General features: G+C 65.4%; 26 protein-coding genes and 1 pseudogene (1 of these 27 cut by a window edge). 13 read left to right on the top strand and 14 right to left on the bottom strand.

Annotation, left to right across the window (positions count from 1 at the left end):
- Positions 1–673 precede the first annotated feature (673 nt).
- Positions 674–2,191 carry an aminotransferase class V-fold PLP-dependent enzyme gene (locus tag AB0B25_RS23075; RefSeq protein ID WP_357182990.1) on the top strand — a complete coding sequence of 506 codons (1,518 nt, stop codon included), beginning with the start codon at positions 674–676 and terminating at the stop codon, positions 2,189–2,191.
- A 300-nt stretch (positions 2,192–2,491) separates the two neighbouring features.
- Here AB0B25_RS23075 and glnA read toward each other — a convergent pair whose 3' ends face one another.
- On the bottom strand, positions 2,492–3,928 hold the full coding sequence (glnA, locus tag AB0B25_RS23070; RefSeq protein WP_357182987.1) for a type I glutamate--ammonia ligase: 1,437 nt from the start codon (positions 3,926–3,928) through the stop codon (positions 2,492–2,494).
- A gap of 250 nt (positions 3,929–4,178) precedes the next feature.
- On the opposite strand from glnA, the gene AB0B25_RS23065 reads away from it, so the two are divergent.
- Positions 4,179–4,634 (top strand): RDD family protein, encoded by a 456-nt coding sequence (locus AB0B25_RS23065; protein ID WP_357182984.1) that lies wholly within the window; start codon positions 4,179–4,181, stop codon positions 4,632–4,634.
- Between the two features lie 174 nt (positions 4,635–4,808).
- Here the strand turns inward: AB0B25_RS23065 and AB0B25_RS23060 are convergent, their stop codons facing one another.
- Both AB0B25_RS23060 and AB0B25_RS23055 read right to left on the bottom strand, forming a co-directional pair.
- On the bottom strand, positions 4,809–5,543 hold the full coding sequence (locus AB0B25_RS23060; RefSeq protein ID WP_357182981.1) for a DUF4191 domain-containing protein: 735 nt from the start codon (positions 5,541–5,543) through the stop codon (positions 4,809–4,811).
- Positions 5,544–5,598: 55 nt separating this feature from the next.
- Entirely contained in the window at positions 5,599–6,042 is a 444-nt protein-coding gene (locus AB0B25_RS23055; RefSeq protein ID WP_357182978.1) for a hypothetical protein, read from the bottom strand.
- Between the two features lie 397 nt (positions 6,043–6,439).
- On the opposite strand from AB0B25_RS23055, the gene AB0B25_RS23050 reads away from it, so the two are divergent.
- From AB0B25_RS23050 to AB0B25_RS23040, 3 genes are read left to right on the top strand one after another with little or no spacing between them, the layout of a single operon-like run.
- A complete protein-coding gene (locus tag AB0B25_RS23050; RefSeq protein ID WP_357182975.1) occupies positions 6,440–8,104 on the top strand; it encodes a CocE/NonD family hydrolase in 1,665 nt (554 codons plus the stop codon).
- Positions 8,101–9,477 (top strand): M20 family peptidase, encoded by a 1,377-nt coding sequence (locus AB0B25_RS23045; protein ID WP_357182972.1) that lies wholly within the window; start codon positions 8,101–8,103, stop codon positions 9,475–9,477. Before AB0B25_RS23050 ends, AB0B25_RS23045 begins: the two co-directional genes overlap by 4 nt.
- Complete coding sequence (locus AB0B25_RS23040) at positions 9,474–10,358, top strand: lysophospholipase (protein WP_357182969.1); 885 nt, start codon at positions 9,474–9,476, stop codon at positions 10,356–10,358. Before AB0B25_RS23045 ends, AB0B25_RS23040 begins: the two co-directional genes overlap by 4 nt.
- Before the next feature lie 102 nt (positions 10,359–10,460).
- Here the strand turns inward: AB0B25_RS23040 and AB0B25_RS23035 are convergent, their stop codons facing one another.
- Both AB0B25_RS23035 and AB0B25_RS23030 read right to left on the bottom strand, forming a co-directional pair.
- Positions 10,461–11,405 carry an endonuclease/exonuclease/phosphatase family protein gene (locus AB0B25_RS23035; protein WP_357182966.1) on the bottom strand — a complete coding sequence of 315 codons (945 nt, stop codon included), beginning with the start codon at positions 11,403–11,405 and terminating at the stop codon, positions 10,461–10,463.
- A 111-nt stretch (positions 11,406–11,516) separates the two neighbouring features.
- Complete coding sequence (locus AB0B25_RS23030) at positions 11,517–14,129, bottom strand: LuxR C-terminal-related transcriptional regulator (protein ID WP_357182963.1); 2,613 nt, start codon at positions 14,127–14,129, stop codon at positions 11,517–11,519.
- A 242-nt stretch (positions 14,130–14,371) separates the two neighbouring features.
- Between AB0B25_RS23030 and AB0B25_RS23025 the strand changes: the two genes are divergently transcribed.
- From AB0B25_RS23025 to AB0B25_RS23000, 6 genes are all read left to right on the top strand, one after another.
- Positions 14,372–15,028, top strand: coding sequence for a GntR family transcriptional regulator (locus tag AB0B25_RS23025; protein ID WP_357182960.1), 657 nt, complete (start codon positions 14,372–14,374; stop codon positions 15,026–15,028).
- Between the two features lie 141 nt (positions 15,029–15,169).
- Positions 15,170–15,907 (top strand): PIG-L deacetylase family protein, encoded by a 738-nt coding sequence (locus AB0B25_RS23020; protein WP_357182957.1) that lies wholly within the window; start codon positions 15,170–15,172, stop codon positions 15,905–15,907.
- A 165-nt stretch (positions 15,908–16,072) separates the two neighbouring features.
- Positions 16,073–16,786: a 4-carboxy-4-hydroxy-2-oxoadipate aldolase/oxaloacetate decarboxylase gene (locus AB0B25_RS23015; RefSeq protein WP_357182954.1), complete on the top strand. Its 714-nt coding sequence runs from the start codon at positions 16,073–16,075 to the stop codon at positions 16,784–16,786.
- Positions 16,779–17,903 (top strand): 4-oxalomesaconate tautomerase, encoded by a 1,125-nt coding sequence (locus AB0B25_RS23010; RefSeq protein WP_357182952.1) that lies wholly within the window; start codon positions 16,779–16,781, stop codon positions 17,901–17,903. The genes AB0B25_RS23015 and AB0B25_RS23010 overlap by 8 nt, the downstream gene beginning before the upstream one ends.
- 501 nt (positions 17,904–18,404) lie before the next feature.
- A complete protein-coding gene (locus AB0B25_RS23005) occupies positions 18,405–19,346 on the top strand; it encodes an amidohydrolase family protein (RefSeq protein ID WP_357182949.1) in 942 nt (313 codons plus the stop codon).
- Positions 19,347–19,391: 45 nt separating this feature from the next.
- Complete coding sequence (locus AB0B25_RS23000; RefSeq protein WP_357182946.1) at positions 19,392–20,795, top strand: MFS transporter; 1,404 nt, start codon at positions 19,392–19,394, stop codon at positions 20,793–20,795.
- 162 nt (positions 20,796–20,957) lie between these two features.
- On the opposite strand, the gene AB0B25_RS22995 is transcribed toward AB0B25_RS23000, so the two are convergent.
- From AB0B25_RS22995 to AB0B25_RS22985, 3 genes are all read right to left on the bottom strand, one after another.
- Positions 20,958–21,383 carry a hypothetical protein gene (locus tag AB0B25_RS22995; protein WP_357182943.1) on the bottom strand — a complete coding sequence of 142 codons (426 nt, stop codon included), beginning with the start codon at positions 21,381–21,383 and terminating at the stop codon, positions 20,958–20,960.
- Entirely contained in the window at positions 21,328–23,304 is a 1,977-nt protein-coding gene (locus AB0B25_RS22990) for a hypothetical protein (protein WP_357182941.1), read from the bottom strand. The genes AB0B25_RS22995 and AB0B25_RS22990 overlap by 56 nt, the downstream gene beginning before the upstream one ends.
- Before the next feature lie 396 nt (positions 23,305–23,700).
- Complete coding sequence (locus AB0B25_RS22985) at positions 23,701–24,405, bottom strand: class I SAM-dependent methyltransferase (RefSeq protein WP_357182938.1); 705 nt, start codon at positions 24,403–24,405, stop codon at positions 23,701–23,703.
- Between the two features lie 1,618 nt (positions 24,406–26,023).
- On the opposite strand from AB0B25_RS22985, the gene AB0B25_RS22980 reads away from it, so the two are divergent.
- Positions 26,024–26,938 (top strand): hypothetical protein, encoded by a 915-nt coding sequence (locus AB0B25_RS22980; protein ID WP_357182935.1) that lies wholly within the window; start codon positions 26,024–26,026, stop codon positions 26,936–26,938.
- A gap of 158 nt (positions 26,939–27,096) precedes the next feature.
- Here AB0B25_RS22980 and AB0B25_RS22975 read toward each other — a convergent pair.
- The 4 genes and pseudogenes from AB0B25_RS22975 to AB0B25_RS22960 form a co-directional block, all read right to left on the bottom strand.
- Positions 27,097–27,330: pseudogene (locus AB0B25_RS22975) on the bottom strand (MFS transporter); the annotation flags it as partial.
- Between the two features lie 70 nt (positions 27,331–27,400).
- Complete coding sequence (locus tag AB0B25_RS22970; RefSeq protein WP_357182932.1) at positions 27,401–28,564, bottom strand: MAB_1171c family putative transporter; 1,164 nt, start codon at positions 28,562–28,564, stop codon at positions 27,401–27,403.
- The gene (locus tag AB0B25_RS22965; protein ID WP_357182930.1) at positions 28,561–29,064 is read right to left on the bottom strand and encodes a hypothetical protein; all 504 of its coding nucleotides are present in this window, start codon (positions 29,062–29,064) and stop codon (positions 28,561–28,563) included. The genes AB0B25_RS22970 and AB0B25_RS22965 overlap by 4 nt, the downstream gene beginning before the upstream one ends.
- Before the next feature lie 22 nt (positions 29,065–29,086).
- The gene (locus AB0B25_RS22960) at positions 29,087–29,515 is read right to left on the bottom strand and encodes a helix-turn-helix domain-containing protein (RefSeq protein ID WP_357182927.1); all 429 of its coding nucleotides are present in this window, start codon (positions 29,513–29,515) and stop codon (positions 29,087–29,089) included.
- A gap of 594 nt (positions 29,516–30,109) precedes the next feature.
- Here AB0B25_RS22960 and AB0B25_RS22955 point away from each other — a divergent pair.
- Positions 30,110–37,846: an amino acid adenylation domain-containing protein gene (locus AB0B25_RS22955; RefSeq protein ID WP_357182924.1), complete on the top strand. Its 7,737-nt coding sequence runs from the start codon at positions 30,110–30,112 to the stop codon at positions 37,844–37,846.
- 57 nt (positions 37,847–37,903) lie between these two features.
- Here AB0B25_RS22955 and AB0B25_RS22950 read toward each other — a convergent pair whose 3' ends face one another.
- Complete coding sequence (locus tag AB0B25_RS22950) at positions 37,904–40,915, bottom strand: bifunctional [glutamine synthetase] adenylyltransferase/[glutamine synthetase]-adenylyl-L-tyrosine phosphorylase (RefSeq protein ID WP_357182921.1); 3,012 nt, start codon at positions 40,913–40,915, stop codon at positions 37,904–37,906.
- 57 nt (positions 40,916–40,972) lie between these two features.
- Positions 40,973–41,541, bottom strand: the final stretch of a protein-coding gene (locus AB0B25_RS22945; protein ID WP_357076214.1) for a glutamine synthetase family protein. The gene runs 769 nt beyond the window's last position; 569 of the gene's 1,338 nt are visible here — the last part of the coding sequence; its start codon lies beyond the right edge, outside the window; it ends in the stop codon at positions 40,973–40,975.

Below are 41,541 nucleotides of genomic sequence, written 5' to 3'. Positions count from 1 at the left end.
CGGCACGCTCGCCATCGGACAGCGTGATCTCAACAGCAGAAGGTCCACGATGCGACACACAAACAAAATATCAACTTACTTGCCTGATTTCAGGCACGACACACTAGTGCCGCATGAATCACGGACGTGAGGCGCCGCTGGCGATCTTGGGAATGTAGAGGTCCTCGACGAACCCGATCAGCTCATCGCGAGTAGTGGTCATTCCTGCCCCTCCTTGCGACCGATCCTGGCAGAGCGTGCCAGCGAGCCAGCAAGCACCATCCCGTAACCTCACTCGACCACGACCGCCGAACGTTCCGGCGGCACACTCCCGCTACACCGCCGAGTATCCGGCATTCCCGGCATTGGTAACTCTCCTCGCGCTCGGTCGCCGTCATTCGAGCACCACACCGGCCCGCTGCGGCACCGGACGGCAGCGCCCAATCGCTGCCCAAACAATCAGCCTGCTCCTGCTTTTCACACGAAACTCTGAGTCCGTCAGCTACCGGAATCAGCAACCGTCATGATCGGCACGACGGCGGATCACCACCGGTTCCGCCGCTGGCCGAACGTTCGAGGACACCTTCCGCCGCCCGCTATGGACGAGTGGGCAGCGCTCACCAGGTTTCCATGGCACGCCTGGTCGCAACCTCTGTGACACTCAGATGAAGACACGACCGGGTAGGAGCTGGCCATGACACAATCGGACCATCAAGTGCAGCAACCGATCGCGAACGCGAGCACCGCCCACCTGTCGGATATACCGGCGGATTTTCTCGCCGCATATCCCGACTACCCGACCACCGCTCGGCTCGATGAACTGCGGGCCACCGAATACAACTATCTGGATAGCGACAACCACGTCTACCTCGACTACACCGGCTCCGGACTGGCCGCACTCGCCCAATACCAGGCACACAGCGCACGACTATCCGAAACATGTTTCGGCAACCCGCACTCGGAGAATCCCACTTCCCGTGCGGCGACCGAACTCGTCGAGCGCGCACGCCGGGCGGTCCTCGCACACTTCAACGCCGCACCGACGGAATACACAGCGATCTTCACAGCCAACGCTACCTCCGCGTGCAGGCTGGTCGGGGAAGCTTATCCGTTCGGACCCGCGGCGCCGTACGTACTCACCTTCGACAACCATAATTCGGTGAACGGGATCCGAGAGTTCGCGCGGTCGAGACATGCACGGACCCAGTACATTCCGATCACCGACACCGAGCTGAGAGTGAGCGAACAGGCGGTCCACGCGGCACTGCGGCGTCGCTCTCGACTCGGATGGCGCACACCAGCGGAAAGGCCCCGGCGCCACGGGTTGTTCGCCTATCCGGCGCAGAGCAACTTCACCGGCGTGCAGTATCCGCTCGAATGGGTTGATATCGCCCATGAATACGGCTACGACGTCCTGCTGGATGCCGCTGCCTTCGCGCCTACCAACGTACTCGACCTCACCGCGGTGCAGGCCGACTTCATACCGGTGAGCTGGTACAAGCTGTTCGGATATCCGACCGGCATCGGCTGTCTGATCGCCCGCCGCGAAGCACTGGCCAGGCTGCGCCGGCCCTGGTTCTCCGGCGGCACCATCCTCGCCGTCAGCGTCCAGGGCGACTGGTATTCGGCGGCGGCCGGCGCGGCGGCCTTCGAAGACGGCACCCAGAACTTTTTGTCCATCCCCGATATCGAGTACGGGATCGACTGGCTGCGCGGTATCGGCATGGATCGGATCCGGCTGCGCACCCGCTGCCTGACCGGATGGCTGCTCGACCGACTGATCGCACTGCGGCACGACAACGGCACGCCACTGGCCAGGATCTACGGCCCACACCATCTCGACGGTCGGGGCGCTACCGTCGCATTCAATGTTCTGGATCCCGCCGGCGTCGTCGTCGACGAGCGCTTGGTCGCTCGGGAGTCCGCCGCGGCCGGTTTGTCGATACGCACCGGATGCTTCTGTAATCCCGGGGTCGGCGAGACGGCGTTCGATATCGGCCGCCGGTCCTTGCTCGGCCTCCTCGGGAAGCGGCTCACCAGCATCGACGAATACCTCGACGTCCTGGGCCTGCCCACCGGCGGCGCGGTCCGCGTCTCGCTCGGGCTCGCCTCCAACATCCAGGATGTCCAACGATTCATCGAGTTCATCGACAATACCTATCGAAACCGGCCGACCACCGCCGACGGCCTTCCCCCACGGGAACAGTGCTGACCCTCGAGGTCCTACCTCCACTACAACGTCGAAGTAGCGCTTGAACCTCTACCTGGGCATGTGCCGGCGTTGACTGTGCTGACGAAACGCGCTGAATTGCGAGCGCGGCCGCCGGGCAGCTCACTTCGACCAGACACGCCGCCGCCGGAAAACCTCTCGTGGACACCTACGGGCATCTGTGGGCGGATACGGACGAGTCCACCCGCCAAGTGATCGCGTCTGTGATCACTGAGCGGATGGACTCGGAACCGTCTACTGCGTACCGAACGCCGCAAATAGTGGCATTCGTGCAGGTCAGGCTTACACGTCGAAGTAGAGCTCGAACTCGTACGGGTGCGGCCGCAGGTTCACCGGCGCGATCTCGCCGTCGCGCTTGAGGGTGATCCAGGTCTCGATCAGATCCTCGGTGAAGACGTTGCCTTCGGTGAGGTAGTCGTGGTCCTGTTCGAGGCGGTCGATGACCGAGGACAGGCTGGTGGGGGCCTGGGGGATGTTCTTGGCCTCCTCCGGCGGGAGCTCGTAGAGGTCCTTGTCGACCGGGGCCAGGGGCTCCATCTTCTTCTTGATGCCGTCCAGGCCGGCCATCATCATGGCGGCGAAGGCCAGGTACGGGTTGCCCGAGGAGTCCGGTGCGCGGAACTCGAGCCGCTTGGCCTTCGGGTTGTTACCGGTGACCGGGATGCGGACCGCGGCGGAGCGGTTGCGCTGCGAGTACACCAGGTTGATCGGGGCCTCGTAGCCCGGGACCAGGCGGTGGTAGGAGTTCACGGTCGGGTTGGTGAACGCCAGCAGCGACGGTGCGTGGTGCAGGATGCCGCCGATGTAGTGACGCGCCAGGTCCGACAGGCCGCCGTAGCCTGCCTCGTCGTGGAACAGCGGCTTGCCGTCCTTCCACAGCGACTGGTGCACGTGCATACCCGAGCCGTTGTCGCCGAAGAGCGGCTTCGGCATGAAGGTGACGGTCTTGCCTTCCTGCCACGCGGTGTTCTTCACGATGTACTTGAACAGCTGCAGGTCGTCGGCGGCGGCGAGCAGGGTGTTGAACCTGTAGTTGATCTCGGCCTGACCGGCGGTGCCGACCTCGTGGTGGCCACGCTCCAGCTCGAAACCGGAGTTCTGCAGGTTGGTCGAGATCTTGTCGCGCAGGTCGACGTAGTGGTCGTAGGGCGCGACCGGGAAGTATCCGCCCTTGTTGCGGACCTTGTAGCCGCGGTTCAGGGTGCCGTCCGGGTTGAACTCGGCGCCGGTGTTCCAGGAGCCCGAGACCGACTCGATCTCGTAGAAGGCGCCGTTCATGGCCGAGTCGTAGCGGATCGAGTCGAAGATGTAGAACTCCGCCTCGGGGCCGAAGTACGCGGTGTCGGCGATGCCGGTCGAGCGCAGGTACTCCTCCGCCTTGCGCGCGACGTTACGCGGGTCGCGGCTGTAGGCCTCCCGGGTGAACGGATCGTGCACGAAGAAGTTGAGGTTCAGCGTCTTGGCGGCGCGGAACGGGTCGAGCCGCGCGGTCGTGTAGTCGGGCAGCAGCAGCATGTCCGACTCGTCGATCGACTGGAAGCCACGGACGGAGGAGCCGTCGAATGCCAGCCCTTCCTCGGCGAGATCAGTGGTGAAAGCCTTGGCCGGGATCGAGAAGTGCTGCTGCACACCGGGAAGGTCGCTGAAACGGATGTCAACGTACTCGACTTCTTCGTCAGCGAGGTATTTGATGACCTCGTCGGCCGTGCTGAACGTCACTTGTTCTCCTAACGGATCGGTTCCCAGCCAGTGTCGATTGCTTGGGCTCGTCGCGTCCAGACGCTATGGATGCCGTGTTTCCCCGCAGTCAAGGCTGTGTTTCGCCAGTGTTACGCGTGCACCTGGCCGAGTGGCAATGGCCACCCGAACTCGAACAATCGTAGTCCTGTCACCCCTTGCGGCATGCGCCGACCTGAACTCCCATTATGCGGTACCGATCGACCGGTCGGACGGGCCTATTCTGGGGTGCATGGCACGCATCACCGGATCTTGGCTCTCGGGACCTTCGGCCGATCCCGGAGACTCGGCAACCCCCGATTTCCCCGGTGCGTATCTGGGCCTGCCGCAGACCGGCGCCGGTTCGTTGGCGGGAATGGGACGCCGGATCGCCGCCCTGTTCGTGGACTGGTTGATCGCGCTCGGCATCTCGGCGTTGATCGTGCGCAGCGGTTCGGCGTCGAGCCTGACACTGCTGGTCTGGTTCGTGATCGGCGTCGGTGGGGTGACGCTGTTCGGTCTCACGCCGGGGCAGTATTTCCTGCGGCTACGGACGGTCCGCATCGATGCCGCGGTCCCGGTCGGCTTCGTGCGGGCGCTGGCCAGGCAGGTGCTCCTGGTTTTCGTGGTGCCCGCACTGTTCACCGATGCCGACGGACGCGGCATGCACGACCGTGCGACCGGCACCGCCCTCGTCCACTCGCGCTGACACTCGACCAGTCTCCCTGCACCGGCTCGGTGCCGTAGCTTCCCGGTTCACCGGCTCTGGAACCTGATCGGGTCGGCCGAGCCGCTTCACGGCAGGTGAGCCTGCTGATTTTCCCCGCTACAGCCGACGAGAGGCCCGTATCTCGATAGGTACGGGCCTCTCGTGGGCATCAGGTCAGCGCCTGCGGATGGTCCGCTGTACGCCGCGCATCTTCGCGCCGCCGGGCATCGGGCCCTTCGGCAGCGCGGGCCCGCTGCGCGAGCTGAGCGCGGACAGGCGGCCTTCGATGAGGTCGATCCGTTTGGTGTCGATGTTGCGGGGCAGCTTGGTCAGGTAGCGCTGCAGTTCCTTCAGGGGAACTTGACCCTCGTCGTTACCGATGACGATGTCGTAGATCGGAGTGTCGCCGATCAACCGGGCCGTGCGCTTCTTCTCCTGGGCCAGCAGCGATTTCACCCGTTGCGCGGAGCCCTCGGCAACCAGGACCACGCCGGGCAGACCGATCACCCGATGGACCGCGTCCAGCTGGGTGGTCGCGGCGATGCCGTTACGCACCCGCCACTTGCCCTGCAGGTTGTCCAGCACCCAGGCCGCGGCGCCCGCCTGGCCCTCAGCCTTGTGGTAGACGCTCTTCTGCACCCGCCGGCCGAAGATGATGAAGGCGACCAGGGCGCCGAGCACCACGCCGAGCGGGATGAGGAACCAGGTGAGCCCGAAGAGCAAGCCGACGACGACGAAGACGGCAGTGATGCCGATCACCGTGCCGATCATCAGCGGCAGCAGCAGCTTGTCTTCCTTACGCTGCATCTGGAACGCCTGCCAGAGCTGCCGACGACGTTCTTTCGACTGCTGCTTGCGCGCCGCTTTCGCCGCGGCCTTCGCTTCCTTGCTGGGCTTGCCTGCTGCCATGCCTCTCAGGATAGTGCCCAGGTAGTCCCGGCTTTGCCACGGGACAGCAGCGCGATCAGCCGCGGCGGACAATCGGACCGAGCGCGGTCAGATCCAGATCACCGGATGCCTCGGTCCAGCCCATCGCGCGCAAGTCCACCGGGGTGGCCACGCCGAGGGCGTCGCGCAGGCCGACGACGACCGAGCGGGCGAACTCGAGCAGACCGTTGGGCGAAATCGGCCAGAACAGGGTTCTGGTCCAGTTGTCCGTATCGCGCCGGAGCACGGGCTCGCGCCAGCCGAGTTCGCGCAGCTCCTGTGCGGCCGCATCGGGAATGGGCTGCGTCAGATAGTGATTTCCGGCCAACTCGGCGGAGAGTTTGATGTCGTACTGAACGAACTGGACATAACGATTTCCGGGCGCCGCGATAATCAACGTGGCACGCGAGGGCAGCTCGGAAAGACATTGCGCCAACGCCTGCACGAACCGTTCCCAGTCCGTGGTCCCCGGCTCACTCATTCTCGCCCTGGCACTCGCACCGGCTGATCATACGCCCGCCTGCCCCGGATACCAGGCGAATTCTGTTGAACCACGGTGTACTTCACGCGGATCCCGTGAGAAAGAATGGTCATCACTCGGTCCGGATATCCAAGCCCCGCCATCCCCGCTTCCGATGCCGATGGGTGCGGTGAATCAGCGACAAGACCTGTTGCCGGAAAACCGTCGCCGCACTATCAGCCCAGGATTCGATCGATTGTCCCGTGCGAGTTTCCGATCCCGCAGCGCAGGTCATCGCCGCAGGCGTCCGCAGCACCACCGTCGGATCGAGCATTCGGATGAGCGCCGAGAGATACCAGTTGACCACCATGGTTCCGGGGGCTGGACGCCTCTGCCGACACACCCGATAGTCCTAGTAGTGACCGAAAGAACCGGAATGCTGCGCGCCCTGCTCGGGCTACTGCTCGTCTTGGCAGCGTCCGCGCCGGTGACTGCCGCCGCCGAGCCCCTTGCGGCGCCTTTTCAGTGGCAGCAGACGTTCATCGATGGCAAGGACGGCACCCGGCTGCACGCGGATATCTTGCGCCCGGACGGCGTCTCCGACGACACACGCACGCCGGTCATCCTCACCGTCAGCCCGTATCGCGCGCATCTTGCGTATCTGAGCGAGCCGCGCCTTGCGGGCGGCCCATCCACCGACAACCTCACCGTGGAGCTGTTCCTGCGCGCCGGCTACACCTACGTGATCGTCGACCTGCGCGGCTTCGGCGGCTCGGACGGCTGCCCCGACTTCGGCGGCCCCGGTGAACGCTCGGATGTGGCGACCGCGGTGGAGTGGGCGGCGAGTCAGCCGTGGTCCACCGGCAAGGTGGGTATGTTCGGCGCCTCCTACGAGGCATGGACCGGACTGATGGGCCTGGCGGGCGCACCGAACGGCCTGGCGGCGGTCGTCGCGTTCGAGCCGGTCGTCGACCCGTACTCCTACCTGTACATGCAGGGCGTCTCGTGGAAGTTCTCCGGCAAGCCGATTACCGAGAACGGTGTGCGCCCTGCGGATTTCGCCGGACTGGAGCATCTGCTCATCGCGTCCACGCCGCCGCGCCCGGAGGACTCTCCCGGATACCGGGCCAACGCGACACAACTCCCTATGCACTGCTACCAGCAGTACCTGGCGGATATCACGAACCACGACGGCGGCACCGCTTTCTGGCGAGACCGTGATCTCGTAGCACCGTTGCGCGGCAGCACGATTCCGCTGTTTCTCGGCCAAGGTTTCGTCGACTACAACACCAGGGCCTACCGGGTGTTCGACCTGTGGCACGGGCTCGGACCAGGCGAGCACCGGGCGTGGTTCGGCCAGTGGGGCCACCGCACCTGCCACGACAAGTGCGGCACACCGCATTTCGACACCGAGGTGCTCGCCTTCTTCGACCGGCACGTGGCCGGCCGCGATATCGAGGTCCCCGGGCCGCGCATCACCGTCGGCCAGTTCGACGGCCGCTGGCGAGCGGAGACGGCCTGGCCGCCCGCCGACGCACAGCGGGTCGCCGTCGAGCTTCGCACCGGCGGCTACACCGACCGCGGGCTGGTCCCAGGACGCGATCGTGAGGTCTGGTCGGTGTCCGAGCCGATGACGCAACACCAGCACCTGTCCGGCATCCCGACCGCTACCCTGCGGCTGAACGGTCCGCCGACCGCGACGGTGGCCGTCGAGCTCTACGACATCGCGCCCGACCTCCGCGCGACGGTGATCACCCGTGGCATCGCCCCGGTCACCGACACGGCCGAAGTCCGGCTGCTGGCCCAGGACTGGCCGATCCCGGTGGGCCATCGGATCGGCGTGCGCGTCACCGACGTGGTCGATGACGTGTGGTCGCACTCCCCCGCCTTCGCACAGGTCGCCATTGCCGCGGCGAGCGTCGAGCTACCCCTGCTGACCAGCAGACGCGACCCCGAGCTACCCGGCGGGCTCACCGAGGGCATCGTGAAGTGGCGAAACGAGAAGACCGTGACGCTCGAACCCGGCATGCTGGACAATGCAACGGTGCCTATGAACGTGCCCGACCGCACCGGTGACCGATGACGAAGCCGGTCGACGACCCGACCGCTGAACGCCTCGCCGCGGCGCTGCGCTGCGCCACCGTGTCCACCGATGATCCGGCGGACGCCGACACCGCCGCGTTCGACCGCCTCGACGCGCACCTCGAGCAGTCCTTCCCGTTGGTGCACGCGCAACTCGAACTCGAACGATTCGGATACAGCAGGCTCTACCGATGGCCGGGCAGCGAACCCGACCGGGTTGCCGCCATCCTGCTCGCGCACCAGGATGTGGTGCCCGCGGACCATCCGCAGCGCTGGACCCATCCACCGTTCGCAGGGGTGGTCGACGACGAATTCATCTGGGGTCGTGGCGCGATCGACGACAAAAGCCGTGTCGTAGCCATTCTCGAGGCTGTCGAGTCGGCACTCGCCGCGGGCGTCCGGCCCCGGCACACCGTCTATCTGGCGTTCGGGCACGACGAAGAGGTTTTCGGCGGGGACGGCGCCGAACGGATGGCCGAGCGGCTGCGGCGGGCGGGCGTGCGCGCCGACCTGTTGCTCGACGAGGGCGGCGTGATCACCGAGGGCGTCGCCGACGGTGTGCGGCAACCGGTGGCCACGGTCATGCTCGGCGAGAAGGGCTACGCGACGGTCCGGTTGTCGGTCACCGAGGTGGGTGGGCATTCCTCCATGCCGGGTCGGCAGACCGCGGTCGGCCGGATCGCCCGCGCGGTGAGCCGGATCCAGGATCATCCGATGCCGCTGCGCCTGACCCCGGTGATCGCGGACATGCTGGCCCGGCTGCGCCAGGTCATGCCGGCGCCGCGGCGGCGCCTGCTCGGCTTCGTCGGCGTCGTCGCGCCACTGATCACTCGGGTGCTCGCGGCGAGACCGACCACCGAGGCGATGGTGCGCACCACCACCGCACCCACCGTGATCCGCGGCGGAGTGAAGGCGAACGTCTTGCCGCAGCATGCCGAGGCGCTGGTGAACTTCCGCATCCTGCCGGGCGACTCGGTCGACTCGGTGCTGGAGCACTGCCGGAAGGTGGTGCGCGACAACGGTATTCACCTCGAGCTGGTCGGCATGTCGTCGGAGCCGTCCAGCACAACGGGTCCGGGACCCGCCTTCGACGTGATCGCCGATGTCGCCCGTGCTATCGTCCCCGGTATCGCGGTCACCACCGGCCTGGTCCCTGGCGCCACCGACTCCAGGCACTACGACGATCTGGCCGGTACCCGGTGCAATTTCGCCCCGATCGTGCTGAACGAACGCGATCTGGCCTCGATCCACGGAACCGACGAGCGACTGTCCCGGGTCAACTACGCTCGGCTCATCGAGTTCAACCGTCGGCTGATCGACCACTTCGCAGCCGCCACGACCAGCGCAGTACAGACGTCAGGAGTCGATGCATGACCACCGAACCGACGCCGGGCGACACCGAGCCACCCACCACGTCCACGATCCACACCGAGACCGGAGAATTCGACGGCAGCGGCAGAATCGCCTGGCGCGCCTGGTTGCCGGACAACTCGGCACGGGGGGTTGTCGTGCTCGTGCACGGCATCGCCGAGCACTCCGGACGCTACGCCCACGTCGGGAAGCGATTGGCGGGCGCGGGTTTCGCGGTATACGCGCTCGATCACATCGGCCACGGCCAGTCGGCGGGCCGCAGAGCCAACATCGGTTCGATGGCGGACGCCGCGGACAATGTCGCCGCCATGCTGGAGATTGCGACCCGCGAACATCCGGACGGACCGCGCTTCCTGCTCGGACACTCGATGGGCAGCCTGATCGTCCTCTACCTGGCCACCCGGGCCCCGATCGACGTCGCGGGCATCGTGCTGTCCGCCCCGCCGCTGGACATCCCGGTCGGCAATCCGGTGCAGCGTCTGCTCGCGCCGGTGCTGAGTAGGTTGACGCCGGATCTCGGTGTGCTGAAACTGGATTCGACGATGATCAGTCGCGACCCCGCGGTCGTCGCGGCCTACGACAACGATCCGCTGGTTTATCGAGGCATGCTGCCGGCCCGCACCGGCGCCGAGATGCTCGAGGCGACCACCACGGTCAAGGGACGGCTCGCGCAACTCACCGCGCCGCTGCTGGTACTGCACGGCACCGCCGACACGATCGCGGCACCCTCCAGCTCCGATCTCATCGAGCGGGGCGCCGGCTCCAAGGACCTCACCGTGATCCGCTACGAGGGCCTCTACCACGAGGTGTTCAACGAACCCGAGCAGGACAAGGTGCTCGGTGATGTGGTCGGCTGGCTGACGGAGCACGCTACCGGTCATTAGGTCCGTGGCGGGAACTGATCCATCAGGTGGATTCGTGCCGGCCGACACATGCTGATCGACGGTCGGACCGATGTGGGCGCTGCTCGACCGGCCGAGATCGCTTCAGTTCAGACGTACCTGGGCCACCACGGCGCGGTGGTCGGAGCCCGGCATGGTCAGGGTGTGCACGATTTCGGCAGTGGCATCGGCGAGCAGGATGTGGTCGATGCCGATCACCGGGACCCAGCCGTGATCGTTCGGGAAGGTGGGCAGCAGGCCCGCGCCGGTTTGGTCGGCGGCGGAGGCGAAGCGACCGTGCAGCAGATCGCGATACGCGGCGTGGTCGCGGGTCGCATTGAAGTCCGCGCCCACGATCGCGGGACCGCTTTCCGCGTCGAGAATTTCGCGGATCCTGCGCATCTCCGTGGTCCATGCCTGGAATTCGAAGGGCGGCGGGATCGGGTGGAAGGCGAAGATCGTGATCGGTCCGCCTTCCGGGTGATCCATCGTCGCGGACACATTGTTCAGGATGAAGCCGTCGTATTTCCTGGCGTCCCGCAACGGGTATCGGCTGTAGATGCCCGTACCGCCGCCACCTGTCCGCGTCGGCTCGGTGTAGTGATGTGGTAGTTCCGCCAGGATTCCCACGGTCGTCAATCGCTCGATCGCCGATTCGGTCAGTTCATCCACGGTCAGCACATCGACCCGGTTCTCCCGCACCGCTCGGATGACAGCCGTTGGATCGGCGCCGCCGAAGAACAGGTTCGACTGCATGATGGTGAACCGCGGCCCGGTCGCCGCCCGCCCCTGCGGCACGAACGCAGGCACCAGCGTCCACAGCGCCGCCACGGCAAGGACCCCGGCCACGGCCGCACCGCGCCACCCACGCGCGATCGATAACAACACGAGACCAGCGACCGCGCCGAGCATCAGGTACGACGCCCCGGACGCGACCAGCACCAGCCAACGCCACGGCCACGCGACGAAATGCAGCACAATCCCGACGGATCCCGCCGCCACTGCGCACCACCCCGCCCCGAGCAGCACCCGGTCCATCCCTTTACGCATGCGGTCGAGCCTAGCTAGGCGGTGTGGGTGCGGACCATGTGTAGAGCTTGTGTCGCTGGTGTGTGTTCGATGCCGGAGGTCGGCTGCGCGAAACCGGCTGCTACCGAACCGTCATGATCGTTGCTGCCCGATCTGTTGGCCTTGGCGCGGCCTGCGCGATTGTTCGCCGGTCCGGCGTGGCCGCCTGGCTGCCTCGGTCCGAACCTCGCTGATCTGGTCTTCGGGAACGAATCTGATGATGTCTTCGCGGGAGGCGATGGTCAGTTTCTGGAAAATCGCGGCCATCTGCGCGTCGACGGTTCTCCCCGAGTTTCCGCGGCGGGCCGCGATCTCGGTGTTCGTCCACCCCGCCGCGGCCAGGGTCGCGACTTGCTGCTCGGCTGTCGACAGCTCGCCCCAGTGCGAGGGAGTATTTTGCCGGGCGGGATGGTCCATCGGCATTTTCTCGATGGAGAATGTCCCGAGCGCCAAGCGCTGCACCTCGTGCAACTCCGAACGCAACAGGGAGCCCTGCTTCTCCGCGGCGGCGAACGCGGTGGGTCCCAATACCCGGCGCGCGATGTCGATGGCCTTGTTCGTTTCATCGGCGAGCGGGCTCAGCTCCTCGATGTCGACACCCAGTTCCGCTCGCAAGCCCGCAGCCCCGCCAACGAGTTGCGCGGTCTCGGTGGCCAGCTTTCCGAGTTCAGCCCGGTCGGTGCTGCCTGCCGCGAGCAAGTCGGTGATGATCTGCGCCAGCGACCACATCCGAATGTGCACCGTCCACACCGCGCCCCAGTGGTCGTTCGCAGCTACCTGGTGCGCCAAGGCGGTGCGTCCGACGGTCAACGCCTCGGTGGCATCACCATGTTTGGTCAGCGCCAGCGCCCAGGCGATTTCGGTCCAGGATTTCGCCCACCCGGCCCCGGACGCGCTGGCGTAATCAAGGTTGCGTCGCGTGATCCGCAGGGCCTGCTGCGGTGACCCCAGGAAGCTCGCGGTCCATGCCTCGAAGTGCGCGCTGATAGCCTCGCCACCACGATCGTCGAGGGCACGGAACTTCTCCCGAGCCCGTGCCAACACCGTGATAGCCCTCGGGTCGCGGTGGGCCATCATCAGTTCCACTCCCCACACGAATTCGAACAGAGCGGGTAGGCCGATGTCGGCTTCCGGGGCCTGCCGCCAGTTCTGCCGGGTCTGCGGGTCAGCGATGCACGCGATCACGCAGTCCTCGAGAATCTGTTCGGCGTCCCCGCGTCTGCCCTGGATCAGGGCGAGCCACCCGATCAAGGCCATGGCTCTTATTTGGAGTTCGACGGGCTGCACGGGCAGTGCGCGGGTGGCTTGCAATGTGCGTTCGATCCAGCGACGCATTTCTCGAGGTGAGCCTTTGACGATCGGCAGGGCGATCAGACCCGCGGAGATTTCCAAGCCGAGTGTCGGTTCGCCCGACGTGAGGCTGGTCTCGATCGCGGTCACGATGTTGTCCCACGCCACGCGCGCCCAGTCCAGCAGATCCTGCTCGGCGGGACTGAACCAATGGCGTTGGGCATGAACGATTTTGTCGCGATAATAGCGGCGGTGCCGCTGTGCGAGGCGCGCTGGTTCGTCGACCTCGTCGGTGGACCGTTCTTCGAGTTGTTGCCGGGTGAACAGGCGAATGCTCTCCAGCAGCGAGTACCGCACGGTGGTCGGCGTGATGTGCACGGTCACCAGCGACTGCTCGACCAGACGCTCGAGCAGGCCCTCGACTTCATCAGCCGCGATACCCACCGCGTTCATCCCCTTGTACGAGGTCCGCCCACCCTGGTCGGATGTCGGGTCGTCGGCGCAGACGTTTTCGATGGCTTCCAGATCGGCGCCGACATCCATGACCGAGCTGGTGTCGTCTTCGGGGTTGGTGTCATACCCGGCGGCGAAAACCGACATGCGGTCCAGAAGCAGCTGTTCCTTGTCCGAGCACAGGTCGTAGGACCACGCGATGACGTCACGAACGCCCTGATGTCGTGGTTCGGCGCCCACCCGCGGCCCGTGTGACCACCGCAACCGTTTATCGGTCGCCTCGCCACTCAATTCTCGAACGATCATCGCCAACGGCTGCCGCAGCAACCGCGCCGCCGCCAACCGGATATACAGCGGATGGTTGTCCACCCGACGGCAGATCAGGCCGGCCGTCGCCACCTCGTCCTGCTCCACGATGGGGTGACCGGTGAGTTCGGCGCGTTGGCGAAACAGCGTCACCGCCTGCTGCCGGGTCAGCGGGGGAACCACTACCACGTGTTCGTCGACCCACCCGATCGCTTCGCGACTGGTGGCCAAGATGGTCAATCCCGGCACCGCCTCGAGCAACTCCGTGATCAGGCCACCGGTATCGGCGAGGACATGCTCGCAATTGTCCATCACCAGCACCGTCTGCAGGTTTCGCCCTGCGGCATCGGTCCTGGTCAAAGTATCGACCAACGCGTCCCAGCCCGAACGTCCCGAGAAGTCGGCCTCGACCACCGAGGCCGCGGCCTCTTCCTCGATCGCCACCGCGTCGGCGCCTTTGGCCACTCGCGCCAGTCGCACCCAGAACACCGGCGCACGCCTCGCCCTTCCGAAGCGTCCCAGCGCCTCGGTCGCCAGCCGCGTTTTCCCGATCCCGCCCGGGCCGACCAAGGTGATCAGCCGGGCCGAGCCCACCAGCAGCGCGCTGATCTTGTCCAGCTCCGGACCACGACCAACGAACCCATTTGTGGCAGCCATCTGCTCCCCAGCGCGCGCTCGGCGTGAGGCCATCATATTGGCCGAGCTTAGTCGCCGAACCTGCCGACAGCTATCACACAGCAGACCGAACGCACCCGTAGCGCGGAACCGCAGACAACTCCATGGCGCGGAGGGCACTGCCGACTTGCTGTCGCTACCCCAAGTCAGGATGAATTGTTGCCAATACTTTTGGCATAATTTCGCACAATATGGTTGTCACACCTATCGCCAGGACGGTGTCAGTGTCGGAGAATCACGAACTCGAACGTGGAACGCAGGGCAAAGCCATTGCGGTGGAACAACTTCGCCGTGCCGTCCGCCATGGCGACGTCGCGCCGGGCCAGCGGCTGGTGGAGGCGGAGTTGGTCGAGCAGCTCGGCGTCACACGAGGAAGTGTGCGGGCCGCGATCGACGAACTGGTCGCCGAGGGGCTGCTCGAGCGGATCCACAACCGGGGCGCCCGGGTGCGCACGGTCTCGCGGCAGCAGGCGATCGAGATCTTGGAATGCCGCAAGGTGTTGGAGGGGCTCATCGCGGCAAAGGCGGCCGAGCGGGTCGGCCCGGCCGACGCCGAGCGACTGCGCCGCTACGCCGACCAGCTCACGGCGGCGGTGCGCGATGGCGAGCCGTTGAAGTATTCGAGCCTCAACCATGAGCTGCACGCGGCGCTTGCCGATATCGCCGGGCAGCTGACCGCGGCCGATCTGATCGACAAGCTCAACGCGCAGATCGTGCGACATCAGTTCCAGTTGTCGCTGCGGCCGGGACGCCCGCAGGTCTCGTTGGGTGAACACCTCGCAGTGGCGGAAGCGGTGATCGCGCGGGATCCCGTCGCCGCGGAGCGGGCCATGCGTGCGCACCTCGATAGCGTGATCGCCGCGCTGAGCAAATCCGACTGAGTCGCTCCCCGAGCACGGTCACCATCTGTCGACGAAATTGTTGACAATTCTGCGTGCAGAGTTTTACCGTCGATGCGGGCGTGCCGCGCACGCCCTCGAACCGCAACGCGGCGGTCGACCGTGAGCATGTGAGGTGAGGCAATGCCCGAGTACACGTCAGAATCGCTTTTAGTGGTCAGTGCCCATGCGGGTGATTTCGTATGGCGCGCCGGTGGCGCGATCGCACTGGCCGCGTCGCGCGGAGAGCGGGCCACCGTGGTGTGCCTCAGCTTCGGTGAGCGCGGCGAGTCGGCAAAGGCATGGCGTGAGGGCAAGAAGCTCGACGAGATCAAGGCGCTGCGCCGCGACGAGGCCGAACAGGCCGCGACGGCGCTCGGTGCGGACATTCGCTTCCTGGACGCCGGTGATTACCCGCTGCTCGAATCACCGGAACTCGTCGACCAGCTGGTACACGTCTACCGCGAGACCACACCCACGGTGGTACTCACCCATACGCTGGTCGACCCCTACAACGGCGACCATCCGGCCGCTGCTCGCATGGCAATACAAGCACGCATCCTCGCCCAGGCGGTCGGGTACGACGCGCCGGGCGACCCGCTCGGCGCCCCGCCGGTGTTCAGCTTCGAACCGCACCAGTCGGAGATGTCGGAATTCCGCCCGGATGTCCTGCTGGACATCACCGAGGTGTTCGAATCCAAGCGCAAGGCGATGCGCTGCCTCGGTGTGCAGCCGCACATGTGGGCGTACTACGAGGACCTCGCCGCTCGTCGCGGGGTGCAGTTGAAGCGCAACGCCGGGCCGAACCTCGGGCTGCAGCACGACACCAAGGCCGAGGCATTCGTACGCCACTACCCGCACGTGACCGACCGGTTGTCATGACCGCGACGGCGGCCCCCATGGAGCGGTTGATCACCGGCCCGGATGAGCACGCGGCGCGGCGATGACGGCCATCGCACTGTCGGTCGCCGGTGTCGGCGACGCCTTCCGATTCACCACCGCCGAGCCAGATGCCCTGCGCGCCATCGCAGAGTCAGGAGAACGCAGATGAAATCCGTTGTCATAACCGATCCCCCCCGCGCCTCGCTCGCGGACGCCGCACGGCTCGGTCAGTATGGCGTCGCCACGGTGCACGAGGCAGCCGGACGAATCGGGTACCTCGGCCCCCGCCTGCGGCCCGCGTGGCCAGGGGCACGGATCGGCGGCACCGCGGTCACCGTGCTGTGTTGGCCGGGCGACAATCTGATGATCCACGTCGCGGTGGAACAGTGTCGCGAAGGCGATGTGCTGGTCGTGGTGACGAACTCGCCGTCCAGCGACGGCCTGTTCGGTGAACTGTTCGCCACCGCGCTGCAGCAGCGCGGTGTCCGTGGAGTCGTCCTGGGGTGTGGCGTAAGGGATGTTGCCGAACTGCGGGAAATGGGGTTCCCCGCTTGGTCGACGGCGGTCAGCGCCCAGGGTTCGGTGAAGGCTACGGCCGGGGCGGTCAATGTGCCGGTTGTCGTCGAGGGCCAATTGATCCGGCCCGGTGACGTGATAGTCGCCGACGACGATGGCGTCGTGCGGGTTCCGCGCACCGATGTGCCTGCGGTGCTGGAACTTTCGGCCGCGCGCACGGCCAAGGAAGAGGCGACCAGACAGGCGTTCCGCGACGGCGAGTTGGGTCTGGACCGGTACGGACTGCGCGACCGGCTCGACGAGTTCGGTATCCGCTACTCCTCCTACGCGGACTACTACGCCGAGGGGAGCGGTAATGAATGAGCGAAGCACAGCCACCACGGCGGACGACGCCGCGGCGGAGCCGTTCGGCACGGCGGGCGTTCGGTGTTTGTGGATGCGAGGCGGAACATCCAAGGGCGCGTTCTTCCTCGCCGACGATCTGCCGTCCGATCGCGCGACCCGCGATGATCTGCTGCTACGGATCATGGGCACCCCTGATCCGCGCCAGATCGACGGACTCGGCGGCGCGACCTCGCTGACCAGCAAAGTGGCCGTGGTGTCGCCGTCGGCGCTACCCGGGATCGATATCGATTATCTGTTCCTGCAGCTCGGTGTCGACGAGCCGACCGTGTCGGAGAAGCAGAATTGCGGAAACATCCTCGCCGCGGTGGGACAGTTCGCGGTCGAGACCGGACTGCTGACCGCCAGCGGTGACACGTGCCAGGTGCGCATCCATATGGTCAACTCCGGCGGTATCGCCGCCGCGACTTTTCCGGTTCGCGCGGGCCGACCGGTGTACGACGGAGAGGTCGCCATCGACGGCGTTCCCGGCACTGCCGCCGGGGTGCTGCTGTCGTTCGAGAACACCGCCGGGTCGGCCACGTCGGGGCTGTACCCGACCGGACGGCTCAGCGACAGCATCGACGGCGTGGAGATCACCTGTGTCGACAACGGTATGCCGGTCGTGGTCGCGCAGGCGCGCTCCTTCGGTCTCACCGGCTACGAAACCCATGCCGAACTCGCCGACGACACCGCGCTGCTGGAACGCGTCGACACTGTGCGCCGCAAGGCCGCGCAGTTGATGGGCCTCGGTGACGTGTCGGAATCGTCGGTGCCGAAGACGGTGCTTGTCGCGCCGGCTCGTGCCGGCGGCCAGGTGTGCACTCGCTCGTTCATCCCGGTCCGGCCGCACACCGCGATCGGCGTGTTCGCCGCGATCAGCGCGGTGACCGCCATGATGACACCGGGCACGGTCGGTCACGACCTCACAGCGAACTGGGCCGACGGCCTGTCGCGCGTGGATGTCGAGCATCCGTCGGGACACTTGCTGGTCGATATCGACCTGGACGCCACGTCCACTCCGCCCCAGGTGCGTACCGCCGGTGTCGTGCGCACCGCTCGAAAACTCTTTGCCGGCAGGGCTTTTCCCCGCCTCTGACACAACCGGTTCGGTACGGAGAGCCGAACATGCCACCTGGTCGCCCGACCATTCACAGGGTGCATCCCCAACGGGCCGACCCGCCGGGTGGCCAGGCGAGTCGCCTTCCGATATCAGCGACATCCCGGCTACTGATCACGTTCAGCATCGAGATCGACGATGTCGATACATCCGCAGCTCCGGCGATGCCGGCGGTGCGCCCGCATCCCGACACATTCGCGCGCGACACCCGCGCCGGACGATCCGAGCGCCGGCGCTGTCGACCTGGTAGAAGGCGTATTCATCGAGCCCTTGGCATGATTTCGCCCGCCGGCAGACGCGTGGGCGCCACGCCTTCGGAGTGGGCGGCAAGCGGATCGAACCAAGCAACTCCAGCGCACCCCGGCTCGATTGTTAACAATTTTGCTGAAACTATTGTGCGCTATCTCTCGGTCAATGTAGCGTCGGATTTACTGTGACGCACACCCCTGGACGAAAGGGACAAAGTTGTCCTCCCTTCCCGTGAGCCGCGGCGCGACCGCCGCCGACCGACTGGCGCCTAAAACGCCAGGATGGCTGGACTGGTATCCGAACCCGTCCCGTCCCCTGTTCGAGCTGCCGCCAGGTACTGTCGACGCGCACTGCCACGTATTCGGGCCCCAGGCGCAGTTCCCGTTCGCCCCGGAGCGGAAGTACACGCCCTGCGACGCGAGCAAGGACCAACTCTTCGCGCTCCACAACCACTTGGGCATCAGCCGCAGTGTCATCGTGCAGGCCACGTGCCACGGCGCGGACAACAGCGCCATGCTCGACGCCGTCGAGGCCTCCGGCGGGACGGCGCGGGGAATCGCCACGGTCGGTCCGGACATCACCGATGCCGAGTTGCGCACGCTCGACGCGGCGGGAGTGCGGGGTGTGCGGTTCACGTTCCTGCGACGTCTGGCCGACACCGCACCGAAGGACGATCTGGCGGCCATCGCCGCTCGGATCGCGCCGCTGGGCTGGCACATCGTCCTCTACTTCGAAGGCGCCGACCTGCCGGAACTGGAAGACTTCTTCGGCGCGCTGCCCACCCCGCTGGTGGTGGACCACATGGGGCGGCCGGAGGTCACCGAGCCGGTCGACGGCCCGCAGTTCAGCCGCTTCCTGCGTTTCGTCGAACACAACGACGTGTGGGTGAAAGTGAGCTGCCCCGAACGGCTCAGCGTCACCGGACCGGCGGCCCTGGACGGCCAGCGGAACGCGTATACCGATGTCGCGCCCTTCGCTCGCCGAGTCGTCGAAGAATTCCCGGACCTGGTGCTGTGGGGTACCGACTGGCCCCACCCCAATCTGACCGACCACATGCCCGACGACGGGCTTCTGGTCGACTATGTGCCACACGTGGCCGTCACCACCGAACAGCAGCACAAGCTGCTCGTCGCCAATCCGATGCGGCTGTATTGGCCCGGCGAAGCCTACTGATCCACCTCGTCCACTTCTGTTCTTCTCTTCGACAAGGGCCATTCCATGCAGCACTCCAATGCGGTGAATCGGCTGGACCGACTGCCGATCTCTCGGTTCCACAAGATCACCCTGCTGGCCGTCTCGTTCGCTTACTTCTTCGAGTTCGCGGACATCAACAGTTTCGCGACCACCGCGCCCAAGCTCATCCACGTGTGGGGGGTCACGGTCAACCAGGTGGCCTACGTCACCTCGCTGTCTTTCGTCGGCATGTTCTTCGGCTCGATCATCGCCGGCGGCATCGCCGACCGGTGGGGCCGCAAGCGAGCACTGATCCTGACCACGCTGTTCTTCGGAATCTTCTCCTTCGCGGCGACCTTCTCCTGGGACATCGTGTCGCTCGGCGTCTTCCGGATTCTCACTTCGGCGGGGCTGTCCGCGATGACCGTCGTCGCGGTCATCTACGTCAACGAGTTGTATCCGGCCGCCGTCCGCGGCAAGTACCAGGCCTACGCCATCGTCATCGGTATCTGCGGCACTCCGGCCACCAACCTCATCGCCAGCGCGGTCGTGCCGTTGACCGATTGGTCGTGGCGGCTGGTCTTCCTCTGGGGTTCGCTCGGAATTGTGTTCGTGCTCTTCGCTCGGCACATCAAGGAGTCGCCTCGCTGGTACGAGAGCAGGGGCGATTACCTCGCCGCGGACGCGGTTCTGCGCGAAATCGAATCCCTGGTCGCTACCGAGAAGGGGCCGCTTTCCGAACCCGCGCCACCCGCCCACGAGGCCGAGCCCACCAAAGCTCCGCTGCGCATGTTGCTCCAGAAGCGATACCTGCTCCCGACCCTGCTGCTCACGGTGCTGTGGGTGACCCAGACCATCGGCTTCTTCGGTTATTCGAGCTGGGCGCCTACCCTGCTGGCCAAAGAAGGCTTCAGTGTCGAGAAGTCCGTCTTCTACGTGGCTCTCACGACTGTCGGTGCACCGCTGGGCTCCTACCTTGCCTCGGTCGTCACCGACCGGTTCGAGCGCAAGTGGTGCCTGGTGGCCTTCGGCACGATCATCGCGCTGTGCGGACTTTTCTACGGACTGACCTTCAATCCGCTCTTGATCGTCGTCTTCGGCTTCCTGGTGAACCTGTTCGAGCGCGGTTACACCGCCCTGGGCTACGCCTACTCCCCCGAACTTTTCGATACCCGCAGCCGTTCACTGGGCACCAGCATCTCCTACGGCGTAGGCCGGCTGTCGAACGCCGCGGGTCCGCTGATCGTCGCGGCCTTATACAACAGGTCCGGCTATCAGAGCGTCTTCCTCTTCATCGCAGGCACGTGGCTGGTGGGCGCGATCGTGCTCGCCGTGTTCGGCCCCAAGACCCGTCGCGCGCGGCTCGCTGCCGCCGGTGACCGCACCGGGCACGATTCCGACCGCAGGCGAGCCGTTCACCCTCGACCAGGTGTTCACCAAGCCGAGTAGATCCACCCGGTCGCCTCGAGCGATACCAGGTAGCGCAATGTCCGAGCGGCGGCGCGCAGATATCGAACCACGAGACCTCGCGCCGCTGACCTGCTCGCCCCGCGACCGGACCTGATCGTCCGGCGGTGGGGCCAGCGGCCGTCGTACCGACCACCCCGATCGCTAGAACCGGGGAATCGCCTTCGACGGAGTCAGTTTTACGTTGCCCGTCCAGTATTCGGAATTCGCCATCTTCTGCAGGACCTCCGATGCGGTCGCGAGGTCATCGGTGGCGGCGGCGGTCAAGTACTGCTCGGCAAGGTGCGGCATGATGAATCTGTTCATCAGTTGACCTCGTTCCTGGCTCCAGCCCTCGAATGCCAACGGCAGCGGGTAATCGGGATTCGACTGAACGAGCGCCCCACTGGCATTTCGAGTAATTCGGCTGCCACCGGCGAGGGCCTGGATTCCTCTGATCTTGTCTCTGGTGGGGTTGCGGAAGTAGTCGTGCAGATAGTCCCGTTCGGCGCGGGTGAGATCGGATTCGGGCACATCATCGATATAGCGGCGGTTGGCCAGCCGGTGCGCGGTCTGGTGGAACAGCGCCATATTGGCAGGCGAACGGCCCAACTTGAGCACCGCCAGTGACGCCGCGGCCTCGCCGATGTACTTGTCCCCGTCCCACACGCTCGGAGCGAAATTCTGCCGATAGTTGTGGGCCCGCATCGCATCGCATCGCATCGCATCGCATCGCATCGACGATCATGTCGTGATCGGTGTAGCCGGCATCGATCATCGCGGAGGCGACGTCGCCGAGGGATCCGCCACGATTGACGACGCGGTCCACAGCCGCGGCGGCGCTGCGATGGGTATGACCGCCGTACTCCTCCACCGCCGACCTGGCGGCTTCCATGACGTTTTCCCGAGTCCGCATGTAATTGACTTGCCAGCCCTTCTCGTTCACCTCCGCATTGGCTTTCCACCCCGACTTCTCCGCACGATTTCGCAGGCTCGCGTTCGGGTCCCAGGGACTGCGTTTGTTCCCGAAGAGCAATGCGGTGACCGGGTTGCCGTTGAGGGTGTTGATCGCCGCGGCTCCGGTGAGCAGGCCCGACGCGATGGAATGCGACGTGCCTCCGGGGCCCATGCCGAAGGCGGCGCCGGCGCTGCCGCCACCGGATCGGCCCGCGCCCTGGATGGCCAGGGAGAACCGGTTGGCGATCCAGTCGTTGCCGCGGCTGATACCGGCACTGAGCCTCCGTACTTGGAGCACGGCGACGCTCTCCACGATGGCGCCGAGCACCAACACCACCATGACCTGGCCGCGGGCCTGCTCGAACAGATTGCCCAACAACAACATGTAGATACCGAGGAAGAGGGTGAAAGCCGTCATCCTGGCCGCCCCGACGAAGCTGTCGACGATGTTTCGGACCAGGAAGGTTTGGGTCGGCCCGTAGATGAAACCGCCCGCGGCGAAACCGAAGACAGACATAACGGCGTGATACATCGAGTCCAGCGCGGCCCAGATGATCTTGACCGCCAGGTATACCCCGAAGACCAACAGGATGGTCGCACAGATCAACAGCACCAGACCGGAGCCGATCTGACCCATGCCGGGCTTGTCGGCCTTGGCGAAGGCCGTTGCATCACCGCACGCCTTCAGGCCTTCCAAGACGCGCGCCTGGTCACCCGACTGGACTCCGGTCGACCAGGCGGCCCCACAACGCGGCGACTGATCGATCACGTGACCGAAGTTCCACACCTGCACCGGGCGCCGCGCGAAATTATCGGCCAGGTCGCCCTGCAGGCCCGCCACCAACTGGCCCGGATTCGGATTCGACTGGCCGTCGAGCCCGGCCGCCACCGAGACACCCAGGTCACGTCCCTGAGCCAGCAGGCCGTGTGAGGAAAGCACATCGGCCAACGGATGCGCGAGAAAGATCGGACCGAGTATCGCTATGGCCACCATCGTCACGACCTGTATCGCCGCCTTAGCGTGATACCCGCGCACGACGAACCACGCGACGCAGAACGCGCCGATCGCCGCCGCCACGGTCAACACCAAAGGCGTCGCGATCTGGCCGGTGAGTCCGTCGGCCACCCCGGTCAACGCCCCGCCGATCGGATCCAGCCACCGGAAACTCACTGCGTAGCCGATCACCCAGAGTGCCGCGGTCACCAACACCAGATAGCCGACCAAGAGCAGCTCGAGCAGCGTAACCAGCACTCCCTGCATGGGATTGAACAGGCTGCCGCGGCTGGCCGCGTACATGTAGTCGGTCAACCGCACTCCGGACGAATCCCGGATGTTCATCCACCCGAGTGCGTCGATGCTCGCCCCGCCTGCGGCAGTGCCGCTCTGTGCCGTTGCCACCGCACCGAGGACGCCGGGGATAACGAACAGCGCGACCGTGATGCCGAAAAACCATACGATGCGCCGTCGCCACGGCGAGAGATTCACCCAGTCACGACACCACCGCACGAGCATTGCCAACGGTACGGAATCGCCGAACACCGTCGCCCGCACCATCAGCGAACCGCGATCACGAGAAGACTGTGGTCTGACAGTCCGACCACCGAGGTATCGACAAGTCGTGGCGCTCATCGTGTTCCACTCGCTGACACGTGTACGAACCGTCGGAAGACACTGATAGCCGAGTGCACGGAGCAAAACTATGTGCCCGAAAGGGACAACGGCATAGATCTTCGCACGCTGATCGCAATCCTCGAGCGCTCGGAAGTGGAATCGGAGTGCGAAGGTCTCGCATCGGACGCCACGGCGTAGCCAGCGGCTGTACCGGCCACTTCCACACGATGCCGAGGAAGCTGGTGAACCTCAGGGGCACAACAACGATCGGGAGCCCGGGCACTTCCCTGTCTCCTGCCCGGGCTGGCGATGCGCCCGCGAACTCGCTGCGTGGAGAAATCAGCCCAGATGGGCCGACAGCAGCCACGCTGGAACCGACTTACGGCCGCTGGGCTCGTCGCGTATGCCCTCGAACCGAATACTGGGTTCTCCCGGCATCCCGAAATCGCCCACCGGAAGGTTGCCATGAATTCGCGCCGGCCTGATCTCATCGATCACCCAGTACTTCGACACCACCGCACGAAGCTCGTCGGCGGTGACCGGCGCCGGCGGCCCTTGTTCGGGCACGTCGGGCAAGGCGGCCCGGTCGAACACCAGCGCGAAATACGACGCGCCCGGCGCGGCGGCGCGCACGATCGACTGCTGATAGCCCTCCCGCGACGCAACCGGGATCGAATGGAACAGCGTGCTGTCGACAATGGTGCCGAAGCGGCCGTCGTAGCCCGTGAACGAGCTGATGTCGGCGACCTCGAAGGAAGCGTTGGCCAGCCCGCGTCGGGTGGCCTCGGCGCCGGCCAGCTCGATCGCCGTCGGCGACAGATCCAATCCCACGGTGGTGTAACCCCGCTCGGCCAGATCCAGTGAGATCGCCCCCTCGCCGCACCCGACATCGAGGACATCGCCATGGAATTTGCCCTGCTCGATCAGCACAGCGAGTTCCGGCTGGGGTTCCCCGATGCTCCAGGGCGGTTTCACGCCAGGCCCGAACGGACCGTCTTTGCCTTGGTAGACGGCCTCGAATTCGAAATCATCCGGTGTAGTCATAACCCACCAATATCAGGGCAACTGACCCATATTTGGGACCTCGCCCGCGACGCGCTCGGCCTGCGCTACATGTGCAAGCCGACCCACGCGCTCCAGACAACGTCGAGCCGCGCAATCACAATTGCCTCCACGAAAGGCCCGAGATCACGACCACTGCCGCTACAACCGGCCCCTTCCTCGCGGGTTGCGCACCTTCTGCCCTCGAGTTCGGGTCCATCCTGAAGATCTTCGTTCGAACGCAGTCGACTGGCGGCCGTCAGGGACAGAACAACAGCCATTCCACTGCGCTCGGCGAGCGAGCGGGCGGGTAGCGGGGTCAATGGTGAGTTGGCGAGGGGTGTTTGGGTTGTGCGACTGGTCTCGGCTGTCTCGGGTTGGCGTTTCGGCGACATGGTGGGTGTGTGGTGGTAGCAGGGATGGGGCGGAGGTTGCTTGTTCGCCGATCAGCGGGTTCACGCGGGTCCGGTGCGTTATCGAGCTGAGCGCCGGTGCGCAGCCGGCCAGGAGTTCTCCAGGGCACGGGCGACTGTGGGTTTGTCCGTGTGCAACTGTTGAAGTCATTTCAGTGCAGGATATTTCGACGGTAGGTAGCTGTATGTATTGCGGTTGGCTGCACTACCTCGATGTCGAGTTCGACTGCGGCGACTCCGCGTGCGCGAGCGTGTTCTGATTGATCGCGACATCGTTGCGGTGCAACGCTGCTGCACCCGTCCTGTTCCAGCGAACGCGGCTGCATCGGCTGACCACCGCGACACACCGCTGCTCGGAATGGCTCGGTAAGTAGGCCTCGGTCGGTTCGGTCAATACCCTCGCACGGACCGCGTCATGGGCGAAGAATAGGTATTCGCTGACTGATCCATGTCAGTCGAAGTGCTCGTCCGGCCGCCCGGGGGCGGGCGACGACATTCAGCGGGGGTTCTCGGAATGCGAAGTTCGGCACTGGTTCTGATCCTCGCCGCGACTCTGACGGCAGTCGCGGGGTGTGGAGACGGGAATTCGTCTGGTGCAGAGTCCACCTTCAGTAGCAGCACACAACAGGGCAATCCAATCGGCGAAACCGAACCCACCCCCAGCACCCCGGCCGAATCCGGCACCGCGGGAAGGCCTGCCCCCGACAATAGGGGCGAATCCGGAGGCGCTCCCGGCAACCCTGGTGGAAGCAGGGGCGGCGCGAGCGCGAGAGGAATCCCGGTCGACCTCGGCTCCTACGAATTCAATCCCGGCCAGCGCGCCTCCGACATCGTGGACACGATGCGTGATCGGTTCGCGGCGAACTGCGCAGCTGTCAAGCTCTCAGCGGATTGCGTCACGGTCGTGACGAAGGAGGACCTGACCCAACCGACACCGACGTGTGGAAGTCCGGCGCACCCGACCCCCGAGGGAACCGTCTCGTTCGTCGGAATCTATCCCGCCCCTGCGTATACCGGAGAGCCGGCGAAGACGATCAACTCCGGCGAGACGCTGACCGTCTATACGAAGAGGTGCCGAAGCGATGAGGCGCCGACCACAAACGCACCACCCACATCCCATGAAATTACGACGACATCGAAGGCGCCCGCATCTACCGTGGCGACGTCGACGACGCCCGCACCGCCCGCGGCTGCGACGACGACCAGCAATGGCTGAGCCCGAAGGCGAGGGCCGCGGATCGGTGTTCGCGGGGCTTCCGCAGATGGCACAGGTCGTCGGACAATTCGTGGCGCCAGCGACACTGTTGGCCGGGCTGCTGTTCTACTGGGGGTTCTTCCATGCGCGCGGGTTCTGCGGGTATTTCGGTGTGGACTCGGCGGTGCTCGGACTCACCACCACCGACTACGTCATGCGCAGCGCGGACGGATTGTTCGTTCCGCTCGCGGCGTATGCGGCGGCTACCCTCGCGGTGATGTGGGGCTGGGTCGCGTTACCGAGACGGCTTCGGCAAGGCCGCTGGCCGAGAGGGATCCTGCCCGGTGCGGCGATCGTGGGCGTGCTGTTGTTGATCAACGGATTGTCCCGCTTGAGGTTCGAGACGCCGATGAATCAGGCGCTGGGGGTGGCGCCGTCCTGCGTGATCGTCGGACTGTTGTTGACGTGGAGCGTCGTCGTCGCGCGCCGCCGGAAGCTCTCGACCGAATCGGCGACTCCGGCGCACTCGACGGCGCCGTTCGAGTGGGGTTTGATCTTCCTCCTCGTGGGCGGCAGCTTCTTCTGGGGGGCAACGGACTACTCGCTCGCTGTGGGTCGCGGACGCGCCATCGAGTTCGAGAGCGTGACCTTGCCGAGGGCCGCCGGCCTCACTGTGTACACCGAAAAGGCACTCGATCTGAATGTTCCCGGGGTTCGCAGGATTGCGTGTACCGACGCGGCCGCCGCCTACCACTACCGCTATGACGGACTCGTCCTGGTCATGACAGCGGGCGAAAACCTGGTCGCGGTACCGCGAACGTGGCGGCGTGAACATGGAACCGCAATCGTGCTGCCGCGCACCGGGGCAGGCGCAGCCAGATTGGAATTCACCACGTCGAATCCGGCGGTCGCGCCGACAGCTTGCTGAGCCGCCGCAGGCAACAGCTCAATGCCCACCGCCCTGGTCTCCTCGACGACGGCGCAGGCGATCCGGCGCCCCTGATATCCGTCACCGTCGTCACCGCATTCGGAACCGGCCCCCCTCCGCGGTGCGCACCTGCGGTCAACCCACGCGATCGCCGAGCCCGCGGTCAACCCACCCATGCCGATTCCCTGGATGACCCGCGCGGCCAGCAGCACCGGCACATTGCCCGCGAGGCCGGCAATGATCGAGCCGCCGACGAAGAGGACGAGGGCCGACGGGACCAGCAGCTTCTTGTTGAACAGATCGGACAGTTTGCCCCAGATCGGGGTGGACGCGGCATTGGCCAACAGCGCCGCGGTGATGACCCACGCGTACGCGGTCTGCGATCTCTCCAGTGCACCGCTGAACGCCGCCGGAACGCACTGGCACGACCACCCTGACAGCCGGTGAACGTACGCTGAGCGGTCACCGGGCCGTGTCGGAGCGCACACCCTCGAAGGATCGCAGTGCGCGACCGACATGTTCCAGCCATCTGGCTTCATCGAGCAGCGTGTCGGTGCCGTCGTGTTCAACGAACAGGGTCATCGTCGTGTTGTGCCGGGGCGGGTCGCCTGCTTGCTTCGCTGTCATCGCCGCCGCGATGACGGCCGCCTCGATCATCGGGCCGCGTTCGCGGTCCGGCAGGCCGAGCGCGTCGGACTGTTCGGCGGCGAGTTGCCGCGCCCGTGGATCGGCATACCCGCGCAACGCCAATTGCGCGTCCCGAATATCGACGACCCGGCGACAAAGCCGAAATTCAGCGTCTCGTAGAGGATTCCACTCGCGGCCAATCGGAAGGGGCACAGCGCTCGCCGTGCCGGCGACGGATGTCAGATGCCGGCTCAGCGCAATGAGTCGCCGTTCGGTGCGGTGGCATCGGTACGCATGAAGCAGCGACCCGAGGAATTCGCCACCCGAAGGCAGCGCCATCCCTGCGATGACGATGAGTAATCCGGCTGCCGTGAGCAGCCCGTCGACAGTGGTGTACATCGGCAGGGGCGGGTGGCGGAGATCGGCCGCGACGAGTACGTAGCCGAGGAAGGCCAGGCGTGCTATCACAGCGATTCCGCCTATAGCGATGACGCGGAATCCGATGCGTAGCCACGGCTTCGCGGTGAGCACGGCGTAGCGGAACCCGAACACGACCGCAGCTACGGCGCTGACACCGCCGTAGCAGATGAACAGATACCGATACCGGGCGCAGTTCGCGCACGCCGGTGGGAACGCGGCGAACAGCGAGACGACTGCGGCGACGACGACAACGAATCCCGCAAGACACAGTTGCGACCTGCGGCGCGCGATCTCGGTCGGGGTCGTGAGGTACACGAACCATATCTGGGTCGCGCACACCGCGAGCATCGCCGTGATGTCACTGAGCAGAATGCCGATCGTCGGAATACGGGTGCGGCGCTCGATGGCATCGGATTCGAGCCAGAACATCATGGTCGCCAGGATCGCACCAGTGAAAAGCGCACTCGCACGGTGCATCCCGTTGCCCGGATCCCGCATGATGTCGCGAGCCTTGATGGCCAGGACAGCGACGCAAGCGAACGCCGTGAGCAGGATGAGGAGAATCGGGTCGGGGGTCACAGGGAGTTGTCCAGGCGGCGGACTATGCCGGCGATCGTCGGATCGGCAGCGATGGTGACCGGCTGACTCGACCGGTGCGCGCGCCGCAGCAGCAACGTCGCCGTCATCTCCGCCTCGGTCTCCTGCTCGGTCGATCCGCAGGACCTGGCCAGAACCTGTCCCTGGATCCCCTGGGCGATGTGCACGAACATGCAGTGCCGTCGATCATCGCCGATCGGCCGGCCCCGGTGACCGAGAAGCAGATGCGCGAACTCGTGAAAGATGATCTGCTGGCGGTGAATCGGACTGGCGGATTCCTCGTAGATGACGGAATGCCCGTGCTCGTCGGTGATCAGCAACCCGAGTGGACTTGCCGGCGGCAAGGCCATCGGGATCAGCTCGATCCGTCTGCCCACATGACTGGCCAGCCGGTCGCACACCTCGTCGATACCGAAACGAACCGGTAGCCCGAGCACATCGATTCGTCTTTCGCAGCGCTTCCGCAAATCCGTAGTCCGCATGGCAGTCGAAGTTCTTCGCGCGCTACCGGTCGCCGGACGGGCCTGCGGGCAGTCGCTCCAAACGGCGGAAACGGTTGATCACGTCAGTGACCGCCGCCAGACTCTCGGCAGACAGGCCCGCCGCGCGCAGCGCCACATCGCGTACGCCCGCGTCCCGCATGGCAGCCAGCAGACCCAGCTCCGCGTCGACCTCGCGACTGGTCTCATCGTCGAAGAAGTACGCGGGGGGAACCCCGAAGAATCGAGCAAGCGCGCTCAAGTGCCGAAAGGTCGGATTGTCCCGTTGACCGGTGCGCAAGTACCAGACATAGGAGCCTGACATCTTCACCCCCTGATGGCGGGCGATCGCGGTGGCGACCTCCTCGTTGCTGAACTCGCGACCGTCCGGCCTGCGCACGACGTCGAACAGGTGGGTCAATCTCGACGCCAACGTTGTGCCCGTTTCGTCCACCGGTCGCCTTCCCCTCAACTGGAATGCCTCCGAACCATTATCGCTGGACGACTGTTGACAGGCCAGACCAGGCATGGTGCAATCGGGACCGTCAACTGATGTGAAGGAATTCCTTCTGAAGCCACATATGTTGACATGTCGACAGATTGCGCTGTGTCGTACGGGAGGACTGACATTGGGCAGGAGCAGACCGGACGCGTGCGACAGCAACATCGAACACCTGCGGTTCTGCACAGAGTCCGCGGCGATGACGTCGCCGGTCTGCCAGCGGGTGGCAGCTGATGTCGGGGACAACGCAGCCACAACCGCGATGCGCGTACACTACGCATGGACATAGCTCCAGATACAGTGCTCCCAAGGGCAATACGCTCGCCGAGCCGGTCAGTGCGATGTCGGACAACACAACCGCGGGCGATGTCGCCGACTGGATGGTCGACAGACGCGCAGTCGCACGGGATATGCCGCCGAATGCGCACCGGAGTTGCCCCAGCTCGCCGCGGAGGGGAGCGCTGGGGCAACGACGAACTCGGAAATACCCTCACGATGCCTAGGGCGCCGAATCGACAAGCCCAAGAAATAGACTAAGGAACAGCCTTGGCCGCTGAACACAATCCGTTTCCTGCGCTCTGGGCGCTGTTGGTCGGTTTCTTCATGATCCTGTTGGACATGACGATCGTTGCGGTCGCCACCCCCGCGATCAAAGCGGATCTGAATGCTGACATGCCCAGCGTGGTCTGGGTTACGAGCGCCTATCTGCTCACCTATACGGTGCCCCTGTTGCTGACCGGGCGGCTCGGAGATCGGTTCGGGCCCAAGCGTGTCTATCTGGTCGGTCTGGTCGTCTTCACCGCCGCCTCGTCGTGGTGCGGCTTGTCGCAGTCCATCGAAATGCTGATCGCCGCACGCGCGGCGCAGGGTATCGGCGCAGCGTTGATGACGCCGCAGACGATGGCAGTGCTCACCCGGACGTTCCCGCCGGAGTCGCGCGGCGCGGCGACGGGCCTGTGGGCTTCGGTCGGTGGGCTGTCCATGCTGGTCGGCCCGATCATCGGAGGCGTGCTGGTCGACCGGATCGGCTGGCAGTGGATATTTTTCGTCAACATTCCGATGGGGGTCACGGCGTTCGCCGCGGCGGTCTGGCTGGTGCCCTCGTTGCCGACACACACGCATCGACTCGATCTTCCTGGTGTGGCACTCAGTGCGGTCGGTATGACGTTGTTGGTGTTCGGCATTCAGCAGGGCAACACCTACCACTGGTCGGCGGGCGTCTGGGCATCCATCGGCGCGGGACTCACGGTGCTGGTCGGGTTCGTCGTGAACCAGGCGCACAGCAAAGACGAGCCATTGGTGCCACTGGGGCTGTTCCGCTATCGAAATTTCGCGTCGGCCAACGTCGCGGTGTGCGCAGCAGGTGCGGCGGAAACCGCCTTGATGGTGCCGGCGTACTTCTACCTGGAGGCGGTGCGGGATCTGTCGCCGACGGCAGCGGCTATGGCGTTGGCCCCGATGGCGGTCGTCACCGGCATCGCGGGCCCGTTCGTCGGCAGACAGGCCGATCACATGCACCCGCGTGCCATTCCGAGCTTCGGTTTCCTTCTGTTCGCCGCTTCGATGGCGTGGCTGGCGTCCGCAATGACACCGGACACCGCAATTCGGCAGATTGTGCTCTCGAGCGTCGCAATGGGGCTCGCGGCGACTTGTATCTGGGCACCGCTATCGGCCGCCGCCACACGCGACCTGCCCGTGCTCCACGCCGGCGCGAGCGCGGGCGTCTACAACACCACCCGGATGGTCGGCTCGGTCCTGGGCAGCGCGACGATCGGCGCGTTGATCACCGTTCGGATGACAGCACAGGGAATCTCGTCATCGCCAGCCGGCGGCGCCTGGCAGGTCCCCGAGTTCCTGAAACCTCCGTTCAGTGCGGCGTTGAGCCAATCGACCTATCTGCCCGCCGCGATCTTGCTGATAGGCCTGATCGCATCGATGATGCTAATTCTCCCCCACCGATCACCGACACTGACTACAGCGGATTCGAGACACCCCGACCCGGACACGTCGAGAACAGGGACCGACTCTCCAGCGGTGTCGCCTTCAGTTGCGGATTTGTTCGCCGGTCAGGCGGATCGAACACCGGACGCGGTCGCAGCGATATTCGAAGATCGCTCGCTGCGGTATGCGGAGCTCGATCACGAGTCCAACCGGCTGGCACGGGTTCTGATCGATCGAGGTATCGGTCCAGAGGCGATCGTGGCGGTGATGCTGCCGCGATCGCTGGAGATGATCATCGCGATTCTGGCGGTGATCAAGGCGGGCGGGGCATATCTGCCGATCGACCCCAGCCATCCCCGCGAGCGGATCGGGTTCATGCTCACCAACGCCGCCGCGCGTCTGGTCCTGACCGATTCCACGACAGCCGAGTCGGTCATGCGCCCGAGTGCGATCCACCTGCCGACCGCGGTATCGGTACTCGCAGTCGACGACGCCGAGACAGTTCGACTCATGGCTGAGCAGCATGACGAGCGCATCACCGACAGCGATCGCCGGTTCCCACTGCACCGGCACAACCCGGCGTATGTCATTTACACCTCGGGATCCACGGGCAAACCCAAAGGGGTCGTCATCACGCATCACAGCGCGATGACGGCGATTCGCGAATTGTCATCTCGGATAAAGATGACAGCGGAATCACGCGTCCTCGCCAGTACCTCATTGACCTTCGACGTGTCTGTGTTCGAGGTTTTCTGCACGCTGACCACGGGCGGCAGCATCGAAGTCGTCCGCGATATTCTGACACTGGTCGAACGCCCTTCGTGGAAGGGCGATATCCTCAGCGTCGCGCCCTCCGCATTCGGTGAGCTGATCGGACAATCCGATGCGGTGAAACTCGACGCGAAAGCTGTCGTCTTCATCGGCGAGCCGCTGACGGCGGCACTCGTCGAGAAAACCCTGGCGCATATCCCCGGCGTTCGCATCATCAACGGTTACGGTCCGACTGAAACAACCGTCGCGATTACCTCGTTCACCCTATCGCAGGCCCCTGGTCAGGCCGCTGTGCCGATCGGCTCGCCGGTCGGGAGTACACGGGTGTTTGTGCTGGACAACCGATTGCGGCCGGTCCCGATAGGCGTCGCCGGTGAACTATACGTGGCAGGTCCACAGTTGGCCAGAGGCTATCTGGGACGGACCGGACTGACATCCTCACGGTTTGTGGCGAACCCCTATCCGATCGCCGACGGCGAACGGATATACCGGACCGGAGACGTCGTCCAGTGGAACCGCGCGGGCCAGCTGGAATTCGTCGGGCGGGTCGACGACCAGGTGAAGATTCGAGGATTCCGGATCGAGCCGGGCGAAGTGGAAGCGGCACTGGTCGCCCACCCCGCGGTGGCGCGCGCGGCGGTGGTGGTGCGCGAAGACCGACCCGGCGACAAACGGCTGGTCGGCTACATCGTGCCCGCACACGGAATACTCGCGAAGACCAGAGATGTCGAGCATGTCGAGGCGTGGCGGCAAGTTTATGACGATATCTACAACGCACCCGACATTCCAGTGCTCGGAGCAGACTTTGCCGGCTGGAACAGCAGCTATACCGATCAACCGATTCCGCGGGCCGAGATGCGCGAGTGGCGCGCGGCGACCGTACAACGGATCATGGAACTCGGTCCGGCACGGATCCTGGAAATCGGCGTCGGCGCCGGCCTGATCCTGAGCGAAGTCGCGCCGACGTGTGAAAGTTACTGGGGCACCGATGTTTCCCCGACGGTCATCGATCGCCTGCGACACCAGCTCGAGGAACGACCCGACCTGGCGGCCGCGGTAAATTTGCGTTGCCAAGCCGCGGATGACATCCACGGTCTGCCGGAGAACTTCTTCGACGCGGTTGTCATCAATTCGGTTGTCCAGTACTTCCCGCACGCAGAATATCTGGTCGACGTCCTGCGCTCGGCTGTCCGGCTGCTGAGAACGCACGGTGTGATATTTATCGGCGACGTTCGAAACATGCGCCTTTCCAGTTGTTTCCACACCGCGGTCGAGCTACATCATGCCGGGCGGGACACGACGCCGACGGCGGCGCTGACAGCCGCTGAACGGGCCAGGACCACAACGCAGGAGTTGATGGTCGATCCGGACTTCTTCGTGAATTTCGCAGACGATACCGTCGGCCTCGCGGGCGCCGATATACGAATAAAGGACGGCGCTCATCACAATGAGCTGACGCGCTACCGATACGATGTGATACTTCGCAGCCGTCCCAGCGCGGCGCAGCAGCTACTCGCCGAGGCACGACGGCTGGAGTGGGGACACCCGGGGATCGGCATCGATGAACTCATCCGCCAACTGCGCGCCGATTCGCCTCCGATGCTTCGCGTAGACGGCATTCCCAACAGTCGCTTGTTTCCGGAAATCATGGCCGAGCGCAGATTACGCAGCGGCGGGTCGCTCGACGCCGCGTTCGCCGATCTCGACGCGTCACCCTCGCATCGAGAGTGGATCGACCCGTTCGAACTCAGCCGCCTGGCCGCCGAGCACAACTATCGGGCCGTTATGACCTGGTCGAATGTCCCGGAGCGGTTCGACGTCGTCTTGTGCAGACCGGAGGTGGTCACCACCGCATCATGGATAGGTGCGTACACGCCGAGGAAAACCGGCGAATTCGCTGCGGCCGAGCTCACCAACCGACCCGTGCGCTCCCGCGAAATCACCGCGTTGCCAAGCATTCTGAGGGCATTTCTGTCGTCCCGATTGCCGGCCTATATGATGCCTGCGGCGGTCGTTGTGGTAGATCGGTTCCCACTGACATCGAATGGCAAGTTGGACCGTCGCATGTTGCCGGCCCCGGAATTCACCAGCAAGACATATCGGGCGGCGCGCACCGAGCGGGAGAAGATACTGACGGGATTGTTCGCGGAGGTGTTGGGGGTGGCACGGGTCGGGATCGACGACAGTTTCTTCGATATGGGTGGACATTCGCTCTCGGCGACGAGACTGGCCAATCGAGTACGCGTGGTGTCGGGAATCGAGTTGGGTGTGCGGGACTTGTTCGACACACCCACAGTGTCCGAGTTGGCGGCTCGACTCGACAATGGCGTGCGAGTGCGTCCCGTATTGACGGTCGCAGACCGTCCCAAGGAAGTACCGTTGTCGTTCGCACAGCGGCGGCTGTGGTTCCTCCATCGGCTGGAAGGGCCTTCGGCGACCTACAACCTGCCGATGGTTGTGCGGTTGACCGGAGTGGTGGATACGGCGGCCTTACAGGCCGCGTTGGTCGATGTGGTGGGCAGACACGAAAGCCTGCGCACGGTATACCCACACCGCAACGGTGTCCCGTATCAGCGTGTGTTGCCGGCCGCGGACGTTCGTCCGCGGTTGATGTTCTCCTCGCCGGTCTCGACGGAGACAGCGGTAGCCGACGCGGTGCGCCATGCCTTCGATCTCGAGTCCGAGATTCCGGTGCGGGCGTCGCTGATCGACGTGGACGTGGACCGGCATCTGCTGGTTGTCGTGGTCCATCACATTGCCGCTGATGGTTGGTCCATACGACCGCTGTGGCGGGACATCGGTCAGGCGTATGTGGCACGCCGGGCGGGTCGAGATCCGGAATGGGCGCCGCTGCCGGTGCAATATGTGGATTACACGCTGTGGCAACAGGATCTGCTCGGCGAGCAGACCGATCCGAACAGTCGGATCGCCGAGCAACTGAGTTACTGGAAACAAACCTTGGCCGGAACACCGGAGCGAATCATGTTGCCGGTTGATCGACCCTTTCCCCCAGTTGTCTCGTATTTCGGCGCAGCCGAGCATTTTTCGTGGTCCGGCGAATTGTGTGCGGGATTGGAGAGATTGGCCCGAGCGCACGGGGCCAGCGTATTCATGGTTGTCAACGCGGCGTTGGCGGTGCTGCTGTCGCGTCTGGGCGGCGGCGACGACATCGTCATAGGTTCGCCGGTCGCCGGACGCACCGACGAGGCGCTCGACGAATCGGTCGGGTTCTTCGTGAACACTCTGGTGCTGCGGACGGATGTCTCCGGCGATCCCGCTTTCGCGGAGCTTCTCACTCAGGTGCGGGAACGCTGCCTGGACGCCTACGCTCATCAGGATTTGCCATTCGAGCAACTCGTCGAGGCCCTCAATCCGACGCGGTCGACGGCCCACCACCCGATATTCCAAGTGATGCTCGCCTGGGACAACACCGAGCGGGCCGATCCCGTGTCGACCGAAGGTCTGGGGCCCGATCTGCAGGGACGCTCGGAGTTCGTCGATACCGGCACCGTCCGAATGGATTTGGCCTTCAGCATGACCGAACGCGGCGGTCTCGGCGCGGGCGGTGTCGAAGTGGACGGCGTGGTGGAATTTCGGACCGATCTGTTCGACTCCCTCACCGTCAAGATGTTGATCACTCGTCTGCGGCGGGTGCTCGAAGCTGTCGTGGCCGATTCGGGCGCTCGGATACGGTCGATCGATCTGCTCGACGACGTGGAGCGGCATAGGTTGCTGGTGGAGTGGAGCAACACCGGCAACCGTGTCGGGCCGGTACCGTTGACGGTCGCGGAGTTGTTCGCCCGTCAAGTCGCTCGCGTGCCGGAGGCCACCGCGGTGGCCTCCGGTGATCGGTCGTTGTCCTACCTGGAGCTGGATCGCTGGTCCAACCGGTTGGCGCGGGTTTTGATCGACTACGGCGTCGGCCCGGAGACGATCGTCGCCATCGTATTGCCGCGGTCAGTGGAAATGATCGTGGCAATCATGGCCGTATCGAAAGCGGGCGGAGCGTATCTGCCGATCGATCCCGCCTACCCGCGTGAACGCATCGGGTTCATGCTCGGCGATGCCGCCGTACGATTGATTCTGGCCCGGTCCAGCACAGCCGAATCGGTGTTGCTGCCGGATTCCATCGATGTACCGCCGGACATTCCGGTGCTCGTACTGGACACCGCTGACACGGCCAGGCTCGTAAGCGGGCACCACAGCGCCCCGGTCACCGATATCGACCGGCTACGCCTGTCGAGTCCGCTCGACGCGGCCTACGTGATCTATACCTCTGGATCGACGGGCATCCCCAAGGGCGTCATCATCACCCACACCGGCGTCGCCGATCTGCTGACGGCCCAGCATGATCTACTCGACGTCGACGACACCAGTCGCGTGTTGCAGTTCGCCTCCCCCAGCTTCGACGCCGCGTTCTTCGAACTGCTACTGGCACTCGGATCCGGGGCCACACTCGTGGTGCCCGTGCAGAGCCGGGTGGTCGGTGCTGAGCTCGCCGACCTGATAACCGGATGCCGAGTGACCCATGCGGTTCTCACCCCCGGTGTGCTCGAAGGGATTCACCCGGCGGAACTACCGTCCGTTACCCATCTCGTTGCCGCGGGCGAGCCGTGCACTCCGGAGTTGGTCGGCCGGTGGTCAGCAACCCGGCGGATGGTCAATGGGTACGGGCCGACCGAGGCAACTGTGTGCGTTTTGATGAGTTCCCCGCTGTCCGACACCGGCCGGAGTGTGCCGATGGGATCGCCGGTCGGGAGTACACGGGTGTTTGTGCTGGACAACCGATTGCGGCCGGTCCCGATAGGCGTCGCCGGCGAACTATACGTGGCAGGTCCACAGTTGGCCAGAGGCTATCTGGGACGGACCGGACTGACATCCTCACGGTTTGTGGCGAACCCCTATCCGATCGCCGACGGCGAACGGATATACCGGACCGGAGACGTCGTCCAGTGGAACCGCGCGGGCCAGCTGGAATTCGTCGGGCGGGTCGACGACCAGGTGAAGATTCGAGGATTCCGGATCGAGCCGGGCGAAGTGGAAGCGGCACTGGTCGCCCACCCCGCGGTGGCGCGCGCGGCGGTGGTGGTGCGCGAGGACCGACCCGGCGACAAACGGCTGGTCGGCTACATCGTGCCCGCACACGGCAGTGCCGTGACGGCAGGCGCGCTTCGTCGGTTTGCCTCATCTCGATTGCCCGAATACCTGGTGCCATCGGCCATCATGGTGCTGACCGCCCTACCGTTGACAGCGAATGGGAAGGTGGATCGCCGGGCACTCCCCGCCCCGGAATACGCCGATGTGGCATATCGGGCGCCGCGCACCGATCAGGAGAAGTTGCTGGCAGCATTATTCGGCGAGGTGCTGGGAGTGGAACGAGTCGGGATCGACGACAGTTTCTTCGATCTCGGAGGACATTCGCTCTTGATCACCAGGCTGGCTATCCGGATCCGGGATGTTCTGGGAGTGACGTTGACCGTGCGGACCTTGTTCGACGCGCCGCGCATCGCCGAATTAGCGCGGGAGATAGCCGGCGGCGCGGAGATAACTCTGCCCGACGCCACAGGATAGATCGGTCGTCAAGGTTTTTTGACGGTCGGCTCGATGCCGGTTCGAGGGTGAGCCGGGTCAGGCACCGAAGACGCGTTCGACGACGGCTTTCGCGCGACGGGTGACGCGCATGTAGTGGTCGAGGAACTCGCTGCCGTCGTCGTTGGGCCATCCCGCTACCCGCGCGACGGCCGACAGCAGTAGGCCGGGGCCGGGTAGCTGGTCGGTGGGCTTACCGCGCACCAGGACCAGGGCGTTGCGCGCGTTGGTCGCGGTGAGCCAGGCGTCGCGCAGCAGTGCCACGTCGGCAGCGTCCAGGAGCTCGGTTTCCTCGATCACGTCCAGCGACTGCAATGTGGAGGTGTTGTGCAGGCCGAGCACGTCATGGGCGTGGCGCAGCTGCAGCAACTGGACCGTCCACTCGATGTCGGCGAGTCCGCCACGCCCCAGCTTGGTATGGGTGGCCGGGTCGGCGCCGCGTGGCAGCCGCTCGGCGTCCACCCGCGCCTTGATGCGCCGGATTTCGCGTACGGCGTCGGCCGAGACGCCGCCTTGCGGATAACGCACCTTGTCGATGATGTGCAGGAACCGCAGACCGAGTTCTTGATCGCCCGCGACCTGATGGGCGCGCAGCAGCGCCTGCACCTCCCACGGCTGCGCCCACTGCCCGTAGTACGCGGCGTACGCGGCCAGAGTGCGCACCAGAGCCCCATTGCGACCCTCCGGTCGCAGCCCGGCGTCGACGTGCAACGGCGGATCGGTGCTCGGCGCCCCCAGCAGCTGCTGTACTTTGTCGGCCACTCCGATCGCCCATTTGACTGCCTTGGTCTCGTCCGCACCCGGCCTCGGGTCACACACGAACAACACATCGGCGTCGGAGCCGTAACCCAGCTCCATCCCACCGAGCCTGCCCATACCGATCACCGCGAAATCGGCGGGCGCGGGGCAACCCATTTCTGCTTCGCTCGCGCGGATCACCGCGCGCAGCGACGCCTCCAACACCGCGACCCACACCGACGACAACGCCCGGCACACCTGCGGCACCTCGAGCATGCCGAGCAAATCGGCCGAGGCCACCCGCGCGAGTTCGTGCCTGCGCAGCGAACGTGCCGCGGCCACAGCGCGTTTCGGGTCGTCATACCGGGCGGCGGCGGTCAGGATTCCGCGTGCGACGTCCTCGGTCTGTGGACCCAGCAGCAGCGGACCGCCGGGGCCGTCGGCGTACATCCGAATCGTCTCCGGCGCGTTGATCAGCAAGTCCGGCAGATATCCCGAGGACCCGAGCACGATCATCAGCCGCTGCGCGATCGCCCCCTCGTCACGTAACTCGCGCAGGAACCAGATCTGATCGGCGAGCCCCTCCGACACCCGACGGTAGGCCAGCAGGCCGGCATCGGGATTCGGGGTGTTGCCGAGCCATTCGAGCAACGTCGGCAGCAATAGGGCTTGGATGCGTCCACGACGCGACACCCCGCCGGTCAGCGCTCTCAGGTGCCCGAGCGCATGTTCCGGTCCGGCATAGCCGAGGGCGGCCAACTGCCGGATCGCAGCCTCCGGGCTCAGCCGAAGCGCGTCGGAGTCCAACCGGGCCACCGATTCCAACAGCGGGCGGTAGAACAACTTGGCGTGTAATCGCCGCACCCGTACCGCGTTTCGGCGGATCTCGTTGCCGAGGACGCCCAACGCGTCCTGCCTGCCGTCCGGCCGGATATGCGCGGCGCGCGCCAGCCAGCGCATACCCTCCTCGTCGTCCGCGGCGGGCAAGGTGTGCGTGCGACGCAGCCGTTGCAGTTGCAGCCGGTGTTCGAGCAGACGCAGGAACTCATAGGAAGCGGTGAGGTTCGCGGCGTCGTCGCGGCCGACATATCCACCTGCGGCCAGCGCGGTCAGGGCCTCGACGGTGCCCTGTGCGTGCAGGGTCTCGTCCACCCGGCCGTGCACCAATTGCAGCAGCTGCACAGCGAATTCGACATCGCGCAAGCTTCCGTGTCCGAGCTTCAATTCGCGTTCGCGCAGATCGGCAGGCACCAGGTCCTCCACTCTGCGACGCATCGCCTGCACCTCGGCGACGAAATCGGGGCGTTCGGACGCCGACCAGACCATCGGCATCAACGCCGCCCGGTACTGTTCGCCGAGCGCGAGATCACCGGTCATCGGCCTGCTCTTCAGCAGCGCCTGGAACTCCCAGGTACGCGCCCAGCGCTTGTAGTAGGCGATGTGCGAATCCAGCGTCCGAACCAGCGCTCCCGCCTTGCCCTCCGGACGCAGCGCCGCGTCGACATCGAAGAACGCCTGGCTCGCCACGCTCATCAGCTCGGCGGCCAACCGGGTCGCGGTGGTGTCGGCGGGCTCGGCGACGAACACCACGTCGACATCGCTGACATAATTCAGCTCACACGCGCCGCTCTTGCCCATGGCGATCACGGCCAGCTGGACCGCGACCGGCTCGTTCTTGCAGACCCGCGCGACCGCCACGGACAGCGCCGCGGTCAGGGCGGCGTCGGCCAAAGCGGTGAGATGCCTGCCGACCACCTGGTACGGCAGCACCGGCTCGTTCTCCACGGTGGCCGCCAGGTCCAGGGCGGCGAGCAGCATCAGCTGATCGCGATACCGCTTGCGCAGCCACGCCACCACCTCGGGACCGCAGCGTCCGGCGCGAAACAGCATCGGGCCCGCGTGCGGGCCCTGCTCCGGCACCGCGTCGACCACGGCGAGCAGGTCGGCAATGAGCTCGTCGCGGTCCGGTAGCGCTGTGCGGCGCAAGACCTCCCAGGCCGACGGGTCCGCCACCAGATGATCGCCGAACGCGCTGGACGACCCGAGCAGCGCGAACAGCCTGCCACGCAGTGAGGTGTCCGTGCGGATCGCCGAATCCAGTGCGTCCCAGCCTGTTTCGACACTCGCACGCAGACGCATGAGCGTGCTCAGAGCGAGATCGGCATCCGGCGCGCGCGACAGCGACCACAACACCGGGATACTTTCGACATTGTCCCAGCCCAATTCGCGCAGCGACGCGGCTGCGGTCGGCTCGAGCAATCCGAGCCGACCGACACCGGGGACAGCGGAGCGGGCAGACGGTGGCCGGACCATAGATCTCAAATTACATGGCGATGTCCGCCGGCACGCTGCCGCCGGACATCCCCCGGGTTACAACCCCAGGTACTCCTCGAGTTCGAAAGGGGTCACCTGGCTGCGGTAATCCGCCCACTCCCTGCGCTTGTTGCGCAGGAAGAAGTCGAACACGTGCTCACCGAGGGTCTCGGCGACCAACTCGGAGCGCTCCATCGCCTTCAACGCCTCGTCCAGCGTGCCGGGCAGCTCGCGGAAGCCCATGGCGCGCCGCTCGGCGGTGGTCAGCGACCACACGTCGTCCTCCGCCTCCGGCGGCAGCGTGTAGCCCTTCTCGATGCCTCGCAGGCCGGCCGCGAGCAGCACGGCGAAACTCAGGTAGGGGTTGCAGGCGGAATCCGGGCTGCGGATCTCGACGCGGCGCGAGGACGACTTGTTCGGCGTGTACATCGGCACACGCACCAGCGCGGAACGGTTGGACCGCCCCCACGAGGCCGCGGTGGGCGCCTCGCCGCCGTGGATGAGGCGCTTGTAGGAGTTCACCCACTGATTGGTGACCGCGCTGATCTCCGGCGCGTGCTCCAGGATGCCCGCGATGAATGCCCGCGCCGTCTCCGACAGGTTGATCGGGTCATCGGGGTCGGCGA

The organism is Nocardia sp. NPDC049190 (genome assembly GCF_040648115.1).
Taxonomy (GTDB): domain Bacteria; phylum Actinomycetota; class Actinomycetes; order Mycobacteriales; family Mycobacteriaceae; genus Nocardia.
Note: the sequence above shows the minus strand (reverse complement) of the source record. Positions and strands in the feature narration are given on the sequence as shown.

What these genes read in the sequence shown, in the direction of transcription:
- AB0B25_RS23075 (WP_357182990.1), top strand. Translation starts at nt 674, where the DNA reads ATGACACAATCGGACCATCAAGTGCAGCAACCGATCGCGAACGCGAGC.
- AB0B25_RS22965 (WP_357182930.1), bottom strand. Translation starts at nt 29,064, where the DNA reads ATGCGGACTACGGATTTGCGGAAGCGCTGCGAAAGACGAATCGATGTG.
- AB0B25_RS22985 (WP_357182938.1), bottom strand. Translation starts at nt 24,405, where the DNA reads ATGACTACACCGGATGATTTCGAATTCGAGGCCGTCTACCAAGGCAAA.
- AB0B25_RS23060 (WP_357182981.1), bottom strand. Translation starts at nt 5,543, where the DNA reads ATGGCAGCAGGCAAGCCCAGCAAGGAAGCGAAGGCCGCGGCGAAAGCG.
- AB0B25_RS23040 (WP_357182969.1), top strand. Translation starts at nt 9,474, where the DNA reads ATGACCACCGAACCGACGCCGGGCGACACCGAGCCACCCACCACGTCC.
- AB0B25_RS22995 (WP_357182943.1), bottom strand. Translation starts at nt 21,383, where the DNA reads ATGGCGCTGTTCCACCAGACCGCGCACCGGCTGGCCAACCGCCGCTAT.
- AB0B25_RS22950 (WP_357182921.1), bottom strand. Translation starts at nt 40,915, where the DNA reads ATGGTCCGGCCACCGTCTGCCCGCTCCGCTGTCCCCGGTGTCGGTCGG.
- AB0B25_RS23035 (WP_357182966.1), bottom strand. Translation starts at nt 11,405, where the DNA reads ATGCGTAAAGGGATGGACCGGGTGCTGCTCGGGGCGGGGTGGTGCGCA.
- AB0B25_RS23010 (WP_357182952.1), top strand. Translation starts at nt 16,779, where the DNA reads ATGAATGAGCGAAGCACAGCCACCACGGCGGACGACGCCGCGGCGGAG.
- AB0B25_RS23020 (WP_357182957.1), top strand. Translation starts at nt 15,170, where the DNA reads ATGCCCGAGTACACGTCAGAATCGCTTTTAGTGGTCAGTGCCCATGCG.
- AB0B25_RS22980 (WP_357182935.1), top strand. Translation starts at nt 26,024, where the DNA reads ATGGCTGAGCCCGAAGGCGAGGGCCGCGGATCGGTGTTCGCGGGGCTT.
- AB0B25_RS23065 (WP_357182984.1), top strand. Translation starts at nt 4,179, where the DNA reads ATGGCACGCATCACCGGATCTTGGCTCTCGGGACCTTCGGCCGATCCC.
- AB0B25_RS23015 (WP_357182954.1), top strand. Translation starts at nt 16,073, where the DNA reads ATGAAATCCGTTGTCATAACCGATCCCCCCCGCGCCTCGCTCGCGGAC.
- AB0B25_RS23030 (WP_357182963.1), bottom strand. Translation starts at nt 14,129, where the DNA reads ATGGCTGCCACAAATGGGTTCGTTGGTCGTGGTCCGGAGCTGGACAAG.
- AB0B25_RS23000 (WP_357182946.1), top strand. Translation starts at nt 19,392, where the DNA reads ATGCAGCACTCCAATGCGGTGAATCGGCTGGACCGACTGCCGATCTCT.
- AB0B25_RS23045 (WP_357182972.1), top strand. Translation starts at nt 8,101, where the DNA reads ATGACGAAGCCGGTCGACGACCCGACCGCTGAACGCCTCGCCGCGGCG.
- AB0B25_RS23055 (WP_357182978.1), bottom strand. Translation starts at nt 6,042, where the DNA reads ATGAGTGAGCCGGGGACCACGGACTGGGAACGGTTCGTGCAGGCGTTG.
- AB0B25_RS22990 (WP_357182941.1), bottom strand. Translation starts at nt 23,304, where the DNA reads ATGGTGCGGGCGACGGTGTTCGGCGATTCCGTACCGTTGGCAATGCTC.